Source organism: Streptosporangium sp. NPDC048047 (genome assembly GCF_040653115.1).
Lineage (GTDB): Bacteria > Actinomycetota > Actinomycetes > Streptosporangiales > Streptosporangiaceae > Streptosporangium.
In genome coordinates this window covers 53671-108600 of the sequence record NZ_JBEZNH010000017.1, presented here as the reverse complement: position 1 = coordinate 108600, position 54930 = coordinate 53671, and the positions used below count along the sequence as shown (strand labels likewise).

At 72.0% G+C, this 54930-nt stretch carries 55 protein-coding genes and 3 tRNA genes (2 of these 58 cut by a window edge); 35 read left to right on the top strand and 23 right to left on the bottom strand.

Features of this window, described 5'->3' with window-relative positions:
- Nucleotides 1-1358: the 3' portion of a phosphoribosylformylglycinamidine synthase subunit PurL gene (gene purL, locus AB0D67_RS17580; protein ID WP_362936017.1), read on the top strand. Its footprint begins 898 nt before the window's first position; 1358 of the gene's 2256 nt are visible here — the last part of the coding sequence; its start codon lies beyond the left edge, outside the window; the stop codon is at nt 1356-1358.
- Between the two features lie 206 nt (nt 1359-1564).
- Here purL and lpdA read toward each other — a convergent pair whose 3' ends face one another.
- Both lpdA and AB0D67_RS17570 read right to left on the bottom strand, forming a co-directional pair.
- Nucleotides 1565-2965 (bottom strand): dihydrolipoyl dehydrogenase, encoded by a 1401-nt coding sequence (gene lpdA / locus AB0D67_RS17575; RefSeq protein WP_362935944.1) that lies wholly within the window; start codon nt 2963-2965, stop codon nt 1565-1567.
- Between the two features lie 350 nt (nt 2966-3315).
- Complete coding sequence (locus tag AB0D67_RS17570; protein WP_362935941.1) at nt 3316-4347, bottom strand: hypothetical protein; 1032 nt, start codon at nt 4345-4347, stop codon at nt 3316-3318.
- A gap of 187 nt (nt 4348-4534) precedes the next feature.
- Between AB0D67_RS17570 and AB0D67_RS17565 the strand changes: the two genes are divergently transcribed.
- Nucleotides 4535-6229 carry an MFS transporter gene (locus AB0D67_RS17565; protein ID WP_362935938.1) on the top strand — a complete coding sequence of 565 codons (1695 nt, stop codon included), beginning with the start codon at nt 4535-4537 and terminating at the stop codon, nt 6227-6229.
- On the opposite strand, the gene AB0D67_RS17560 is transcribed toward AB0D67_RS17565, so the two are convergent.
- A complete protein-coding gene (locus AB0D67_RS17560; protein WP_362936014.1) occupies nt 6160-6819 on the bottom strand; it encodes a TetR family transcriptional regulator in 660 nt (219 codons plus the stop codon). The two genes, AB0D67_RS17565 and AB0D67_RS17560, sit on opposite strands and share 70 nt — an antisense overlap.
- 82 nt (nt 6820-6901) lie before the next feature.
- Here AB0D67_RS17560 and AB0D67_RS17555 point away from each other — a divergent pair, with 82 nt between their 5' ends.
- Both AB0D67_RS17555 and AB0D67_RS17550 read left to right on the top strand, forming a co-directional pair.
- Entirely contained in the window at nt 6902-8560 is a 1659-nt protein-coding gene (locus tag AB0D67_RS17555) for a DHA2 family efflux MFS transporter permease subunit (protein WP_362935935.1), read from the top strand.
- 766 nt (nt 8561-9326) lie between these two features.
- Nucleotides 9327-9794, top strand: a complete 468-nt coding sequence (locus AB0D67_RS17550; protein ID WP_362935932.1) for a hypothetical protein — start codon at nt 9327-9329, stop codon at nt 9792-9794.
- A 186-nt stretch (nt 9795-9980) separates the two neighbouring features.
- Here the strand turns inward: AB0D67_RS17550 and AB0D67_RS17545 are convergent, their stop codons facing one another.
- The 3 genes from AB0D67_RS17545 to AB0D67_RS17535 all read right to left on the bottom strand — a co-directional run bounded on the left by AB0D67_RS17545 (nt 9981) and on the right by AB0D67_RS17535 (nt 12366).
- The gene (locus AB0D67_RS17545; RefSeq protein WP_362935929.1) at nt 9981-10733 is read right to left on the bottom strand and encodes a hypothetical protein; all 753 of its coding nucleotides are present in this window, start codon (nt 10731-10733) and stop codon (nt 9981-9983) included.
- A gap of 146 nt (nt 10734-10879) precedes the next feature.
- Nucleotides 10880-11641, bottom strand: coding sequence for an ABC transporter permease (locus AB0D67_RS17540; RefSeq protein ID WP_362935926.1), 762 nt, complete (start codon nt 11639-11641; stop codon nt 10880-10882).
- Nucleotides 11638-12366 (bottom strand): ATP-binding cassette domain-containing protein, encoded by a 729-nt coding sequence (locus AB0D67_RS17535; RefSeq protein WP_362935923.1) that lies wholly within the window; start codon nt 12364-12366, stop codon nt 11638-11640. Before AB0D67_RS17535 ends, AB0D67_RS17540 begins: the two co-directional genes overlap by 4 nt.
- A gap of 208 nt (nt 12367-12574) precedes the next feature.
- Here AB0D67_RS17535 and AB0D67_RS17530 point away from each other — a divergent pair, with 208 nt between their 5' ends.
- From AB0D67_RS17530 to AB0D67_RS17520, 3 genes are all read left to right on the top strand, one after another.
- Nucleotides 12575-13534, top strand: a complete 960-nt coding sequence (locus tag AB0D67_RS17530) for a histidine kinase (RefSeq protein ID WP_362935920.1) — start codon at nt 12575-12577, stop codon at nt 13532-13534.
- A gap of 178 nt (nt 13535-13712) precedes the next feature.
- On the top strand, nt 13713-14399 hold the full coding sequence (locus AB0D67_RS17525) for a response regulator transcription factor (protein ID WP_362935917.1): 687 nt from the start codon (nt 13713-13715) through the stop codon (nt 14397-14399).
- 115 nt (nt 14400-14514) lie between these two features.
- Nucleotides 14515-14961 (top strand): sterol carrier family protein, encoded by a 447-nt coding sequence (locus tag AB0D67_RS17520; protein ID WP_362935914.1) that lies wholly within the window; start codon nt 14515-14517, stop codon nt 14959-14961.
- Between the two features lie 194 nt (nt 14962-15155).
- On the opposite strand, the gene AB0D67_RS17515 is transcribed toward AB0D67_RS17520, so the two are convergent.
- Nucleotides 15156-16511, bottom strand: a complete 1356-nt coding sequence (locus tag AB0D67_RS17515) for a hypothetical protein (RefSeq protein ID WP_362935911.1) — start codon at nt 16509-16511, stop codon at nt 15156-15158.
- Nucleotides 16512-16668: 157 nt separating this feature from the next.
- Here AB0D67_RS17515 and purF point away from each other — a divergent pair, with 157 nt between their 5' ends.
- Together purF and purM are read left to right on the top strand one after the other, a co-directional pair.
- A complete protein-coding gene (gene purF / locus AB0D67_RS17510; RefSeq protein ID WP_362935908.1) occupies nt 16669-18105 on the top strand; it encodes an amidophosphoribosyltransferase in 1437 nt (478 codons plus the stop codon).
- Nucleotides 18102-19127 carry a phosphoribosylformylglycinamidine cyclo-ligase gene (gene purM / locus AB0D67_RS17505; protein WP_362935905.1) on the top strand — a complete coding sequence of 342 codons (1026 nt, stop codon included), beginning with the start codon at nt 18102-18104 and terminating at the stop codon, nt 19125-19127. The genes purF and purM overlap by 4 nt, the downstream gene beginning before the upstream one ends.
- A gap of 134 nt (nt 19128-19261) precedes the next feature.
- Here purM and AB0D67_RS17500 read toward each other — a convergent pair whose 3' ends face one another.
- A complete protein-coding gene (locus tag AB0D67_RS17500; RefSeq protein ID WP_362935902.1) occupies nt 19262-19489 on the bottom strand; it encodes a DUF3073 domain-containing protein in 228 nt (75 codons plus the stop codon).
- 150 nt (nt 19490-19639) lie between these two features.
- On the bottom strand, nt 19640-20743 hold the full coding sequence (locus AB0D67_RS17495; protein ID WP_362935899.1) for a Glu/Leu/Phe/Val dehydrogenase dimerization domain-containing protein: 1104 nt from the start codon (nt 20741-20743) through the stop codon (nt 19640-19642).
- Between the two features lie 208 nt (nt 20744-20951).
- On the opposite strand from AB0D67_RS17495, the gene AB0D67_RS17490 reads away from it, so the two are divergent.
- From AB0D67_RS17490 to AB0D67_RS17465, 6 genes are all read left to right on the top strand, one after another.
- Nucleotides 20952-21809 carry a hypothetical protein gene (locus tag AB0D67_RS17490; RefSeq protein WP_362935896.1) on the top strand — a complete coding sequence of 286 codons (858 nt, stop codon included), beginning with the start codon at nt 20952-20954 and terminating at the stop codon, nt 21807-21809.
- Between the two features lie 319 nt (nt 21810-22128).
- Nucleotides 22129-22332, top strand: coding sequence for a developmental transcriptional regulator BldC (bldC, locus tag AB0D67_RS17485; protein WP_013133571.1), 204 nt, complete (start codon nt 22129-22131; stop codon nt 22330-22332).
- 536 nt (nt 22333-22868) lie between these two features.
- On the top strand, nt 22869-23954 hold the full coding sequence (locus AB0D67_RS17480; protein ID WP_362935893.1) for a LacI family DNA-binding transcriptional regulator: 1086 nt from the start codon (nt 22869-22871) through the stop codon (nt 23952-23954).
- A gap of 125 nt (nt 23955-24079) precedes the next feature.
- Nucleotides 24080-24328 carry a hypothetical protein gene (locus tag AB0D67_RS17475; protein WP_179822413.1) on the top strand — a complete coding sequence of 83 codons (249 nt, stop codon included), beginning with the start codon at nt 24080-24082 and terminating at the stop codon, nt 24326-24328.
- Between the two features lie 68 nt (nt 24329-24396).
- Entirely contained in the window at nt 24397-25278 is an 882-nt protein-coding gene (locus AB0D67_RS17470) for an N-acetylmuramoyl-L-alanine amidase (protein ID WP_362935890.1), read from the top strand.
- Between the two features lie 57 nt (nt 25279-25335).
- Entirely contained in the window at nt 25336-26994 is a 1659-nt protein-coding gene (locus tag AB0D67_RS17465) for a beta-N-acetylhexosaminidase (protein WP_362935887.1), read from the top strand.
- Here AB0D67_RS17465 and AB0D67_RS17460 read toward each other — a convergent pair.
- The 3 genes from AB0D67_RS17460 to AB0D67_RS17450 all read right to left on the bottom strand — a co-directional run bounded on the left by AB0D67_RS17460 (nt 26976) and on the right by AB0D67_RS17450 (nt 29249).
- On the bottom strand, nt 26976-27179 hold the full coding sequence (locus AB0D67_RS17460) for a heavy-metal-associated domain-containing protein (protein ID WP_362935884.1): 204 nt from the start codon (nt 27177-27179) through the stop codon (nt 26976-26978). The two genes, AB0D67_RS17465 and AB0D67_RS17460, sit on opposite strands and share 19 nt — an antisense overlap.
- A 206-nt stretch (nt 27180-27385) precedes the next feature.
- Nucleotides 27386-28480, bottom strand: coding sequence for a quinone-dependent dihydroorotate dehydrogenase (locus tag AB0D67_RS17455; protein WP_362935881.1), 1095 nt, complete (start codon nt 28478-28480; stop codon nt 27386-27388).
- Between the two features lie 55 nt (nt 28481-28535).
- Nucleotides 28536-29249, bottom strand: a complete 714-nt coding sequence (locus AB0D67_RS17450; protein ID WP_362935878.1) for a GAF and ANTAR domain-containing protein — start codon at nt 29247-29249, stop codon at nt 28536-28538.
- Nucleotides 29250-29878: 629 nt separating this feature from the next.
- Between AB0D67_RS17450 and AB0D67_RS17445 the strand changes: the two genes are divergently transcribed.
- The 5 genes from AB0D67_RS17445 (at nt 29879) to AB0D67_RS17425 (ending at nt 33667) form a co-directional block, all read left to right on the top strand.
- Nucleotides 29879-30262 carry a hypothetical protein gene (locus AB0D67_RS17445; protein WP_362935875.1) on the top strand — a complete coding sequence of 128 codons (384 nt, stop codon included), beginning with the start codon at nt 29879-29881 and terminating at the stop codon, nt 30260-30262.
- Between the two features lie 142 nt (nt 30263-30404).
- Nucleotides 30405-31157 carry a phosphatase PAP2 family protein gene (locus tag AB0D67_RS17440; protein WP_362935872.1) on the top strand — a complete coding sequence of 251 codons (753 nt, stop codon included), beginning with the start codon at nt 30405-30407 and terminating at the stop codon, nt 31155-31157.
- A 15-nt stretch (nt 31158-31172) separates the two neighbouring features.
- The gene (locus AB0D67_RS17435) at nt 31173-31916 is read left to right on the top strand and encodes a phosphatase PAP2 family protein (protein WP_362935869.1); all 744 of its coding nucleotides are present in this window, start codon (nt 31173-31175) and stop codon (nt 31914-31916) included.
- A 433-nt stretch (nt 31917-32349) separates the two neighbouring features.
- The gene (locus AB0D67_RS17430) at nt 32350-32646 is read left to right on the top strand and encodes a hypothetical protein (protein ID WP_362935866.1); all 297 of its coding nucleotides are present in this window, start codon (nt 32350-32352) and stop codon (nt 32644-32646) included.
- A 175-nt stretch (nt 32647-32821) separates the two neighbouring features.
- Nucleotides 32822-33667, top strand: a complete 846-nt coding sequence (locus AB0D67_RS17425; protein WP_362935863.1) for a universal stress protein — start codon at nt 32822-32824, stop codon at nt 33665-33667.
- On the opposite strand, the gene AB0D67_RS17420 is transcribed toward AB0D67_RS17425, so the two are convergent.
- Both AB0D67_RS17420 and AB0D67_RS17415 read right to left on the bottom strand, forming a co-directional pair.
- Nucleotides 33624-35546: a glycoside hydrolase family 15 protein gene (locus tag AB0D67_RS17420; RefSeq protein ID WP_362935860.1), complete on the bottom strand. Its 1923-nt coding sequence runs from the start codon at nt 35544-35546 to the stop codon at nt 33624-33626. The two genes, AB0D67_RS17425 and AB0D67_RS17420, sit on opposite strands and share 44 nt — an antisense overlap.
- 157 nt (nt 35547-35703) lie before the next feature.
- Nucleotides 35704-36078, bottom strand: coding sequence for a DUF2267 domain-containing protein (locus AB0D67_RS17415; protein WP_362935857.1), 375 nt, complete (start codon nt 36076-36078; stop codon nt 35704-35706).
- Nucleotides 36079-36595: 517 nt separating this feature from the next.
- On the opposite strand from AB0D67_RS17415, the gene AB0D67_RS17410 reads away from it, so the two are divergent.
- Nucleotides 36596-37441, top strand: coding sequence for a carbohydrate-binding protein (locus AB0D67_RS17410; protein ID WP_362935854.1), 846 nt, complete (start codon nt 36596-36598; stop codon nt 37439-37441).
- 18 nt (nt 37442-37459) lie between these two features.
- Here the strand turns inward: AB0D67_RS17410 and AB0D67_RS17405 are convergent, their stop codons facing one another.
- Nucleotides 37460-37948: a MarR family transcriptional regulator gene (locus tag AB0D67_RS17405; protein ID WP_362935851.1), complete on the bottom strand. Its 489-nt coding sequence runs from the start codon at nt 37946-37948 to the stop codon at nt 37460-37462.
- Between the two features lie 77 nt (nt 37949-38025).
- Here AB0D67_RS17405 and AB0D67_RS17400 point away from each other — a divergent pair, with 77 nt between their 5' ends.
- The 3 genes from AB0D67_RS17400 (at nt 38026) to AB0D67_RS17390 (ending at nt 41240) form a co-directional block, all read left to right on the top strand.
- Complete coding sequence (locus AB0D67_RS17400) at nt 38026-38643, top strand: TIGR03086 family metal-binding protein (protein ID WP_362935848.1); 618 nt, start codon at nt 38026-38028, stop codon at nt 38641-38643.
- Between the two features lie 244 nt (nt 38644-38887).
- Entirely contained in the window at nt 38888-40102 is a 1215-nt protein-coding gene (locus tag AB0D67_RS17395; RefSeq protein ID WP_362935845.1) for an amidohydrolase, read from the top strand.
- Between the two features lie 166 nt (nt 40103-40268).
- A complete protein-coding gene (locus AB0D67_RS17390; RefSeq protein ID WP_362935842.1) occupies nt 40269-41240 on the top strand; it encodes a TIGR03557 family F420-dependent LLM class oxidoreductase in 972 nt (323 codons plus the stop codon).
- Nucleotides 41241-41364: 124 nt separating this feature from the next.
- Here the strand turns inward: AB0D67_RS17390 and AB0D67_RS17385 are convergent, their stop codons facing one another.
- On the bottom strand, nt 41365-43230 hold the full coding sequence (locus tag AB0D67_RS17385; RefSeq protein WP_362935839.1) for a protein kinase: 1866 nt from the start codon (nt 43228-43230) through the stop codon (nt 41365-41367).
- A 179-nt stretch (nt 43231-43409) separates the two neighbouring features.
- Here AB0D67_RS17385 and AB0D67_RS17380 point away from each other — a divergent pair, with 179 nt between their 5' ends.
- From AB0D67_RS17380 to AB0D67_RS17365, 4 genes are all read left to right on the top strand, one after another.
- The gene (locus AB0D67_RS17380; protein ID WP_362935836.1) at nt 43410-43751 is read left to right on the top strand and encodes a cupin domain-containing protein; all 342 of its coding nucleotides are present in this window, start codon (nt 43410-43412) and stop codon (nt 43749-43751) included.
- 195 nt (nt 43752-43946) lie between these two features.
- Nucleotides 43947-44591: a response regulator transcription factor gene (locus AB0D67_RS17375; protein ID WP_362935833.1), complete on the top strand. Its 645-nt coding sequence runs from the start codon at nt 43947-43949 to the stop codon at nt 44589-44591.
- A gap of 125 nt (nt 44592-44716) precedes the next feature.
- A complete protein-coding gene (locus AB0D67_RS17370) occupies nt 44717-45883 on the top strand; it encodes a serine hydrolase domain-containing protein (protein WP_362935830.1) in 1167 nt (388 codons plus the stop codon).
- Between the two features lie 149 nt (nt 45884-46032).
- Nucleotides 46033-46899, top strand: a complete 867-nt coding sequence (locus AB0D67_RS17365) for a GNAT family N-acetyltransferase (RefSeq protein WP_362935827.1) — start codon at nt 46033-46035, stop codon at nt 46897-46899.
- A 147-nt stretch (nt 46900-47046) separates the two neighbouring features.
- Here AB0D67_RS17365 and lgt read toward each other — a convergent pair whose 3' ends face one another.
- The gene (lgt, locus tag AB0D67_RS17360; protein ID WP_362935824.1) at nt 47047-47991 is read right to left on the bottom strand and encodes a prolipoprotein diacylglyceryl transferase; all 945 of its coding nucleotides are present in this window, start codon (nt 47989-47991) and stop codon (nt 47047-47049) included.
- Between the two features lie 186 nt (nt 47992-48177).
- Here lgt and AB0D67_RS17355 point away from each other — a divergent pair, with 186 nt between their 5' ends.
- Nucleotides 48178-48756: a dihydrofolate reductase family protein gene (locus AB0D67_RS17355; protein ID WP_362935821.1), complete on the top strand. Its 579-nt coding sequence runs from the start codon at nt 48178-48180 to the stop codon at nt 48754-48756.
- Here the strand turns inward: AB0D67_RS17355 and AB0D67_RS17350 are convergent.
- Complete coding sequence (locus AB0D67_RS17350; RefSeq protein ID WP_362935818.1) at nt 48738-49448, bottom strand: helix-turn-helix domain-containing protein; 711 nt, start codon at nt 49446-49448, stop codon at nt 48738-48740. The two genes, AB0D67_RS17355 and AB0D67_RS17350, sit on opposite strands and share 19 nt — an antisense overlap.
- Before the next feature lie 145 nt (nt 49449-49593).
- Nucleotides 49594-49761, bottom strand: coding sequence for a hypothetical protein (locus AB0D67_RS17345; RefSeq protein ID WP_362935815.1), 168 nt, complete (start codon nt 49759-49761; stop codon nt 49594-49596).
- Nucleotides 49762-49969: 208 nt separating this feature from the next.
- On the opposite strand from AB0D67_RS17345, the gene AB0D67_RS17340 reads away from it, so the two are divergent.
- From AB0D67_RS17340 to AB0D67_RS17325, 4 genes are all read left to right on the top strand, one after another.
- Nucleotides 49970-50251: a type II toxin-antitoxin system prevent-host-death family antitoxin gene (locus tag AB0D67_RS17340; RefSeq protein WP_362935812.1), complete on the top strand. Its 282-nt coding sequence runs from the start codon at nt 49970-49972 to the stop codon at nt 50249-50251.
- Nucleotides 50244-50648, top strand: a complete 405-nt coding sequence (locus AB0D67_RS17335; RefSeq protein ID WP_362935809.1) for a type II toxin-antitoxin system VapC family toxin — start codon at nt 50244-50246, stop codon at nt 50646-50648. The genes AB0D67_RS17340 and AB0D67_RS17335 overlap by 8 nt, the downstream gene beginning before the upstream one ends.
- 193 nt (nt 50649-50841) lie before the next feature.
- A complete protein-coding gene (locus AB0D67_RS17330) occupies nt 50842-51321 on the top strand; it encodes a tyrosine-type recombinase/integrase (RefSeq protein ID WP_362935806.1) in 480 nt (159 codons plus the stop codon).
- Nucleotides 51318-51503, top strand: coding sequence for a hypothetical protein (locus AB0D67_RS17325; protein ID WP_362935803.1), 186 nt, complete (start codon nt 51318-51320; stop codon nt 51501-51503). Before AB0D67_RS17330 ends, AB0D67_RS17325 begins: the two co-directional genes overlap by 4 nt.
- Nucleotides 51504-51625: 122 nt before the next feature.
- On the opposite strand, the gene AB0D67_RS17320 is transcribed toward AB0D67_RS17325, so the two are convergent.
- From AB0D67_RS17320 to AB0D67_RS17305, 4 genes are all read right to left on the bottom strand, one after another.
- Nucleotides 51626-51702, bottom strand: a tRNA-Phe gene (locus AB0D67_RS17320).
- Between the two features lie 27 nt (nt 51703-51729).
- Nucleotides 51730-51804 (bottom strand) — tRNA-Asp (locus AB0D67_RS17315).
- 106 nt (nt 51805-51910) lie between these two features.
- Nucleotides 51911-51983 (bottom strand) — tRNA-Glu (locus tag AB0D67_RS17310).
- A gap of 105 nt (nt 51984-52088) precedes the next feature.
- Nucleotides 52089-53594 (bottom strand): metallophosphoesterase, encoded by a 1506-nt coding sequence (locus AB0D67_RS17305; protein WP_362935800.1) that lies wholly within the window; start codon nt 53592-53594, stop codon nt 52089-52091.
- Nucleotides 53595-53644: 50 nt separating this feature from the next.
- Here AB0D67_RS17305 and AB0D67_RS17300 point away from each other — a divergent pair, with 50 nt between their 5' ends.
- Together AB0D67_RS17300 and AB0D67_RS17295 are read left to right on the top strand one after the other, a co-directional pair.
- The gene (locus tag AB0D67_RS17300) at nt 53645-53986 is read left to right on the top strand and encodes a metallopeptidase family protein (RefSeq protein ID WP_362935797.1); all 342 of its coding nucleotides are present in this window, start codon (nt 53645-53647) and stop codon (nt 53984-53986) included.
- 189 nt (nt 53987-54175) lie between these two features.
- Nucleotides 54176-54930, top strand: partial view of an MFS transporter gene (locus AB0D67_RS17295; protein WP_362935794.1) — the 5' portion only. Its footprint extends 541 nt past the window's final position; only the first 755 of its 1296 coding nucleotides appear in the window; it begins with the start codon at nt 54176-54178; its stop codon lies beyond the right edge, outside the window.

The following is a 54930-nucleotide window of genomic DNA, read 5'->3' as shown; positions in this document are numbered from 1 at the left end:
ACGTCCGGCTCGACCTCGTCCCGCTGCGCGATCCGTCGCTGCGGCCCGAGGAGATCCTGATGAGCGAGTCGCAGGAGCGCATGATGGCGGTCGTCACCCCCGACGACATCGACGCCTTCATGGCGATCTGCGCCAAGTGGGACATCCCCGCCACCGTCATCGGCGAGGTCACCGACGGCGGCCGGCTGGTGATGACCTGGTACGGCGAGACCATCGTGGACATCCCTCCGGGCACCGCCGCCGACGAGGGCCCGGTCTACGAGCGGCCGTTCCACGAGCCCGCCGGCCAGGCCGCACTGAACGCCGACGACCCTGCCCGCCTGCCGCGCCCCGACGATCTGCGGGCGACGCTGCTCACGCTGCTCGGCTCGCCGAACCTCGCGTCGAAGGAGTGGGTGACCTCCCAGTACGACCGCTACGTCCGGGGCAACACCGTGCTGGCCCAGCCCGCCGACGCGGGCGTGCTGCGGATCAGCGAGGTCATGCCGGGCGCCGAGGAGACGGTCCGGGGCATCGCGCTGGCCACCGACGGCAACGGCCGCTACGCCCGTCTCGACCCCTACGCCGGGGCCCAGCTCGCCCTGTCGGAGGCGTACCGCAACGTCGCCGTGACCGGCGCGCGGCCGCTCGCGGTGACCGACTGCCTGAACTTCGGCTCCCCGGAGGACCCGGAGGTCATGTGGCAGTTCGCCGAGGCCACTCGCGGCCTGGCCGACGCCTGCAAGACCCTCGGCGTGCCGGTGACCGGCGGGAACGTGTCGTTCTACAACCAGACGGGCACCACCGCGATCCACCCGACCCCGGTCGTCGGCGTGCTGGGCGTGATCGACGACGTGGCCCTGCGGGTCAGGAACGGCTTCACCGGCGAGGGCGACCGGGTCGTCCTGCTGGGTGACACCCTTCCGGAGTTCGGCGGCTCGGAGTGGGCCCACGTCCTCCACGGCCACCTCGGCGGCCTGCCGCCCCAGGCGAACCTGGAGGCCGAGCGCGCCCTCGCCCGCGTCCTGACCGACGCCGCCGCCCAGGGCCTGCTGACCGGGTCGCACGATCTGTCCGACGGCGGGCTGGCCGTCGCGCTGGCCGAGGCCGTCCTCGCCCACGGCGTCGGCTGCTCGGTCTCGCTGCCGGGTGACGACGCGTTCACCGACCTGTTCAGCGAGTCGCCGGCGCGCGCGCTGGTGACGGTGCGGCCCGAGTCCTTCGACGCCTTCGCCGAGCTGTGCGCCGCCCACGAGGTGCCCTGCCTGAACCTGGGCGTCACCAGCGGCTCCTCGCTGGCCGTCGAGGGCGTGCCGGCCATCCCGGTCGCCGAGCTGCGGGAGACCCACGAGGCCACCCTGCCGGGCATCTTCGGCTGATCTTCCCTGAAGGGGCCGGTCTTCCGGGAGGGGCCGACCGCTTCCTGAGGGCCGGCCCCTCCCGGAAGAAGGCGGCTCTCAGGAATGAGCCGGCCTTCCGGAAGAAGGCGGCCCCCGAGGAAGGCGGCCCTCCGGAGAAAGCGAAGGGGAGGCGCGGGCCGGGCCCGCGCCTCCCCTGCCGTCTCCGGCGGCCTCCCCCGGATGCCTCACATGTTGATCATGTGGCCGGCGAGCCCGTGGACCGCCTCCTTGACCGCCTCGCTGAGCGTGGGGTGGGCGTGGACGTTGCGGGCCACCTCGTGGACCGTGAGGTCCCACTGCTGGGCCAGGGTCAGCTCGGGCAGCAGCTCGGTGACGTCCGGGCCGATCATGTGGGCGCCGATCAGCTCGCCGTACCGGGCGTCGCTGATGAGCTTGACGAACCCGGTGGCGTCGCCCAGGCCGTGGGCCTTGCCGTTGGCGGTGAAGGGGAACTTCGCGACCTTGACGTCGTAGCCCAGCTCCCGGGCCTGCGTCTCGGTGTAGCCGAAGCTGGCGACCTGCGGCTGGCAGTACGTCGCCCGCGGGATCATGACGTAGTCGAGCTCCATCGTCTCGGCGTCGCCGATGGTCTCCGCCGCGATGACGCCCATGGCCTCGGCCGTGTGCGCGAGCATCAGCTTGGCGGTCACGTCGCCGATGGCGAAGATGTGCGGCACGTTCGTACGGCACCGGCCGTCGATCTCGATGGCCCCGCGCTCGGTCAGCGCGACCCCGGTCCGCTCCAGCCCGTAGCCCTCGACGCGCGGCTGGAAGCCGATCGCCTGCATGACCTTGTCGGCCTCCAGGACCTGCTGCGAGCCGTCCCGCGAGACCGTCACGCGCACCTTGTCGCCCGACTCGTCGATGGACTCCACCCGCGTCGAGGTCAGCACCTCGATGCCGAGCCGCTTGTAGCGCTTGGCCAGCTCCGCCGAGACCTCCTCGTCCTCCAGCGGGACGATGCGGTCGAGGAACTCCACGATCGTCACCTTGACGCCGTAGTTGCGCATCACGTAGGCGAACTCGACACCGATCGCGCCCGCCCCGGCGATGATGATGCTCTCGGGGAGCTTCTCGGTGAGGATCTGCTCCTCGTAGGTCACGACCCGGTCGCTCACCGAGGTGCCCGGCAGCAGCCTCGTGGTCGCGCCGGCGGCGATGATGCAGTGGTCGAACGTCACCGTCTCGGTGCCGCCGTCGCTCTTGGCCACCTCGATCGTGTTGGCGTCGGTGAAGGTGCCGCGCCCGTCGTACTCGGTGATGCCGTTCTTCTTCATCAGGTAGTGGACGCCCTTGACGCGTCCGTCGGCCACCTTGCGGCTGCGCTGGAAGGCGGCGCCGTAGTCGAAGGTGACCTGGCCGTCGACCTGGATGCCGAACGTCTTGGCCTCGTGGGTGAACAGGTGGGCCAGTTCGGCGTTGCGCAGCAGGGCCTTGGAGGGGATGCACCCCACGTTGAGGCAGACACCGCCCCAGTACCGCTCCTCGACGATCGCGGTGCGGAGGCCCAGCTGGGCGGCCCGGACGGCGGCCACGTATCCGCCGGGGCCGGCACCGAGAACGACGACGTCATAGTGAGAGCTCATGAACCGGACAATAGTCAACGCTCCGACCGGATAACGCCGGGTGGTCGGACAGACCGGCGGAACCACATGCCCGCGGGCACCGGAACCGGCGGGCGTCCTCACTCCCGAGCACCGGAACCGCCGGCCGGTCCCGCCTGCCCGACGAGACCGGCCGGGTGGCATGTCGTCCGTCCACAGCCCGTCCACGGGCCTTCGACGGCCGCGGTAGACACGGTGGGCGCGGTGGGCACGGGACCGGCCGGGTCGCCTCTCCCCTCCGAAAGGAGACCCGGCCGGTCGTCACATACGGCGCGCGAGACGCTCACGCCCGGAGCGTCGCCTGTTCATGGGCATCGATCCTGTACGGGGTGTCAGCCCTTCTTGGCGCAGACCACGTAGACGGTGACCGTGGCGGAGGTGAAGGTCTGCGCGGCAAGGCCCTGCGCCTTGCCGCCGGCCCCCGGGGTGGGGTTGGGGGTGGAGGAGCTCTTGGCGGAGCCGGTGGAGTCGGCGGAGCTGCTCTTGGCGGACTCCTCGGAGCCGTTCCCGGAGAGGAAGAGGCCGGTCTTGTTGACCTTCGCCGTCCAGCCGTTCCCGCTGGGCATCGACGCCACGATCGAGAAGTTGTCGTTGCCGCTGATGGAGTAACCGCCGCCGGTGGCCAGCTCGCCGGTCTGGCAGCTCACCGAGACGGATCCGTCGCTCTTGAAGGTCTGGCTCTGGCTGCGGGTCGTGACCGCCGCCAGGCCGCCGTCCTGACCGTCCTTGCCGTCCTTGCCGGGCAGGCCCTGGGGGCCCTGCTTGCCGTCCTGCCCCGGCTTGCCGTCCTGGCCCGGCTTGCCCTGCGGGCCCTGCTCACCCTGCTTGCCGGGAGCGCCGTCCTTGCCCGGAAGACCGTCCTTGCCCGGAAGACCGCGCTCGCCCTGGAGGCCGCGGGGACCCTGGAGGCCGCGCTCACCGTGCTTGCCGGGAGCGCCATCCTTGCCGGGCAGGCCGTCCTTGCCAGGCAGACCCTGCTCGCCCTTGGCTCCGGGCGCACCCTCCTTGCCGGGGGTGCCCGGCTCGCCCTGCTTGCCCTGGAGGCCGCGCGGCCCCTGGGGACCCTGCGGACCGGCGGGACCGGGCCTGCCCTGCGGGCCCTGGGGACCCTGCGGGCCGGCGGTGCTCACGGTCTGGGAGCCGCCGCCCTCCCCGCCCCAGGTCACCCGGACCTCGGTGATCCGGCACCTGGCCGAGGCGTTGACGATGCGCGCGTAGCGCGTCTTCTTGTTCACGCACGCGTGGATCTCCTCGCCCGCCGAGGATGCGACGGCGCTGCCGCCACCGACCGTCAGCATCGTTCCGGCCAGCATTCCGACGGCCGTGACGGTGATCGCGCGCCTGCCCGGCAACTTGATAGCCACTGGGCTTCCTTTCTGCGACGCCAGGGACTGGCGTGATCTATGGATACGCCTGATACACGTTTGAACCGTTCCAAAAGATGACGTGGCAAACATCACAGTTCGGCATCACCGTATGTCGCCCACCGGCTACGGTCCGGCCTGGCCGCCGGGGCCGCGCCGCCGACGCGCCGTACGTCAGACTGGCGGCATGGTCTCCGCCCCCCAGGACCCGCGTCCCGGCGACCGGGCAGCCTCGGACCCGCCGGACACACCGGACACACCGGACCTGCGGAACGCACCGGACCTGCGGAACACGCCGGACCCGCGGGACACGCCGGGCTCGCCCGAGTACGCCGCCCGGCTCCGTCACGCGTGGCTGGTCTGCTCCGTGACCGGACTCGGCCTGGTGCTGATCGGCGTGGCGGGGAACACGCTCAACGTGGCGCTCCCCGAGGTTGTCGGGCACTTCCACGCCGACGCGTTCGCCGCGGGGTGGATCCTGCTGGCCTTCATGCTGGTCAACACCGCCAGTCTGGTGTTCTTCGGCCGGGTGGCCGACCTGCTCGGGCGCAGGGAGGTCTACCTGGCGGGCTTCGCGCTCTTCACCGCGGGGTCGCTGCTGGCCGGGCTCTCCCCGGGGGTGTGGTTCCTGATCGCCATGCGGGCCGTGCAGGCGATCGGGGCGTCGATGATCCTGGCCAACGGAACGGTGATCATCACCGCCGCCTTCCCGCCCGACCGGCTCAGCCAGGGCATGGGCGTCTACATCGGAACCCTCTCCGTCGCCCAGCTCGCCGGCCCCACGCTGGGCGGCCTGGTCGCCGAGACGGCGGGCTGGCGCTGGATCTTCTGGATGAACGTCCCCGCCGGCCTGCTCGCCCTCGTCTGGGGCTCGTTCGTGCTGCGCCGGGTCGCCCCCGGCCCCCGCGAGCCGGTGGACGCGGCCGGGAACCTGGTCGTCTTCGCCATGCTGTCGGCCGCGCTCGTCGCGCTGTCTGAGGCGGGGTCGCGCGGCCCGTCCAGCCCCGTCGCGCTCGCCGGCGCCGTCGTCGCGGTGGTCCTGGTGCCGGTGCTGGTGGCGGTGGAGCGCCGGGCCGCGCGGCCGGTGCTCGACGTCCGGCTGTTCGGTGAGCGCATGCTGGCCTTCGCCAACGCCGCCTCGTTCTGCAACGCGCTGGCCCGCGCGTCGCTCATCCTGCTGGCCGCCCTCTACTTCCGGGCCGCCAGGGACGCCGGGCCGATCACCGCCGCCCTGGCCGTGCTGCCGGTCCCGGTCGGCATGGCCGTCGCCTCACCGCTCGCCGGCGCCCTGGGCCGCCGGATCTCCCCGCACGCGCTGTCCGTCGGAGGGGCGCTGCTGAGCGCCGCCGGGCTCGCCGTACTGATGCCGTCCGCCGCGCCGGGCACGCCGTACTGGGTCGTGGGGGTGGGACTGTTCCTGTGCGGGTGCGGCAGCGGGACGTTCCTCACCGGCAACACCACCCAGGTCATGGCCGCGCTGCCGGCCGGCAACCTCGGCCTGGTGAACGGTTTCCGGCTCATGATCATGAACGTCGGGATCGTGCTCAGCGTCGCGCTCACGCTGAGCGTGCTGACCGGGCCGGTCAGCGCCGAGCTGCGCGACCGGGTGTACGCGGGCACGCTCTCCCGTGTCTCTCCCGCCGCCGTGGAGCAGTTGATGACCGGCTTCCGCAACACCTACGCCGTGCTGCTGGGCGTCGCGCTGTGCGGGGCCGCGTGCGCGGCGCTCGCCCGGCCGCGGCGGCGCGGCGGGAACGGCGGAGGGCCGTCCGGATCGTCCGGGGCGTACGGCACGTCCGGGACGTACGGCGCTCAGTCGCCGAGCCGGGCCGCCATCGACTCGATGCCGGACAGCAGCAGGTCCACGCCGAACGCGTCGTAGAGCTCGGCGTCGCCTCCCTCGGAGAGGGGTTCGGCCATCCGCACGATGGTCGGGTAGGCGTCCGGCGGAAGCGACTGGAAGCGGACGCGCTTGAGGCGGACGCGTTCCTCGCGCTCCTCGTCCGGCCTGTCCGGGAAGTGCTCCGTCGAGCCTCCGGCGAGGGCGATGGCCCCCTGGAGGATGTACCGGGTGATCAGGCAACTCTCCTGGGGGCCGAACCTGGCGCGCAGGGCCAGGCCGAGGGCGGTGTCCCACACCCGCAGGAAGGCCGGCACGTCCATCTTGTCGACCTCCTTCAGCACGTCCTCCGCGCAGGGGTGACGCCGCAGCACCCGGATCAGGCGGCCGACGAGTTCGCGGAGCTGCTCCTGCCACGCGCGGGAGCCGTCGTGGGTGATCTCGAAGCCCTCGACCAGGTGGTCGGCCATGCCGATCACCAGTTGCTCCTTGTTCTTGAAGTGCCAGTACAGCGCCATCGGCGTGACGCCCAGCTCCTGGGCGAGCCGCCGGATGGTGACCGCCTGAAGCCCTTCGGCGTCACCGATCTCCAGCGCCCGCTCGACGACCGCCTCACGCGTCAGTTTTCCCATCACGCTTGACAACTATACGCGGTACAGGTTCCACTATGCGCTGTACATGTACACCGTACAAGTACAGCGTAGAGGAGCTGACATGTCGCAAGACCGCAGGTGGTGGGCACTGGGGGCGATCTCCCTCGCCACCTTCATGACCTATCTGGACAACAACGTGGTCAACGTCGCGTTGCCGACGATCCAGCGGGACCTCTCACTGGACGTCTCGGGCCTGGAATGGGTCGTGAGCGTGTACGTCCTCGTCTCGGCCGGGTTGATGCTGGCCGGCGGACGGCTGGCCGACCTGTTCGGGCGGCGGCGGGTCTTCCTGATCGGCCTCACCGCCTTCACCCTGTCCTCCCTCGCCGCCGGCCTGGCCACGGACGGCGGCGTGCTGACCGCCACCCGGGTGCTCCAGGGCGTCGGCGCAGCCCTCCTGGCGCCCACCGCCCTCGCCCTGCTGACCACGGTCTTCCCCGATCCCAAAGAGCGCGCGAACGCGGTCGGCCTGTGGAGCGCGGTCGGCGCGCTGGCCATGGCCCTGGGGCCGCTGACCGGCGGGCTGATCAGCGAGCGGTGGCACTGGGGGTGGATCTTCCTGATCAACGTCCCGATCGGGATCGCGGCCTTCGGGCTCGGCCTGTGGGCCATCGCGGCCACCCCCCGGGATCCGGTACGGCGCCGCCTCGACCTGCCCGGCATCGTCACGTCGAGCCTGGCGATGGTCTCCCTGACGTACGCCCTCATCGAGGGCGGGAAGACCGGCTGGACCTCGCCGGAGATCCTCGGCGCGTTCGGCCTCGCGCTGGCATCGGCGCTGGTCTTCGTCACGGTCGAGCTCCGGACGTCCGAACCGATGATCGACCTGTCCCTGTTCCGGTCACGGGTGTTCAGCGGCGGCACCCTGGTGACGGGGCTGTGGTCGTTCGCGGTGTTCGGGATCTACTTCTTCACCGCGCTGTACCTGCAGAACGCGCTGGGATTCTCACCCACCGAGGCCGGGGCGTCGTTCGTGCCGATGGCGCTGGTCATGTCGGTGGTCGCGGCGGTCGCGCCCCGGGTCACCGTACGGCTCGGGACCGCGCGCACCGTGGCCGCGGGGATGCTGCTGATGGCCGTGGCGGTCTTCGGGATCTCCTTCATCGGGGAGGGCGGCTCGTTCGCCGACCTGCTGCCGTGGTTCGTGCTCTACGGGCTCGGCGCCGGACTGCTGGTGCCGCTGACCACCGCCATCCTGGGCACGCTGCCCGCCGGCCGCGCCGGGGTCGCCTCGGGGGCGCTGAACGTCTCCCGGCAGGTGTTCGGGCTGCTCGGCGTCACGGTCCTCGGCGCGATCCTCAGCACCCGGCAGGGCTCGCTTCTCGCGGACGGCGCCACCCCGGCGGCGGCCTTCCTGGACGCCTACGGGTACGCGCTGGTGGTGTCGGCGGCGATCGTGCTGGCCGGCGTGCCGATCGGCCTTTTCGCCCTGCGGACGGCCCGGCCCTCCGTCCCCGGAGCCGAGCCCGCCGGGGCCACCGGACCCCGGGCCGTCGCCTCCGGATCCGAGCCCGCGGAAGCCACCGGATCCCGGACCGAAGCGGAGACGGCGACCGGAGCCGTGCCCGGGGCCGAGCCCGCCGGAACCTTGGCCGGAGCCGGAACGGTGTCCGGAGCCGAGCCCGCCGGAGCCGAGCCCGCCGGGGCCGGAGTCGGAGCCGGAGCCGGAGCCGGAGCCGAGCCCGCCGGGACCGCGAACGCCGGGGCGCCGATCGGGTAGGGCGCGGCACGCCGGATCAGCGTGCCTCCCCTTTTTTCGCGACAGGGCGCACATAATTAAGACGAACAGCCTGGTCAGGGCGATGATCCGGGCGCTCTCGCCCGGATCGCCCGGGGCCCGGGCCGTGGATCCACGCCATGGCGGAGACCCGCGGAGCGCGGCCCCGGCGAAGCACCCTCCACCGTCACCCGTGCCGTGCCCGGCGGAAGCACTCCACCGGCACGGGCACCCGTCCGGGCAGGAGGATCGCATGCGTCTCGTCGTCGGCGCCGGGGTGGCCGCCGCCTTCCTGGCGGTCCCGGCCGTCGTGGCCTGGCCCGGCACCGCCCCGGTCGCCGGCGCACTCGCACCCGGCTCCGCGGCTGTTCCCGCCCCCAGCCCCGGAGCGCTCGCGAACCGCCCGGGAGCACTCGCAAACCGCCCGGGAACGCTCACGAACCGTTCGAGAGCGCTCACGAACCCCGGCGCCGGTCCCGGCGCGGGCCGGCGTCCGGGCACCGGCCCCGGTGCCCGGAGGAGTGAAACCCCTCGCGTCGGCACGGGCGCCGGTGTGAGCGCCGATCCGGGCATGAGCTCAAGCGCGAGCGCCACCCCGAGCGCCGGTCCCAGTGCCAGTGCCAGTCCGAGCGCCAATGCCAGTGCCAGTGCCAGTACCAGTGCCAGCCCTAGTCCGAGCGCCAGTGCCAGTGCCAGTGCGAGCGCCACCGCCACGGCCACGGCCAGCGCCACGAGCACGGCCTACGTCAGGGCGCGGATCGACCAGACGGTGTCCACACCGTTCACCGGGGGACGCAACCACATCCCCAGGCTGTTGAGGAAGGTCCCATCGCTCCGGGTCCTGCCCTTCGACCCCCGTCAGGCAAGCAGCGTCCGGATATTCGTGCACTGTCCCAAGACGGCGAACCACGCGCTCATCGGCTCGACCGCCTTCAACCTGAAGGGGTCACGCCGGATCTACCGGGAGGTCGGACTGGGCCTGTCGAACAGAGGTCTGGGACACCGCGCCGCCCAGATCTCCTACTACGCCCTGCCGGGCTTCCACGAGGTCTGCCTGAAGTGCGTGAAGGTCACGATGAACCTCAGGACCCGCATCAGGCACATCCGGGTGGTCGGCCGGGACTCGGCGCCCCTGATCCTCCGCAGGTTCAGCATCTGGCAGTTCTTCGATCCGTGTCTCCGGCTCGTCCGGTGCGCCGCCGACCCGAAACCTCCGGCGGGCCGGCACCTCTCCTGACGCCCGGCGCCTCCCGGAGCGGTGAACCCGGAAGCCGTCAGCCGGGCGGGCCGCACCGCACGGACGGGACCCGGCGGCGCGCCCGTACAACGGTACGGAGGCGCGGCCGGATCCGAGGGCGCGACTGTACGGCGGTGCGGCCATATGACGGTGCGGAGTCCGGCGATGCGGCCGTGCGCCGGGACCCTACGCGTCTCGGCGCCGGAACGAGACGATCGCGACGCAGAGCGCGGCGACGGTCCACCCGGTGACGACGACCCACCTCCCCCCTGTGCCCAGCACCCCGCCGACGTCCGCGCCGCCGCCGGGCCACAGACCGGCGGTGCCGGGCAGGTACGCGGCGAGTGCGGTCCGGCCGTCCAGATAGGGGCCGACGACGAAGTAGTGCCCGAGGAGCACCGTGACGGCCGGAATCGTCCCGCGCGTCAACGTCGCGACGGCGGAGGAGAGCAGCACGGTGAGGACGAGGTAAGCGGTCGCCCCCGCCACGGCCCGGACCGCTCCCGGCACGTCCACCGGCACGGCGGCGCCGTACGGCGGAGCATGCGCGGCGTGGGCGGCGAGGACGCCGGACGCGGCGGTCGCCACGGCGACGGGAAGGGCCGTCACGGCGAGGGCCGCCGCCTTCGCGAGCTGCGCCTCGACCCGGCGGGGGACGCACGTCAACGTCGTCCTGATCTGCCCGCCCCGGTACTCGGAGGCGGCGGCGAGGACGCCGAGGACGACGAACCCGGCCTGCGCGTATCCGACCGGGGCCAGACCCGCGTCCTGACCCGTGCCGGGCCCGCCTCCTCCCCGGGCGGCGGCCGAGACGTACGCGACCGCGAGGAGCGGGGTGGCCGCCCAGGTGACCGAGGCCGTCAGGTACAGCGCCGGGAGGGTGAGGAGCTTCAGGACCTCCGCGTGGAACGTGCGGGCCGCGGCGCGCGAGCCGGACACACCTGATATTCCGGACACGCCCGATGGATCAGGCCTGCCGGACATCTCGGATCCACCTGATCCACCGGATCCGCCCGATCCACCCGAAGGATCAGCCGAGCCGGACCTGCCGGAAGGGCCCGGCTCCGGAAACCGGCCGGCGGCGGTCACGCGTCCCTCCGGAGGAAGACGGCGGCGGCGACACCGAGCAGCGCGAGGGTCCAGGCGGCCATGACGGCGCCGCCGACGAGGGGCGTGATCTCCACGGACGACCGGAACGTCCGGATGAACATCCGTGCCCCGGCCATGTCGGGCAGGTAGTTCGCCAGAGGTGTGACCCGGGTCAGCAGGTAGGTGACGCTGACGACGGAGGTGTTCAGGATGAGCACGACGAGGGGCACCACGCCGCCGCGGGTGAGGAGGGCGAGGCCGTGGGCGAGCAGCGCGGTCAGCACCCAGTAGGCGACCACGCCGAGGGCACGCGGCGCGTCCGCGAGGACGAGCGGCGCCGCGGGTCCTCCGGACGCGGCCCGGCTGACGGCGAGCGTGGCCGCCGTGGAGACGGCGGCGAGGACGGCGGCGGACAACGCCAGAGCGCCCGCCTTCGCGGCGAGGAACCCGACGCGGGACGGCACCGCGGTCAGGCTCGCCGTGATCTGCCGGCTGCCCGCCGAGTCCCCTCCCTCGGCGAAGTACTCGCTGCTCGCCGCGACGACCCCGAGGATGATCACGCCGATGACGCCGAAGGCCAGTTCCTGGAACCCGGCGTCGACGCCGGCCGGGTCGGAGCCCCCCGCGGCCCGGCCGAAGTTCCGTGCCCCGGCGTTGAGGGCCGCGATGGCGAAGGGAACGACCAGGCCGACCACGACCGCCACCCACGCCGACGGGATCCCGGAGAGCTTGCGGAGTTCCGCGTGGAGCGCTCTCACGGCCGGCCCCCGTACCCGGCTCGGAGATCCGCGCCCGAGGTGAGGGCGAAGAACGCGTCCTCAAGGCTGCGGTGGGCGCCGGTGACCTCGGCGAGGGTGCCGAGCCCCACGACACGTCCGCGGTCGATGACCACGACGTCGTCGACGGTCTCGGCCAGTTCGCCGATGAGGTGGCTGGACAGCAGCACGGTCCCGCCGGCCGCGGCGCGGTCCCGGAGGAGCCCGCGGAGCGCGCGGATGCCCTCGGGGTCGAGCCCGTTGACCGGCTCGTCGAGCACCAGCACCGGCGGATCGCCCAGCAGGGCCGCCGCGAGGGCGAGGCGCCGGCCCATCCCGAGCGAGTAGCCGCCCACACGCCGCCCGGCGGCCTCGGTGAGACCGACGAGGTCGAGGACCTCGTCCACCCGGGCACGGGGCAGCCCGTTGGAGGCGGCGATCCAGCGCAGGTGCCCGCGGCCGGTGCGGGAGCGGTGCGCGCCGCTGCCGTCGAGCACCGCGCCCACCGTCGTCAGGGGCCGGCGCAACCGGGCGAACGGCCGCCCCGCCACGAGGGCGACCCCGGCGTCGGGGCGGTCCAAGCCGAGGAGGATGCGCAGGGTGGACGACTTCCCGGCCCCGTTCGGGCCGAGGAACCCGGTCACCCGTCCGGGGCGGGCCTCGAAGCCGACCTCGGTGAGGACCCGCTTGCTCCCCCGCCGTTTGCTGACCTGGTCGATCGTGATCATGTGTCTCCCGTCGTCGCCGGATCGTCGCCGTCCCTGGGCTCCGTTCCGTGGACCCCCGACACGGCGGGGATCCACGGAACCCAGCCAACGGCCCCCACCCGGGTGGGCGCATCGGTCCCGGAGCGGGCCCGCCGGGACGGGCTCGGCCCACGGAACGTCAGACCCCGGTCCGATGCCGCCGGGGCGGGCGAACCGTAGGATCGGGGCGATGAACACTCCGGGACGGCCGGTGTGGCGGTCACGTGTGCGATATCTCGCCGGGACGGCTTTCGCCGTACTGGCCGTGGCCCTCCTCGCGGTCGGGGCGAGAGGGCCCCTCGCGGTCGTCATGCCCCTGGTGATCACGGTGACGGCGTTCGGCGTCGCGGTGTGGGCCGTCCGCCGGGGCCGCGCCGAGCGCGCCGCCCACGAGGCCCGGCTCACGGAGTGGGCGGCATCCGAGGCGGTGCTGGTCGAACGGCTGCGCGTCGCCCGCGACCTGCACGACATCGTCTCCCACGGCCTCGGGTTCGTCACCGTCCGCGCCGCCGCGGCCCGGCACGTCATCGACGCCGGTGACACCGCCCGTCACGCGGCCCGTGGTGCGGTCCATGACACCACCGGTGACGCGGCCCGTGGCACCGCCTGTGGCACCGCCTGTGGCACCGCCTGTGGCGTCGCCGCCCGCGAGGCGCGGGAGGCTCTGGCTGACATCGAGGAGGCGAGCCGGCACGCCACCACCGAGCTGCGCCGCATGCTCGCCGTACTCCGCCGGACCGACGGGCCCGAGACCCTCGACCCCGTGGAGGACCTGAGCCGGGTCCCCGGGATCGTCCGGGCCGCGCGGCTCGCCGGGCTGCGCGTCCGGCTCGACCTCGAACCGGTCGGGGAGGTGTCGCCGGGCGTCCAGCTGGCGGTGTGCAAGGTGATCCGTGAGTCCCTCGACAACGCCGCGCGGCACGCCGGCCCCACCGATGTCCGGGTGCGTCTCCGCCGCGACGCGGGCACCGTCGTCGTCACCGTCGACGACGACGGACCCATCGGCCACTGGACGGCCAGGCCCGGCGCCGGTCACGGCCTGCTCGGGCTGAACGAGCGGGTGTCCGCGCTCGGCGGCGTCCTCGGAGCGGAGCGCGCCGGGCACGGTTTCCACGTCACCGCCCGCATCCCGGACGGAGAGGCGACGTGATGCCGGGCGAGAAGGCGGCATGACCACGGACGGAGAGGCGACGTGATGCCGGGCGAGAAGGCGGCATGGCCACGGACGGAGAGACGGCGTGATGCCGGGCGAAGAGGCGGCATGACCGCGAACGAAGGCGGCGTGACCGCGGGAGGAGAGGCGACGTGATCCCTGGCGAGGAGGCGGCATGACCGCGGACGGCGGTGACCCCCCGATCCGGGTCGTGCTCGTCGACGACCAGCCGCTCCTCCGGCGCAGCCTCGCCATGGTCATCGACCACGACCCCGGCCTCACGGTCGTGGGCCAGGCCGACGACGGCGTCGGCGCGCTCACCGCCGTCCGGGCCGCCCGCCCCGACGTCGTGCTGATGGACGTGCGGATGCCCGTGCTCGACGGCATCCAGGCCACCCGCCGGATATGCGCCGACCCGCTTCTGACGGCGACCCGGGTCCTCGTGCTCAGCATGTTCGAACTCGACGAGTACGTCCACGAGGCCCTCCGCGCCGGGGCGTCCGGGTTCCTCCTCAAGGACATCCAGCCCGGCGAGCTCATCGCCGCGATCCGGCGCGCCCACTCCGGCGAGGCGCTCTTCGCCCCCTCGATCCTCACCAGGCTCGTCGAGCACTACCTGAGGACGCCGGCCGTCCGCGAGCAGGCGCCGGTCGGCGCGCTCACCGCCAGGGAGGTCGAGATACTCGCGCTCATCGGCGCAGGGCTCTCCAACGGGGAGATCGCGGACCACCTCACGATCTCCGTCAAGACCGTGAAGACCCACATCTCCCACCTGCTCGCCAAGCTCGGCGCGCGGGACCGGGTCCACCTCGTCATCGCCGCCTACGATCACGGGCTCGTGACCCCCCGCGCCGGAGCCTGACCCCTCCGCGGACGGGCGTGAGGCCGAGGCGACTCCTCTGCCGCACCGCTCCCGTCCCCGGGACGGTGGCCTGTGTCCCACCGGTCACCGTCCCGGGGACGGGCATGATGGGGGCGTGCCACCTCACAAGCCCGATCCCGCCAAGGTACGCGCCGCGTTGGACGCCCAGCTCTCCGCGCTCGACGAGCCGCCCTACGACGGGCCGGAGAGCCCCGCGGCGCTGCTGGCCGCGTGCGTGCCGGTGGTGCTGCGGGCCTACGACCGCGGTCTGCGGCCCGAGCGGGAGATCGCGCGGCTGGCCGTACGGCACCTGCTGGACCGGCTGGCGGCGGAGGCTCCCGGGCGGACCGTCGAGGTGCGGGTCCCGCCGTACGCCGCCGTGCAGTGCGTGGAAGGACCCCGGCACACCCGCGGCACCCCGCCGAACGTGATCGAGACCGACGCGCGGACCTGGCTGGAGCTCGCCACCGGACGGGCGACATGGGCCGAGGCCATGGCCGCCGGGAAGGTCTCCGCGAGCGGGGCCAGGGCCGACCTGTCGGCGCATCTCCCGGTGTCCTGACGGGTCGCACGGCGGTCACGGCGTCGCGGCCACCTCACGGCCGTCACAGTCACCTCGCGACCGCCACGGCCACCTCACGACCGTCACAGCCATCTCACGACCGTCACGGCCATGTCACGGCTGTCACAGTCATCTCACGGCCGCCACGGTCACCTCACGACCGCCACGGTCGCCTCATGGCCGCCGTCCGGTGGTCACGGCGTGCTCACCTGGATGCCGAGCCGGTCCTCGATGCACTGCCGCTGGAGTTCCGGTGGCAGGTTCGCGCAGTCACCGACCTTGCTGTAGAGCCAGCTCAGGAGGATCACAGCGATGATCAGGGTCAGCGCGCTCAGGATGATGCCCGCCCAGGCGCGGCCTCGGCCGGAGTTCTTCGCCACCGCGACGATGCCGATCACCAGTCCGACCACGGCCGTCAGCACGCCCAGGCCGCACACCAGGAGCAGGAAGAGGCTCACGATGCCGAGCACGAGCGCGGCGGTGCCGAGCCCCGTCTTCGGCTTCTCCGGCGCCCACTGACCTCCGGGATACGCCGGGTAGGGCGTCGATCCCGGGTAGGCGCCGCCCGTCCCGTACGGCTCGCCGCCGCCCGCGGCCGGATAGGCCGATGTCTCCCCCGCGCCTCTCTCCGGGTAGCCGGAAACCCCTTGGTACGGCGGGGCTCCCTGGTACGGCGGGGCCCCCTGGTAGGGCGGAGTCCCCTCGTGCGGCGGAGCGCCTTCGTACGGCCCGCCGCCCGGCGGGGGTGCGGCGCTCCGGCCCGGCTCCTCGTCCGGTGGCGGTGGCACGGCCCGGCCGGGTTCACCCGCTCCACCCTGTCCGCCCGCTCCGCCCTGTCCGCCTGCTCCGCCCTGCCCTGCGCTCTCACCCGGTTCACCGGCTCTGCTCGGCTCGTTCACTCCGCCCGGTCCTCCTGTTCCACCCGCCTCGGCACGCCCACCCGGCCGCTCCGGCTCATCCCACTCACCCGGCCGTTCCGCTCCGCCCGGTCGTTCCGTCCCGCCCGGTCTTTCCTCCCCGCCCGGCGGGGGTTCGAAGCGGGAGGGCTGCGCGGCGACCGGCGGCGCGCCCGGCTCGCCGAACGGCTCGTGGGCCGTCCCCTCGGGCGCGCTCTCCCACCCGGGGTAGGCGGACGGGGTGGAACCCGGCACCACATAGGGAGTCTCCGGCCGCTCGGTCTCCGGCCCTTCGGGCTCGGGTCGTCCGGTCTCGGGCCGTTCGGGCTCCGGCCGTCCGGTCTCGGGTCGTCCGGGCTCCGGCCGTTCGCTCCCGGGCCGTTCGGGCTCCGGCCGCTCGGGCGGGACGTCAGGCGGCCCACCCGGCGCGGCGGCGCCCTCCGGCTCCGAGCGGATCGGCTCGGGGACCTCCGGGGCGGCGGGCACGTCCGGGTGACCCGGCAGCGTGGGCTCCGAGGGGGTGGAGACCGGCGGCCACCCGGTGTCCTCGTCGGGGACGTCCGGTTCCGGAGAACGCGGCCGGGTCTCCTCCGGGCCCTCCTCCTCCGGCTCCCGCCGGGGGTCGGGCCGGTGCGGATCCTCAGGTGTTGTCACGTCTCTTCTCCCGACGCTAGATATGCCGGATACCTCACACTCCCCCCGGCCTGTGCCCCGAAACAGTCCGACACGGCAAACGGCAGATCATAGTTCGGCCAAGGCCGGACGCCCCCCGGAGCACGAGCAGCGATTCGGCCGACCTAGACTGAGGCATGTGCTGAAGGGCGACGGCCGGCTGAGCCATGACCTTGATCCCCAAGACCGTCCGCCGAAGGACGCCTGTGGCGTCTTCGGTGTCTGGGCGCCGGGAGAGGAAGTTTCCAAACTCACCTACTACGGGCTGTACGCGTTGCAGCACCGCGGGCAGGAGTCCGCGGGCATCGCGGTCAGCGAGGGCAGCCGCATCCTCGTCTACAAGGACATGGGCCTGGTGGCCCAGGTCTTCGACGAGTCGGTGCTCGGCACGCTGCGCGGCCACATCGCCGTCGGCCACTGCCGCTACTCGACGACCGGGTCGAGCGTCTGGGAGAACGCCCAGCCGACGCTGAGCTCCACCGAGGACGGCGGGCTCGCGCTCGCCCACAACGGCAACCTGATCAACACCCCAGAGCTGTCGCGGCGCCTCGCCCCCGGCTCGACCAGGGCGACCACCGACACCGAGGTGCTCGCGGCGCTGCTGGCGCAGGACCGCAGCCAGCCCATCGAGGACGCCGCGTCCGAGCTCCTTCCCCAGGTGAGGGGCGCCTACTCCCTCGTCTTCATGGACGAGAAGACCCTCTACGCCGCCCGAGACCCGCAGGGCATCCGTCCGCTGGTGCTCGGCCGCCTGGAGCGCGGCTGGGTGGTCGCCTCCGAGACCGCGGCGCTGGACATCGTGGGCGCCACGTTCGTCCGCGAGGTCGAGCCGGGCGAACTTCTCACCATCGACGAGCGCGGCGTGCGCTCGCGCATATTCGCCGCGGCCGACCCCAAGGGCTGCCTGTTCGAGTACGTCTACCTCGCCCGCCCCGACACCACGATCGCCGGGCGCAGCGTGCAGTCCACCCGCGTCGAGGTCGGGCGGGTGCTGGCCCGCGAGCACCCGGTCGAGGCCGACCTGGTCATCCCGACCCCCGAGTCCGGCACCCCGGCCGCGGTCGGCTACGCGGAGGAGAGCGGCATCCCGTACGGCCAGGGCCTGGTCAAGAACTCCTACGTCGGCCGGACCTTCATCCAGCCGTCCCAGACGATCCGCCAGCTCGGCATCCGGCTCAAGCTGAATCCGCTGAAGGAGGTCGTGGCGGGCAGGCGCCTGGTGGTCGTGGACGACTCGATCGTGCGCGGCAACACCCAGCGGGCGATCGTCAAGATGCTGCGCGAGGCGGGCGCGCGCGAGGTCCACGTCCGGATCTCCTCCCCGCCGGTCTCCTGGCCCTGCTTCTACGGCATCGACTTCGCCACCCGGGCCGAGCTGATCGCCGGCTCGCTCAGCGTGGAGGAGATCCGCGCCTCCCTCGGGGCCGACTCCCTCGGCTACATCTCGATGGAGGGCCTCACCCGGGCCACCACGCTTCCCGCCGAGCGGCTCTGCCGGGCCTGCTTCGACGGCGTGTACCCGATTCCCATCGACCGCGACAACGTGGGCAAGTACGTCCTGGAGGCCAAGCTGTGACCAGCTACGCCGCGGCCGGCGTCGACATCGACGCCGGCGAGCGCGCCGTCGAGCTGATGAAGTCGAAGGTCGCGCGGTCCCGGCGGCCCGAAGTGGTCGACGACCCGAGCGGTTTCGCCGGCCTGTTCGACGCCTCCGCGCTGCTGTCCTACCGGCGGCCGTTGCTGACCACCTCCACCGACGGCGTCGGCACCAAGGTGATGCTGGCGCAGGCGCTCGGCAAGCACGACACGATCGGCATCGACCTGGTCGGCATGGTCGTGGACGACCTGGTGGTGTGCGGCGCCGAGCCCTTGTTCATGACGGACTACGTCGCCTGCGGGAAGGTCGTCCCCGAGCGGATCGCCGAGATCGTGGGCGGCGTCGCCGAGGGCTGCCGCCTCGCGGGCTGCGCGCTGATCGGCGGTGAGACGGCCGAGCATCCCGGGGCCATGGGCGCCGACGAGTACGACCTCGCGGGCGCCGCCACCGGCGTGGTGGAGGCCGACGCGATGCTGGGTTCGGCCCGTGTCCGCGAGGGCGACGTGGTGCTGGCCCTGGCCTCCTCGGGCGTGCACTCCAACGGCTACTCGCTGGTCAGGCACATCATCAAGCTGGCCGGTCTCTCCCTGGAGGCGGAGATCCCCGAGCTGGGCCGGACGCTGGGCGAGGAGCTGCTGGAGCCGACCAGGATCTACTCCCTCGACTGCCTGGAGCTGGCCCGCTCCGTCGACGTCCACGCCTACGCCCACATCACCGGCGGCGGCCTGGAGGGCAACCTGTCGCGGTCCCTGCCGCCGACCCTGGACGCCCTGCTCGACCGGTCCTCCTGGACCCCTCCGGCGATCTTCGAGGTGCTCGCCGGGCACGGCGGGGTGGCGCGGGCCGACATGGACCGCACCTTCAACCTGGGCGTGGGCATGGCGGCGATCGTCGCGCCGGACGCCGTCGACGCCGCCCTCGCCCTGCTCGCGGAGCGGAACCTCCCCGCCTGGGTGCTCGGCGAGGTCGTCCCCGGCTCCGGCCTGGCCCGCTACCGCTAGATACGACGGGCCACCGCCAGACACGACGAAGAGCGCCCCGGGGATCCGGGGCGCTCTTCGGTCAGAAGACGGAGAAAACACCCGGTGGCCCGAGGCCACCGGGTGTCCCGCTCATACTCGGTCTGAAGTTCTGCCTAACGGCGACCGGACGAGCCGCCGTCGCGGTCGTCGTCTAAGTCGTCGGCGTAATCGGCATAGCGATCCGCCAGCTCGTCGTAGGCGTCGTCGGCGTCGTCACCGTGGTTGGAGTCGTCCCTGACCCCGAGCTCGTTGCGAAGACGCTCAAGATCAGTGCCACCGCTGTTGTACTTCAGCTGGCGAGCAACCTTGACCTGCTTGGCCTTTGCTCGGCCGCGCCCCATTGGCTCGACCCCCTCGTGTGGGGTCGTGCCCGACCCCTCGTCGCTAACGCACCACGCACTGACGCCACCTGACTTGAGGCGTCAGCTCTCGTTCGACTACAACCGTACCTGTTTTACGCCCGGCTCGGTACGCCGTATGGGCGCGAGGCGCTAGTGGCCCAGCCAAATGCCCCTAATTCGCCCGACTTCCGACATTCTGCGTTCGGCAAGCCTATCGGCTGCGACCGCCGGGGGGACCCCGTCCTCAGCGGCCATGGCGAAGATCTTGAGAGTCGTGTCGTAGATCTGGGTGGCCTTTGCCTTCGCACGGTCCATGTCGAAACCGCCGATCTCATCGGCGACCTGGATGACCCCGCCGGAGTTGACCAGGTAGTCGGGCGCGTAGAGGATGCCGCGCTCGGCGAGCTCCTTCTCCACCCCGGGGTGGGCGAGCTGGTTGTTGGCCCCGCCACAGACGATCCCGGCCCGCAGGCGGGCGACCGTCTCGTCGTCCAGCGCCCCGCCCAGCGCGCACGGCGCGTAGACGTCGACGTCGGCCCCGGTGAGCTCGGCCTTGTCGGCGACGACGTCCACCTCGGGGTGCCGCGACCTGACCCGCTCGACGGCCTGCTCGCTGACGTCGCAGATCACGACCTCGGCGCCGTCCGCGAGGAGGTGCTCGACCAGGCGGTGGCCGACCTTGCCCACGCCCTCGACGCCGACGCGCCTGCCGCGCAGGCTCGGCGAGCCGTAGGTGTGCTCGGCCGCGGCGCGCATGCCCTGGAACACGCCGAAGGCGGTCAGGATCGAGGAGTCGCCCGCGCCGCCCTGCGCCGGCGTGCGGCCGGTCACGAAGGAGCACTCGCGGGCCACGACGTCCATGTCCTCGCTATAGGTGCCGACGTCGCAGGCGGTGTAGTAACGGCCGCCCAGCGACTGCACGAACCGGCCGTAGGCGCGCAGCAGCGCCTCGCTCTTGTCCGCCGACGGGTCTCCGATGATGACGGCCTTGCCTCCGCCGAGGTCGAGTCCGGCCAGGGCGTTCTTGTAGGCCATGGCCCGCGAGAGGTTGAGCACGTCGGCCAGCGCCGCCTGCTCGCTCTCGTAGGGGTAGAACCTGGTGCCGCCGAGCGCCGGCCCGAGGGCCGTGTTGTAGATCGCGATGATCGCGTACAGACCGCTGCGCTCGTCGGAGCAGAAAACCACCTGCTCGTGCTTGGTCTGGCCGTTCGAGGGGCTGGTGTCCTGGTGGGACAGCCCGAAGACGTCGGTCACTGTGGTGACTCCCGGTCGTCAGGTCCGCCGCTCCGTCGCGGCGGAAATCAGTCTCAGGGTAACCACAACTTCAGGGACGGCGGAGGAGGAAACCCCGCCTTTCCACCAGGTGGGACGCCCGGACGGCGACGGGCCGACGCCGGGCCCGTCCGGCGGGCACGGCGTCGGCACCGGACAGGGAGCGGTCCTTCATGACACGATTACGGTCGTGCTGCCCTATGCCGCCTACCTCCGCGTCTACGAACCGCTGGCCGCGTTCGCCCCACGGGAACGCGCGTCCTGGACCGCCTACGCCGAGGCCTCCGACCGGCCCCGCCGCGCGGTCGCCCTGCGCGCCGAGCACGGCGAGGCGGTACGGCGCCTGCTCGGCGTGCCCCCGGCCCCCGCTCCTCCCCACGAGAGCCCCAACGCCTATCTCAGGCGCGTGGAGGACGTGCTGTACGTCTGTCCCTGGCAGAGCCGACTGAGGTCGTGGCTGGCCTTCTCACGGTTCCGGGGGGCGACGCCCCCCCGCCTCGCGGAGCGGTTCGTGCCGCTCACCGTCTCCCAGCAGACGGCCGACGACTTCGACAGGTTCAAGCGGCGCGGCGGCTCGGCCGCGCTGCGCACCAACATCCGGACCTCGACGTGGCACGTTCCCACGGCGTGGTTCGTCCCCTTCGACCACAACGAGCGGTGGCTCGTCCTGGACGACGGCCGGCCAGGGAGCGGCGCGACCACCACGCGCAACCTGATCTACGTGACGTCCATGGCCCACGCCAGGCGCCGCAGCGCCCGCGCCCTGCAGATCGTCCGCAGGCACGTGGGCGACGCCGCGCTGGTCTCCGAGGTCGAGGAGGTGGCGCGCTGGCTGGAGGAGTTCCACCCCCACTCGCTGGTGGAGCTCGACTACGGCGGCATCGTCCACCTCATGGACGACGACACGCTGCAGGCCGACCACTCGGTCGCGGAGATCTCGGCGGCTCTGACGGGTCTGGAAACCGGCGAGGAAGAGTCGGCCTTCACCATGTACCGGCGGGTGATTCTCCGCTGGAGATCAATACAACTTCTCGAATCAGCAAACTGAGTCGCAAATCATCCCTCTGACCTGCATAAGTAGTTCAGTCGATGACCGGTGACACATCTACGAACTGAGTAGTTTGCCGTTTTCACTGCGATACCACGAAACGTGTCGCTAGAATCACCGAGCGTGACAACAACAGGTGCACAAGAGAGATGAGCCCCGCAAAGGCTCGCCAATCGCTCTACGTGGCTGTATGGTCACATCGGGTGATGCCGCATATGGTCCGAACAGCCGCACGCAAGGGGCCATAAGCGGACATCCGTGACAAGCGTCAAGTCGCAGGATCGCTGTCGCCGGTCCACATGGAGGAGAGGCCGCACAAATGTCAGCTCGTACACCCGAGGCAGAGCCGCTGCTCACCCCGGCGGAGGTCGCAACCATGTTCCGCGTCGATCCCAAGACCGTCACACGGTGGGCGAAGGCGGGCAAGTTGACATCCATCCGCACCCTGGGTGGTCACCGCCGCTACCGGGAGACCGAGGTCCGGGCGCTGCTCGCGGGGATTCCGCAACAGCGTTCCGAGTAAGACGGGGATCGATCGCTTCAGAAACTAGGGGGACCAACCGCGCGCTCACATCGTGGGCGCGCAGACCACACCGGTTGTGTGGGGAGCGGCGCCGCCCGCCCGGCGCCGCCCCGGCACGGTGCCGGCCGTACCGTCCGTGCGTGTCGTGCGTGTCGCGTGTGTCAGCTCCGCGTGTGTCGTGCGTGTCGTGCGACAGCCGTACCGTCCGCGCGTGTCGCGCGCCGTCCGGTCTGTCCGGTGAATCGTTCCGTATCCGCTCCGTAACCGGCTGAGGGGACCCTCCCGGATCCGTCCGGCGGCCCGCAACCGTTTTCCCCGCGCGCCACGCCGCGCGGACGACACCCTCGTCGATCCTCATCGGCGATGTCCTGCCTGGTCGGAGGCTCCCTCCGCGCGGCACTCCGCCCGGGGCCCGCCCGCGGGGCCGGACGACCGCGGCCATCGCATGATCGGACTTCCTGAACACAGGCCGTACCCCATCGGGTTCTCGATCGTTTTGAGTGACAGGTGCCCATCCACCATCACGGGGGAGAGCCATGTCAGGTCCGCCGATCAACGCCACCGCCACCCGAGCCCGAGGGCTCACCGAGCCCGTCGCGCCCGACGGCTACGGACCCCGCCCGCGACCGACGATCCGTAACGTCGCCGAACGCGCCGGTGTCTCCAAATCGCTGGTGTCACTCGTCCTACGGGGGTCGCCGCACGTCAGCGAGCATCGCAGGCAGGCCGTACTGCAGGCGGCCAGGGAGCTCGGCTACCGGCCCAACGCGGTCGCCCGCAGCCTCGTCGAGGGCCGCACCCATCTGGTCGGCGCGCTCGTCGCCGACCTGCACAACCCGTTCTACGCCGAGTTCCTGGACGGCCTGCAGGAGAGCCTGCACGGCGACGGGCTCCGGCTGCTCATCGGCAACAGCCAGTGGGACCCCGCCTTCGAGGACGAGGCCGTGGGAGCGTTCCTGGAGCTGCGGGTGGACGGCCTGGTGCTGCTCGGCATCGCGCCCACCAGCGAGACGCTGATCGAGGCCACCTCCTACACGCCCACGGTCGTGGTGGGCGAGCGGGAGACCGACCTCGGCGGCGTGGACATCGTCGTCGACGACGACCAGCTCGGCGCCCGCCTGGCGATCGACCACCTGGTGGAGCTCGGCCACCGCCGGATCGCCCACATCGAGAGCTCCCGGTTCTCCTCGGGGTGGTTCCGCTGCGAGGGATACCTGGTCGCGATGCGCCGCCGCGCGCTCGCGCCGTACATCATGGTCGAGCAGGGCGACTGCACCGAGGAGGGCGGCGCCGCGGCGGCGCGCGTCCTGCTCACCCGCACCCCCCGGCCGACCGCGATCTTCGCCGCCAACGACACGGTCGCCATGGGCGTGCTCACCGCGGCGGCCGAGCTCGGCCTGCGGGTGCCCGAGGACCTGTCGGTGGTCGGGTACGACAACACCCACCTCGCGGGGACCGCGCCGATCTCGCTGACCACCGTCGAGCAGCCGCGCCGGAACATGGGCCGTTCGGCCGCGGCACTGCTCAGCGACCGGATCGGCGACCCCGGCAAGGCCTCGCGGCTGCGCCAGGTGACACCGCAGCTGGTCGTACGGCGCACCACCGGCCCGGCTCCGGACTGAGGCGCCCGCCTGGATGCGCCGCACCGCGCCCAGGCGGGCCCCAGATTCCCGTCAAGACCTGGTCAACCCCCGAAGTGGCGGCAAGCCACCGGTGTTCACTCCTGGATGACAGGAGGGGGTTGACGATGCGTGATCCAGAACTGGTTTCATGCGCCCAGCGCGCGGCCGCCGAGCTGGAGCGGGCGTGGGCACACTGGAGGGCCGCCCGAGGCCGCGCCGGGGACGTCGGCGCCGAGTCCGTGGCGAGTTACGTGGCCCATTCGATCGACCACCCGTGGGGGCGCCCGCGCGTGGTCCTCGGGCTGGACGCCGAGGACGCCCGGGAGCTCGCCTCGCTCCTCACCAAGCAGGAGATGGGCGACCACGTCTGGTGACGGTGGCGCCGGTCACGCTCCGAGCCACGTAAGTTGGGTGGTTGACGACTCCTTCGAGGGGGATGAGCGTGACCAGCAAAGCACTGGCGACGGTTCTCGTCGCCTGCGGCCTGAGCGCCGCCGCGTGCGGTGGCGGCGCCGCCGCCGCGGGCCCGGCGCGCGACGCGGAGCCCGCGCCCCGCGCGGCGAATCCGGCGGCGGCCCCGAGCGGCCCCGCGACGGAGACGACCCCGGCGACCACGGCGACCGCTGCGCGGACCACCCCGCCGGCGGCCGGGAGCACCCCGGCGAAGCCGCTGAGCGGCAAGACCGTGGTCATCGACCCGGGCCACAACGGGATGAACTACAAGTACCCAGCGAAGATCAACAAGCAGGTCGACGTCCTGACCCAGCGCAAGGCGTGCGACACCACCGGCACCGCCACCGACAGCGGCTACAGCGAGGCCGCCTTCACCTGGGACGTCTCCCGGCGGCTGGCGAAGATCCTCGAAAGCCGGGGCGCGACGGTGAAGCTCACCCGGCACGGCAACGACGGCGTGGGCCCCTGCATCACCGAGCGGGCCGCGATCGGCAACAAGGCGAAGGCCGACGCGGCGATCTCCATCCACGCCGACGGCGCGGGCCCGGCCGACCACGGCTTCCACGTGATCATCCCGAAGAAGATCGGCGGACCGGTCGACCCGGTGGTGGCCGACTCCCGGCGGCTCGGCCTCGACATCAGGAACGCCTACCGCTCGGGCACCGGCGTCCCGTACTCCATCTACATCGGCTCCAAGGCGCTGAGCTTCCGCAGCGACCTGGGCGGGCTGAACCTCTCCACGGTCCCGAAGGTCTTCATCGAGACCGGCAACATGCGCAACGCCGGTGACGCCGCCAAGCTGAAGAGCGCCGAGTTCCGGCAGCGGGCCGCCGCCGCGCTGGCCGCCGGGCTGCAGACCTACCTGAAGTGACGCGCGGCGCGATCCCGGGGGTGCGTGGTCCGGTCGGAGTTGGCATGATCTGAAGGCATGACTGACCTTCTGCCGCGTCCTGTCCGCTTCGATCCGGCCGGCGGGTCCTTCGACCTCCCCGCCGGGGCGGGCGTCACGGGCCCCGCCGGGCCGGTGGACGCCCTGCGGCGGGCGCTGCCCGCACTGGACCTGCGTCCCGCCGGGCACGGACCGGTCACGATGACGGAGGACCCGGCGCTGGGCGAGGAGGCCTACACGCTGGAGGTGACGCCCGAGGGCGTCCGGGTCGCGGCCGGCGGCCCGGCCGGCGCGTTCTACGCGGGCCAGACCCTGCGGCAGGTGCTCGGCGCCGAGGCGTTCCGCGCCGCGACGACCCGCGACTCCTGGACGGTGCCGTGCGGCCGGGTCGAGGACGCGCCCGCGTTCTCCTGGCGCGGGGTCCACCTGGACGTGGCGCGGCACTTCCTGCCCAAGCGCGAGGTGCTGCGGATGGTCGACCTCATGGCGGCGCACAAGCTGAACCGGCTCCACCTGCACCTGGCCGACGACCAGGGCTGGCGGACCGAGAGCCGCGTCGCGCCCCGGCTGCACGAGATCGGCTCGCACCGGCCCCGCACGATCACCAGCCTCCGAGGCGAGGAGGACGCCTTCGACGAGGTGCCGCACGGCGGTCACTACACGCTCGCCGACCTCGCGGAGATCGCCGCCTACGCCAGGGCCAGGGCCGTGACGGTCGTGCCGGAGATCGACGTGCCCGGCCACGCCTCGGCGATCCTCGCCGCCTACCCCTCGCTCGGCGCGCGGGCCGCCGACGGCGGGGAGCCCGAGCCCTTCGCCGTGCTGGACCGCTGGGGCATCTCCCCCGCGATCCTGTCCCCATTGCCGGAGACGATCGAGTTCCTGACCGCCGTGTTCGACGAGCTGCTCGGTGCGCTGGGCGAGACGCCCTACGTGCACATCGGCGGCGACGAGTGCGTGCTCGACGACTGGGCCGCCTCCCCGGCCATCACCGCGTTCCGCGAGGAGCTGGGGCTCGCCCGGCCGAGCGACCTGCACGCCTGGTTCCTGCGGCGGCTGGCCGACGAACTGGCGGGCCGGGGCAGCCGGGCGGTCGTCTGGGACGAGGCGTTCGTCAGCGGCGCGCTGCGGCCCGACACGATCGTGATGCCCTGGCGCGGGACGGGGGTGGCCCGGCGCGCCGCCGAGGCGGGCCACGACGTGGTGCAGACGCCGGTCTTCCCGCTGTACTTCGACTACGCCGAGTCCGCCTCGGAGGACGAGCCGATCGCCATCGGTGACGCGATCACCGTGGCGGACGTGGCGGCCTTCGACCCGGCGCCCGCCTCGTGGACGGCCGGGCAGCGCGGGCACGTGCTGGGGGCGCAGTTCCAGCTGTGGAGCGAGCGGCTGCCCGACGGGCGGGCGGTGGACTACCGCGCCTGGCCCCGCGGCTGCGCGCTGGCCGAGGTCACCTGGTCCGGCGCGGCCGGCGCCGACCTCCCCGGACGGCTCACCGGTCACCTGGAGCGTCTGGACGCGCTGGGCGTCGAGTATCGTCCGCCGTCCGGGCCGCGCCCATGGCAGCTGGGCGGCGCGGGCCACCGCCGTCACCGGCCGCGGGCCGTCAAGGTGGAGGAGGTCATGCGGCGGCTGGAGGAGATGACCCACCTCGCCGACTCCACCCGGCCCAGCATGGGTCAGCCGGCGACCTCGTAGCCGGCTTCCTTGATCGCGTCGCGGATCGCCGCGTCGTCGGGGGAGTCGCCGGAGACGTCGACCCGGCCGCTTCCCAGGTCGACCTCGACCCCGGTGACCCCGGGGACCCCGCCGACCTCCTCCTTGACCGAGCTGACGCAGTGTCCGCAGGTCATCCCGGTGACGGTATACGTGATCACGCTCATCGGCGCCTCCAACCCTCGTTTTCCTCCGGTGAGGGTATCCGCCCGGACCGGCGCGCCGCGGTCCAGGTGGCGCGATACCCGATTCGCGCGATACAACCCTGATCCGCCGTACGCCTCAGCCCGCCGTACGGCCTCGACCCGGTATGGGCCCCCGGTCCGCCGTGGGCCCTCGGCCCGGCATGGCTCTCGGTCCGCCCCGTACGGCCTCAGTCCGCCGTGAGGCCGATGATCTCGCGCAGGTCGGTGACGCCGCGGCGGCGCAGCCGGCGGGACAGCTCGCGGTTGATCCGGTGGGCCCACAGCGGCCCCTCGTAGATCAGCGCGCTGTACCCCTGGACGAGGGTGGCGCCGGCGAGCAGGCGCTCCCAGACGTCGTCGGCGTCTTCCACGCCGCCCACCGAGACGAGCGTCAGGCGGTCGCCGACCCGGGCACGCAGCCTGCGCAGGACCGCGAGCGAGCGGTCCTTCAACGGGCGGCCGGACAGCCCGCCGGTCTCGTCCCAGTGCTCGTCGGCCCGGCCGTTACGCCCGGCGTCCAGGTCGCGGCGGATCGTGGTGTTGGTGGCGATGATGCCGTCGAGGCCGAGGTCGAGGGCGAGGTCGGCGATCGCGTCGATCTCGTCGTCGGTCAGGTCCGGAGCGATCTTGACCAGCAACGGGGTGCGGCGGGGGGTGGCGTCGGCCACCTCCTTGACCGCCGCGAGCAGCGGGCGCAGGAGCTCGACGGCCTGGAGGCTGCGCAGGCCGGGGGTGTTCGGGGAGCTGACGTTGACGACGAGGTAGTCGGCCAGCGGGGCGAGCTCCCGGGCGCCGGTGACGTAGTCCTGGACGGCCTCGGACTCGGGCACGACCTTGGTCTTGCCGATGTTGACGCCCACGACGGCCGGGACCCCCCGGGGCCGGCTCAGCGCCCGGGCCGCCGCGTCCGCCCCGGCGTTGTTGAAACCCATCCGGTTGACGATGCCCCGGGCCCGGGGGACGCGGAACAGGCGGGGCCTGGCGTTGCCCGGCTGGGCGTGCGCGGTGATCGTGCCCACTTCGACGTGACCGAAGCCGAGCGCGGACATGGCCTCCACGCACCCGGCGTCCTTGTCGAAGCCCGCCGCCAGCCCGAACGGCCCGGGGAAGTGCACGCCGAACGCCCGTACGCGCAGGGCGGGGTCGCGGGGGGCGAGCCGCCGGTGGACGAGCCGCTTGGCCACGGGCGTCGCCGACAGGAGGTGGAGCGCGCGGACCGTCAGATGGTGCACATCCTCCGGGTCGAAGCGGCTGAGGACCTGCGTGAACACGAATCGATACATCACCGATCAGATTAGTGCCCCCGGCGAGCGGTACGGCTCGCCGCGGGCCACCCGTTCACCTCGGCTCGCCCGCCTCCTCGCCCAGCACCTCGGCCGCGAGGTCGGCCACCCGGCGGCGGCTGTCCCTGGCCCGCTTGCGCAGGCCGGTGAACGCCTGGGCCGCGGTGAGGTCGTGCTTCCCCATCAGGTAGCCGATGGCCCGCTCGATGACGACCCGGTAGTCCAGGGCGTACTGGAGCTGCTCGGCCAGGGCGCTCTTCTCCTCGGCGGCCATCGCGGCGCTGAGAAGCTGCTCGATCACGTCGGCGTAGGCGTAGAGGGCCTGGACATCCGATTCGTCCCACTCGTACGGTCCGGCCTGGTAGACGTTCAGGGTGCCCACGGGGTCGCCGCCGAGCCGCACCGGGACCCCGGCGACCGCCCGCACCTCCGGGTGGAGCAGGTCGGCGAGCTTCGGCCAGCGCCGGTCCGAACGGACGTCGGTCGAGGTGACCGCGGTGTCCTCCGCGTAGGCGGACACGCACGGGCCCTGCCCGAGGTGGAGCTGCGCGCCTTCGAGGCTGCGTCCCCGGTCGTCGGTGGCGACCAGGTAGCGCAGTTTGCCGCCCTCCTCGGCGAACATCAGGCCGGCGCCCGAGTAGCCGAAGAGGGTGTCCACGACGTCCACGGCCCGCTCCAGCTGGTGGATGATGCCCTTCCCCTGGGCGGACGAGGCCGTCTGGAGGCGTCTGAGACTCGCGACCAGTGAGTCCGGATCGACATGGGTCATATGTGTGGCGCCTTTCAGCGTCGGCCTACCTACTTGACGTGAGCGTTATGACTGCCCAGAAATAGGAGAAATAACGATTATTACCTTTGGGGCGGTCACCCCGAGTCCAATGGGACGCTCTCCTGCCCGGGATCTCACGGGCCGCCGTTCACCGCCGGTCCGGCCTCGGGAGCCGGGTCGGTCCGAGTCCGGGTGCGGGTTCGAATCCGGAGCCGGCGACCGGGGCGACCCGGATGCGGGGGTCCGGTCACGGGCGGTCCGGCCGCCGGGTTCCCGGCGGCCGGTCGACGTGCCACCCGCGCGCGCCTGCGCGGGGAACTCCGCGCCGGGGGTCCGGGTCGTAGCCGACGGGCCGGGATGGTCCATCACCTTGAGCCATGGGAAAAGCTTCCTCCGAGCCGAGGCAGCTCCGCGGACGCAAGGCGGAATGATCTGCGGCAAAGACTAGTGCCGTCGGGTGCCTTGGGCCAATCGCCTACGGCGGGCCACCGTCCGGTGCCCGGCGCGGCCGATCCGCCGCGTCCCAGGGCACGATCCGGCACGTCTCCCGACACCGCTTGGCACGTTCCGCAATCGCCGTCAACAGGGTTTTAAGTGATCGGCAAGTGGAAGGCGGCAGAGTGAGGCATATGAGCACTCTGTCGCGTTCCGTAGCAGTCCACCGCCGGCGCACCCTGGCCCGTGTCATCCTCCGCGACCTGGAGGAGACCGGCGCCACCACCGTGCCGCCGTGGTGGGAGCCGGAGATCGAGCGGGAGTTCGGCGGCCTGGGCGGGTTCCTCGCCGAGCTGAGCCGCCAGTGGTGGACCGCCTACGCGGCGCACCTGGACGCTCTGCTCGAACTCGGCGCGAACGACCCGGCCCAGGCGTGGCGGGACGTCACCGAGCAGATGCCGTGGTTGCGCGCCGTACTCGACTCCCACGCCGGAGAGGCCGCCCTCGCCGAGGCCGAGCGGCGGCACTGCGACGTGTTGCGCTGGACCACCCGGCGCGAGGCCCGCCGCGCCGCCTGACAGGGGTCTCCGGGCGCCACGGGCCGGATCACCGGCGGACGGCGGCCCTTCACGATCTCCCCTTTCACGGCCTCCCCCTTCACGGCCTCTCACTTTTACGGTCTTCCACGCATATCCGGGTGTCCTCGGGTACCCGTAATGAATGCTCAAGTCGCCCAGTCGCCATGACAGCAAGGCGTCGGACCGCCGTCTGGGTACGCGGCTCACCCTCTCGGTGGCCCTCGTCGCGCTGTTCGCCGTGCCGTTCATCCTGCTCCTCGTGCTCGTCGCCTCCTCTTTCACCCCGCTGAACGACCTGGATGAGAGCGTGGCGCGGAGCCTGCACACCCGCGCCCTCGCCGAACCTCGCTACACGCACTTCCTGAGCGTGGCGACCGAGGTGCTGGGGCCGAACGTGTGGCGGGCGCTGGTGGTGGCGGCGGCCCTGTGGCTCTGGTACCGCGGGACCCGGCGGCTGGCGGTGTGGGCGGTGGTCACGATCACCGTCAGCGGGCTGCTGAACCTCGCGGTCAAGGAGATCGTGAACCGGGCGAGGCCCGTCCTGCCCGACCCGGTGGCGACGGCGCCGGGCGCGTCCTTCCCCTCCGGGCACGCGATGGCGGCCGCCACGGGGGTGTGCGTCCTCGTGCTCCTCCTGCTGCCGTACCTGAGGAGCACGGGCGCGCGCGTGGCCGCGTGGACCGTCGCGGCGGCCGTCGCCGTCTTCGTCGCCTACACGCGGGTGGCGCTCGGGGTCCACTGGCTCAGCGACGTGACCGCCGGGGTGACCCTCGGCGTGGTGGTGGTCGCCGGGACCGTCGCCGGGTTCGAGAGCTGGCGGCGCGAGGAAGGCCGCAGGCCGGTCGAACCGCACAAGGAAGGTGTCGAGCCGGAACGTTCTGAGGAGACGATTTAGGGTAGCTCGCGCGCCATGTCGAAAACGTCGATCGACTTCAAGAACGTGGCGCGCCTCATCCTGCTGCCACTGGTCCTCATGGCGGCCCTGACGATCGGCGTCGGGCTCCTCATCACCAAGGTCCTGCAGACCACCACCCTCATCGCGAACGACGAGGGGGTCAACGCGGCGATGGTCAAGGGCCGCAACGCCTTCTGGAACTCGCTGACGGACACCTTCACCGGATTCTCCGACATGCCGACGATCATCGTCGGCACCGCGGTGCTCGTCATCGTCTTCCGGCTGGTGTTCAAGCGCTGGAACGAGTCGGCGTTCCTGGCGCTGGTCGTCTTCTCCCAGTCGGCCATCTTCCTGCTGGCGACCGTCTTCGCCCAGCGCAAGCGGCCGACGGTGCAGCACCTGGACCCCGCGCCCCCCACCTCCAGCTTCCCGTCGGGCCACACCAGCGCGGCCGTCGCCTTCTACTGCGGCCTCGCGCTGATCATGACCCTGCACACCCACCGCTTCAAGATCCTCAACGTGCTGTGGTGGGCGGTCGGGCTGGGCATCCCCCTGATGATCGCCTACTCGCGGATGTACCGGGGCATGCACCACCTGACCGATGTGAGCTGGGGCTTCCTGCTCGGCCTGGTGTGCATCGCGGTGGCCGCCAACGCGCTGCTGCGGAGGCGGCCGATCGGAGGGGAGAGGCCCGTCATCACCCAGGACACGGCGAAGAGCGGCGCCGGGAGGCCCGCGGGGAACAAGGTCACGACATAGCGGTCTCGTCCGGACCGGCCACCCGGACGCCCGCCGCGGCGAGTTCCTCCCCGAGCTTCCGGGAGACGACCGCGGCGGGCTCCCCGGCCGCCCGGGCCCGCTCCGGCGGCGTCGCGAGGGCGGTGGAGACCTCCCGGGCACCGGGTCCGGGGGTCCGAGCATGTCGCGCCGGACGTCCACGAGAAGCGGGCCTTCGGCGGGGCCGAACTCTAGTTCGACTTATGGCACGGGGGAATCCTATAGTGACGGAACCGGGCTTCCGGGAAAGCAGAGGCAGATTACAAGATCACTTTTTGTATCCGCATGATCGCTCTATGACACGAAGTACGATGGAAGTCCCGACAAGGAGATTCACTCCTTCTCCTCAGGGCAGGAGCAGTCAGCCGACCGGGTCTTCATCGTCCGGCGGCCCCCTCAGGAAGGAATCCCGCCCATGGATCGTCAACCCGTCGTCTGCGCCACCTGCAACGGCGTCCCACCCGCCGCGGACGCGCACGCCTACACCTCGCAGCGAGCCCGGCTGATCGTGGCGAACGGATACTGCTCCTGCCGGTCCGCCGCGGACGCCGCCCACCCGGTGCGGGGACGTGCCGAGCAGGCCCCCGCGCAGGCCGCACAGCCGCAGCGCCCCGGCTCCGCCGAGGGGGACGCCACGCCGGAGTCCGCCCCGCAGAGCCGTCCCCGGGAGGAGCGTTCGCCCGCGGAGCACGCCACGATGGTGCGCGCCTGACCCAGCCCTCCCCGCCGGCCGGCCCCCTCCACCTCGGCCGGCCCTTTCCCCGATCCATCGCACCCGCCGCGCCGGACGACCGCCGCGGCCGCTTCGCCTTTCACCCGACACGCGCTATAACCGGCAAACGGGGCAAACATAGAGGTGAGGGGCATACAGCGGGTCGGGGGATGCCATGCAGACACGTGACGAAGGTCTGATCGTCGTCGGATACGACGGCTCGGAGGCGAGCGAGCAGGCGGTGCGCTGGGCCGTCGAGGAGGCGCGGATGCGGTTCGTCCCGCTGTGCGTCTGCCACGTCTGGCGGCAGCCGTACCCCGTGAACTTCATCGATCCCGCGACGATGGACGTCCTGGCGCACATGGGCCGATACGTCCTCGACCGGGGAGTCGACCTCGCCCGGGGGCTGGCGCCGAGGCTGGACGTCAGGGGCCGCCTCGACACGGGCTCGCCGACCGCCATCCTGCTGGCCGAGTCCGCGGCCGCCGACCTGGTGGTGGTCGGCCAGCGCGGAGCGGGCGGGTTCGAGGAGCTGCGCGTCGGCTCGACCGCCTCGCAGCTCGCCGCGCACGCCTACTGCCCGGTGGCCGTCGTCAAAAACCTCCCACGGTCGCGCGAGCGCCGCGTGGTGGTGGGCGTGGAGAGCACCCGCATGGAGCGGGGCGAGCTGAAGGTCGCGTTCGAGGAGGCCCGGATCAGGCGCGTTCCCCTGTCCGCGTTCTGCCTGTGCCCCGCGGGCACCGACGACCCCAAACCGTTCGCCAAGCGCTTCTACTGCGACATCTCGGTGTGGGAGGAGAAGCATCCCGGGGTCGAGGTCGAGACCGTCATGGACTCCCGCCCCCACACGCGGCTGCTGCGCCGGGCGGCCGAGGACGCCGGCCTGGTGGTGATCGGCGACTACGGGGACGACGACCCGGTGGAACTGCCCCTCGGCCTGGTCTGCCAGGCGCTGCTGCGCGAGGCGCCGTGCACGGTCATAGTGGTTCCGTCTCGGAGGTCTGCCACATCTTCTCGGTGACGTGCCGCCGTTCGGCCCGGATGATGTGGATGACCGCGTTGATCAGCGCGAGGTGGGTGAACGCCTGGGGATAGTTCCCCAGGTGGCGCCCGCTGTAGGGGTCGATCTCCTCGGCGTAGAGGCCCAGCGGGCTGGCGAAGGACAGCACCTTCTCGCAGAGCTTGCGGGCCCGGGTGTACTCCCCGATCTCCACCAGCGCCGACACCAGCCAGAACGAGCAGATCGTGAAGGCCCCCTCCTCCGCGGCCATGCCGTCGTCGGTCTCCTTGGGGTCGTAGCGCAGCACGAGGTCGTCGACGGTCAGGTCGTCGGCGATGGCCAGCACCGTGGCGCGCACCCGGGGGTCGGTCGGCGGCAGGAACCGCAGGAGCGGGATGAGCAGCAGCGACGCGTCCAGCTCGTCGGTGCCGTAGTGCTGCCGGAAGGTCCCCCGCTCGCTGACGCCGTAGGTGCACACGTCCTCGTGGATCTCGTCGGCCACCGCCCGCCACTCCTCCGCCAGCTTCGGGTCGTCGCGGAGCCGGGCGAGCCGCGCGCCCCGGTCCACCGCCACCCAGCACATGACCTTGGAGGAGGTGAAGTGCCGGCACTCGCCGCGCACCTCCCAGATGCCGCGGTCGGGCTCCCGCCAGTACTTGATGGCCGACTGCACCTGACGTTTCAGGACCGGCCAGATCCGCTCGTCGAGGTGGTCCCGGGAGCGGGTGTGGATGTAGAAGGACTCCAGGACGGCGCCCCAGACGTCGTTCTGGCGGTGCTTGTAGGCGGCGTTGCCCACCCGGACCGGCCTGGCCCCCTCGTAGCCGCTCAGCCGCTCGATGACGTGCTCTGACAGGTCGCGCTCCCCGTCGACGCCGTACATCACCTGGAGCTCCTTGTCGCGCTCGGCGACGTCGGCGATGAAGGCGAAGAAGTCCTCGGCCTCCCAGTCGAACCCGAGGGTGTACAGGCCCCAGAGCGCGAAGGTGGAGTCGCGGATCCAGGTGTAGCGGTAGTCCCAGTTGCGCTCCCCGCCCGGGGTCTCGGGCAGGGACGTCGTCGCCGCCGCGACCAGCGCGCCGGACGGGGCGAAGGTCAGCCCCTTGAGGGTGAGGGCGCTGCGTTCCAGGAACCCGCGCCAGGGATGGTCGGGGAAGTCGCCCCTGGCGAGCCAGTGCTGCCAGTGGTGGGCCGTCCACACGAGCCTGCCGTACGCGTCCTCGAAGGTGCGGGGCGGCTCGTGGGCGGTCCAGGAGAGCGCGCAGAACCGCGTCTCGCCCTCCCGGAGCAGGGTCCGCGCCTTGGCCCGCGCCTTCTCGAACCCCAGGCGCATGTCCGTGGTCAGCGTGAGCTCCAGATCGGTCCCGTCGGCGCGGGCGACGCCCTGGTGGTAGCTCTGGCCGGTGTAGTCCCATCGGACCGGCCTGCGGCCGTAGTCGAACACCGGCTCGCAGTCGAGGACGACCTGCATCTCCCCGCTGACGCAGCGCACCGTGCGCACCAGCACGTGGGCGGCGTCGTAGTCGGTCGGGGCCCTGCGGTGGGTGTGCGAAAGTTCGTCCTCGTGGTGCCACGGACCCATGAGCAGCGCGTCGCGCACCACGATCCAGCCGCTCGGCGAGCCCCAGCTCGTCTCCAGCACCATCGTGCCGGGGAGGTACCGGCGCGCGGAGGGCACCCTGAGGTCGGCCGGGCCGATCCGGAACCCCCCGGCGTCCCGGTCCAGCATGGCGGCGAACACGCTGGGCGAGTCCATCCTCGGCAGGCACAGCCACTCGACGTTCCCGCTCGGCGCCACCAGCGCGGTGGACTCGCAGTCGGACAGGAAGGCGTAGTCCGCGATGGGCGGGAAGGGCGAGAACTCGTGGAGCCCGGCGCCCAGCGGCGGGTTGGTCGTCATGGATGCCCCCGCTTCCCGGAGACTCGTGGAGCGGCTGATCACGAACGCCGATATCACTACTTTAGGCATGAAACCGCAGGTAGGGAAGGTGGACGCCCGTCCGCGGGCCGTAGCCGGGACAGGCGGGCGCCCATCCGCGGGCCGTGAACGCGGGCCGTCAGGTGGTGGAACCGGCCAGCCTCTCGAAGCCGCCCGGGAGCTGTGAGGCGACGTGACCGAAGACCTCGTCGCCGGCGGTCTCGCGGAGGACAGTCAGGACGGCCTGGACTCCCTCGGTGGCCGCCTCGGTGTTCAGGCCGGCGTGCCGGGCCACCCGCGTGATGAAGTCGTCGAGCCCGAACTGCTCGCTCCTGCCCTCCGCCGGGACGAGTTCCGCGAGGGAGTCGGGCAGCCGTTCGGCGAGGTAGCGCGCCTCCCCGGAGCTCAGCCGCGCGCCGAGCGTCCGCAGCACCGCCCGGGTGAGGTCCGCCGCCTCCTCACGCGTCAGGACCGTGCGGTCGGCGACCGCCTGGACGAACTCCTTGTATTCCACCTCGGTCTCCTCTCGTCGTCCGGCTAGCGTTCCCAGCCGTTCCGGAAACGAACACCGAGCACGAAAGAACTCAAAGATGCGGAATCTTCGCACGGGCGGACGGGATCATGCGAGACGGAGAGGTACGGCGGACCGCCGCGAAACCCCCGCGCGGACGGATCGGCCACCGCTCACGACCCGCCGGACCGCGGCCGGCGCCGTAGACCTGCCAGGCAGCGGGCGGCGGGCGGCGCCGTACGGCGGAGCGGGCGGGCGCCCTCGCCGCAGGGCCGCATATGGCGACGTTATGCAAAATCGTGGGGTTCTCCGGCCCCCGCGTCGATGACAGCTTGGGGGGCGACCCGGAGCGCCGGGTCCGGACCGGCCCGCGGTCACCGTACGGCCCCGTCGTACCCGGGCCGGTCCGGGCGGCCTCCGGCGCCGGGCGCGTCCGGCGGGCCGTACGGCGTGCCCGTCGCGGCACGCGGACCCGCCCGGACGCGAGGCATGTTTCCCCGACCCCCCCGAGGAGGCCACCGTGGACGCCGAGAACACCCGACCCGAGAACGCCGAGGAGAACGGAGGCGGAGGCATCAGCCGCAAGACGCTGCTGAAGGCCGCCCTGGTCGCCGTCCCGGCCGCCCCGCTGCTGGCCGGCCGGGCCATGACGCCGGCGAGCGCCGCGACGGGCGGCCCGCTCCCCCTCACCCCCGCCTGCGACGACGGCGACGCCCCGACGATCCAGCAGATCGAGGGCCCCTACTTCAAGCCCGGCTCGCCGCTGCGGACCTCGCTGGCCGGGCCCGGCACGCCGGGCGTCCCGCTGACCGTCAGCGGGTACGTGTTCGGCCGCTCGTGCCGGCCGATCGCCGGGGCGCTGCTGGACTTCTGGCAGGCCGACAACAACGGCGCCTACGACAACACGGGATACACCTTCCGCGGCCACCAGTTCAGCGACGCGCAGGGCGCCTTCCGGCTCACCACGATCGTGCCGGGCCTGTACCCCGGCCGGACCCGGCACATCCACGTGAAGGTCCAGGCCCCGAACGGGCCGGTGCTCACCACCCAGCTCTACTTCCCCGGCGAGCCGCGCAACAACACCGACACGATCTACAATCCGGCGCTGCTCATGACCGTGCGCACGGTCGGGTCGGGCAGGGAGGCGACGTTCGACTTCGTGCTCGACGTCACCGCGCCCGGCCCGAGCCCGTCCCCGACGACCACCCCGCCGCCGAACGGGGGCGGGACCTGGCAGGCCGGGACGAGCTACCGGGCCGGCGACCAGGTCACCTACGGCGGCGTGACCTACCGGTGCGTCCAGGCGCACACGGCCTACGCCGGGTGGGAGCCCCCGAACGTCCCTGCCCTGTGGCAGCGCGTCTGACGCGCCTGCCACGGGCGCTCAGGGCGCCGGCGCGCTCGCCGTCCCGTTTCCGGGGTCGGGGACCTCACGAGGGGGGTCCGTGATCTCGTGGGGGGGCAGGGCGGCGAGCGCGCGCAGGGCCCGCAGGAAGCCGTCGCGGTCGCCCTCGGGGAGGCGCGCCAGCAGGCGCTCCTCCCTGTGGCGGATGCCCGCCCGCGCGGAGTCGCGCAGCCGGCGGCCCTCCTCGGTCAGCGACAGGAGACGGGCACGCCGGTCGGCGGGATCGGGGATCCGCTCGATGAGCCCCCTGCGCTGGAGGTCGTCGAGCACCCCGATGATGCGCGTCTTGTCCGCGCCGATGGACTGCGCGAGCGCGGCCTGGGTGCGCAGCGGCTCCCCCTCCAGCGCCAGCAGAACGCCGTACGCCCACATCGACAGGCCGTGCTCGGCCAGCACGGGCCGCTCGGCGTCGATCAGCGCCCGGGTCAGCGGGAGGAACATCGCGGCCAGGTCGGGACGGTCCGTCACGGCACTCCACTATACGGTTGACAGATAATAAGCTTCCGTAGACGATAAGCACCTGCTTATTTATCTGAGGAGCCGCCGTGGACATCAGGGAAGTCGTGGACATCCGGGAGGCGGACAGGCGCGCCGTCCGGGCGAGCGTGGACGTGGTCGCCGGGGCGTCGGCCGCCGACCTCGGGCGGCCGACGCCGTGCGAGGGGTGGACGCTGGCGGACCTGCTCGCCCACATGACCGCCCAGCACCACGGTTTCGCCGCCGCCGCCGAGGGCCGCGGGGCCGACCCGGAGGTGTGGCGGGTCCGTCCGGCCGGGGCCGACGCGGTCTCCGCCTACGCCGAGGCCGCCGAGCGGGTGACGGCGGCGTTCGCCGCGGACGGCGTGCCGGACCGCGCCTTCGCCCTGGCCGAGTTCGGGGCGAAGGCGGTGTTCCCCGCGCCCCAGGCCATCGGCTTCCACTTCATCGACTACCTCGTGCACGGCTGGGACGTCGCCCGCTCGCTCGACCTCCCCTTCGCCCCGGACGCGGACCTGGTGGAGGCCGCCTGGCCGATCGCCCTGGCGGTCCCGGACGGCGAGGGGCGCCTCGCCCCGGGGTCGGCGTTCCGGCCGGGACTGGCCGTCCCCGCCGACGCCTCCCGCTTCGAGGTGATCCTCGGCATGCTCGGCCGCTCCCCGGACTGGCGGCCGCCCGTACGGTGAGACCCGCCCGGACGGCTGGACCCGCTCAGGCGACGGCCCCCGTCCGGACGGCTCCCGGATCGGCCGGCCGGCCGTCTCCGGGACGGGCCCCGCACGGGCGCCGGTCAGGTGCGGAAGGATTCTTTCCTCGATCGCGAGAGCCGTGCATCCGGCCGCGGTGGCGGGGAGGCACGCTTCCCGGGTGGCGTACGGGACATACGACGGCCTTGCGGACATATGACCGGATACCGATAGTTTGCCAAGCATGAACGTCGCCATTACCGGTGGATATGTCGTACCTGTTGACGGGGAGCCGATCGACGGCGGAACCGTACTGATCCAAGATGGCAAGATCACGGCGATCGGGCCCGCGGCCGAGATCGCCGTTCCCGAAGGCGTCACGACCGTCGACGCGGGCGGCTCGTGGGTGCTGCCCGGCTTCGTCGAGGCGCACGCCCACCTCGGCGTCCACGAGGAGGCCGAGGGCTGGGCCGGCCAGGACACCAACGAGATGACCGACCCCGTCGGCGCCCGGATGCGCGCCCTCGACGCGATCAACCCCGCCGACCTGGGCTTCGCCGACGCGCTGTCCGGGGGCGTCACCACCGCCGTGATCAAGCCCGGCTCCGGCAACCCCATCGGCGGGCAGACGGTCGCGGTCAAGTGCTGGGGCCGTACGGTCGACGAGATGCTCGTCCGCCAGCCGGTGAGCGTGAAGAGCGCCCTGGGCGAGAACCCCAAGCGCGTCTACGGCGACCAGAAGAAGCTGCCCTCCACCCGGCAGGGCGTGGCCGCGGTCATCCGCGACGCGTTCACCAGGGCGCAGGACTACCGGGCCCGGCGGGAGCACGCCGCAGCCGAGGGCAGGCCGTTCGACCGGGACGGCACGCTGGAGGTCCTCGTCCGGGTGCTCGACGGCGAGCTGCCCTGGTGCCAGCACACCCACCGGGCCGACGACATCGCCACCGCCCTGCGGCTGGCCGACGAGTTCGGCTACCGCGTGATCCTCAACCACGGCACCGAGGGGCACCTGCTCGCCGACCTGATCGCGGAGCGGGAGGCGCCGGTGATCATCGGCCCGCTCTTCACCAGCAGGTCGAAGGTGGAGCTGCGGCAGCGGTCGCTGCGCAACCCCGGCATCCTGGCCAGGGCCGGCGTCGAGCTGGCGATCACCACCGACCACCCGGTGGTGCCGATCCACTTCCTCGTGCACCAGGCGACGCTGGCGATCAAGGAGGGCCTGGACCGCGAGACCGCGCTGCGCTCGATCACGCTGAACCCCGCGCGGATCATGGGTCTGGACGACCGGGTCGGCGCGCTCCGGCCGGGGCTGGACGGTGACGTGGTCATCTGGTCGGGCGACCCGCTCGACGTCATGAGCCGCGCGCTGCGGGTGTTCGTCCAGGGCCGCGAGGTCTACTCCTTCTCGGCGGAACGGGGCGAGGGCGAGGTCGCCGACCCCTACTACCGGGAGTCCTGACCGGTCCGCCGGTCCAGGGTGAAGACGGCGGAACGACACACCGCCGGAGAACCGCGCCTCACCGTTTCCCACGGCCTAACCTGCGAAAACAGGATCAGGCAACAATCGGCTCGCACGCTCTCCGCCTCTCCGCCGGACGCGGGCGAGCCTCGGGGCGGGGGCACCAGTGAAGATCGGTTACAAGCTCGCGGCCGAGGCGTTCGGCCCGGACGACCTCATCCGGCAGGCCGTACGCGCCGAGGAGGCCGGGTTCGACTTCGTGGAGATGAGCGACCACTTCCACCCCTGGCTGAACGTCCAGGGGCACTCGCCGTTCGTCTGGACGGTGCTGGGCGCCATCGCGGCGAGGACCGAGCGCATCGGGCTGGCGACCGGCGTGACCTGCCCGACCGTCCGCTACCACCCGGCGATCATCGCCCAGGCCGCCGCGACGACGGCCCTGGTGTCCGGCGGGCGCTTCACCCTGGGCATCGGGTCCGGGGAGCGGCTCAACGAGCACGTCGTCGGCCTCGGCTTCCCCGACACCGTACGGGTGCGCCACGAGATGCTCCGCGAGGCCCTGGAGATCATCCGGCTGCTGTGGCAGGGCGGATACCGGTCCTACGAGGGCGAGTACCTCCGGCTGGAGGACGCCCGGGTGTTCGACCTGCCCGAGAAGGCCCCGCTGATCATCGTGGCGTCCGGCGGCCCGCACGCCTCCCGCATCGCCGCCGAACTGGGGGACGGGCTGTTCGCCACCGAGGACAAGCCCGAGCTCGTCCGGCACTACCGCGAGGCCGGCGGCGACGGTCCCCTTTACGCCGAGGTGCCGGTGGCGTGGGCGCCGGACGAGGGGGAGGCGGTCCGGGCGGCCCTGGAGACGTCCCGATGGGCGGTGACCGGCTGGAAGGTCATGAGCGAGCTGCCCAACCCGGTCAACTTCGAGGCCGCGAGCGCCACCGTCCGAGAGGACGACATCCGCGCGCAGTTCGCCTGCGGACCGGACCCGGCGCGGTACGCCGAGAAGGCGCAGGGGTTCGTCGACGCCGGCTTCGACCACCTGGTGATGCAGAACGCCGGGCCCGACCCCGACGGCTTCATCGACTTCTACCGCGCCGAACTGGACGAACGACTCCGCGCCCTGACCCCGTCACACTGACCCGCCCGCCCCCGTACGGCCACGCCGCACCGGCCCGTCCGGCCACGCCGGCCCGCTCCCGGGCACCACGGGGCACAGGGCTCCGCGCGGCGTCCCCGCGAGACCGGCGCGGGCTCCCCCCGGATCACCAGAGGGTCCAGGGGCTTTCCACGCCGCCACGGTAGGAGGCCGTACCCGTCGGTCTCCACCGCTGGCGGACGTCGTGCTTGGTGCCGGCGCGCGGAGCCGTCGCGGTGAACGGGCCGCAGGTGACGGTCGCGCCGTCGCTCGGCGGGGCGACGCCCGCGCAGACGAAGGGCTGGGAGACGTTGGTCTCGTTGTCGGTGTCGTACAGCTGGACGTGGACGTCCGAACGGACCGAGCTCGACCCCCTGATCCGTCCCATGAGCTGGAAGACATCGCCCACCATGGCCATGCAGGGCGACGCCTCCACGCCGGTGCCCGCGCCGGCGGAGATCCACGGGCGGCAGCGCCAGACCGGTTCCGCGACCTGACGCGGGGGCTCCGCCGTACGCTTGCCGGCCGGCTCCGGTTCGGTCGCGCTCTTCGACCGCTCCGGCACGGCGGTGCGGGGCTTCGACGTCGGGGTACGGCGCGCGGCGGGCTTCTCCGGGCCCGGCCGCGCGGGCCGCGTGGGGACGGCCGCCTCCGTGGTACGGCTGCGCGCCGGTCGCTTCTTCGGGTCCTTCGGGGCCTCCGGGGTGGCGGTCGCGATCGCGGGGTCCCCGGTCGGCTCATCGGCCGGCCCGACGGCCGGTCCACCGGTCGGTTTCACCTCCGCCGCGGCCCGGCCCCCGGCCATCTGGAGGTCCGCAGCCCGCCACGGCGCCGCGAAGGCCACCGCGGCGGCGGTGAGCGCCAGCGCCGCGCCGGCGGCCACGAGGACGGCCGGCCTCCGGAACGGCCCGCGCCGCTCCGGTGTCCGGGCCCCGCGGCCTCCGCCGGCGTTCCCCGGAGGCACGGTTCCGTGAGCGGCCGGCCCTCCGTGGAACGCGTGCCCAGGAGGGGGCACGGCACCGCCCGCGACCGGCCCCGCGTGGAGCGCGCGCCCCGGAGAGGGCACGGTCCCGTGGGCGGCCGGGTCCGGACGGGAGGTGTTCCCGGACAGCGGCTCGGAGGTGACGGCCGGGGCGTCCTCCCTGGTCACCGGGGGCAGCGCGGGCAACCCGGCCAGCGACGGAACGGCCCCGCGCAGTGCCGCGGCCACCTCCCCCGCGTGCGGACGTCCCGCCGGGTCCTTCGCGGCGCAGTCCGAGATGATCCGCCACAGTGCGTCCGGCATCCCCGGCAGCCTCCGGGGCGCGGCCGTCGCGTGCAGCCGGAGCAGGGCCATCGGGTGCTCGCCGACGAACGGCGGACGGCCGGCGAGCAGCTCGTACAGGATCAGCCCGGCGGCGTAGACGTCCACCGCCGGGGTGGCGGCCCCGCCGTCGGCCACCTCGGGCGACAGATAGGTCGGCGTGCCGATGATCGAGCTGGTCCGGGTGAGGCCGGGGCCGTGGACGATGCGGGCCACGCCGAAGTCCGTCAGCCGTGCCCACCCGGTGGCCCCGTCGAGCAGGATGTTGCCCGGCTTGACGTCGCGGTGCACGATGCCCGGCGCGTGCGCCGCCGCCAGCGCCTCGGCGACCTGGACCATCAGCCCGGCCGCCTCCGCCGGGGGCAGCGTGCCGCGCCGCCGGAGCAGTGCGCGGAGGTCCCCGCCCTCGACGAGGTCCATCACCAGGGCGAGGCGCTCACCCTCGATGACGAAGTCGCGAAGCGTGACGATGTTGGGGTGGCGCAGGCTCCGCATCACGTTGCGTTCCTGTACGAACCGCAGGACCAGGTCCTCGTCTCCGGCGAGACCGTCGCGCAGCAGCTTCACCGCGACGATCTCACCGGTGTCCCGGTGCCGCGCCCGCCAGACGCTCCCCATCCCGCCGGCGCCGATCTCGTCCAGGAGCACGTACCGGCTGCCCAGAGACGCCCCCGCCCCGTCCGCCGCCATCGCCCGCCCCTCCCTCGACCAGATGTAGATCACAATAGTGAGGAAGATCCCATCCAGGGGAACCTTCGGTGAGGCCCGCCCGGCATCACGAACTCGCCGTATCGCACGCGGACTCCGGTTTCGACACCATCTGCCGCCGCCCGGTCTGTCCAGGACCCGCCGCCGCTAAGGTCCGGATCATGCAGATCATCAAGAGTGCGGGTGAATGGGCGCGACCGGCCGCCGGGGCCGCCAACGACTGGATCGAGCACCTCAGGGTGCCGGACCTGTCCGTCGGAACGTACTGCATCCCGGCGGGCGGGACCGACACTCAGAGCCCACACACCGAGGACGAGATCTACGTGGTGACGGCGGGGCGGGCCCGGATCGTGACGCCGGACGGTGAGGCGGAGGTCGGCCCCGGCGCCGTGATCTTCGTCCCGGCGGGCGAGGAGCACCGCTTCGCGGACATCGCCGAGGATCTGGCACTGCTGGTCGTGTTCGGTCCGGCCTACGGTTCGCGCGCGGGCTCCCGGATCTGACCCCGGCAGGGGCCGCACCGGTCCCGTTGAGGTGCGCTTGGAAGGCACGATGGTCATCATGCGAACGGAGGATGACGGTATGGGGGGAACCGCCGGCGGTCCGACCGGCCCGGCGCGGCGGATGGCCGTACCGGACGGCCGGTTCACCGTGGCCGGCCCGCCCGGTGGGCCGGCCGTGATCGAAGGGGAGCCGCCGTGCGTGTGATGCTGGCCGAGGACTCGGCGTTGCTGCGTGAGGGCCTGGTGCGGCTGCTGAAGGAGGAGGGCCACGACGTCCTGGCCGCGGTGGGCGACGCCGGCGCGCTTCTGGCGGCGGTGGACGGTGAGCGGCCCGACGCGGTGGTGGCCGACGTGCGGATGCCGCCCACCCACACCGACGAGGGTCTGCGCGCCGCGCTGGAGATCCGGCGGCGATGGCCGCAGGTCAAGGTCCTGGTGCTGTCGCAGTACGTCGAGAAGAGGTACGCCGCCGAGCTGATGAGCGGCAGCATCGACGGCGTCGGCTACCTCCTCAAGGACCGCGTGGCCCAGGTCGGCGACTTCCTGGACGCCCTTGCGCGGGTGGGCGCGGGCGGGACGGCGTTCGACCCGGAGGTGGTGCGCCAGTTGCTCGCCCGCACCACCCACGCCGACCCGCTGGCCACGCTCACCGCCCGCGAGCGCCAGGTGCTGGAGCTCATGGCCCAGGGCATGACCAACGCCTCGATCGCCCAGTCCCTGCACGTGTCGCAGAGCGCGGTGGAGAAGCACGTCAACGCCCTGTTCGACAAGCTGGAACTGTCGCACACCACCGGCTACAGCCGCCGCGTCCTGGCCGTGCTGCGCTACCTGGGCACCTGAGCGGCCGAGGCTCCCCGCCTGGCCGTACCGCGCTTCCGGGTCCCTGAGCGGTTGTGGTTTCCCACAGGTGGAGTGGGCGGCGCACCGCATTCCAGCGTGAAACCGATCTCCGTAGCGTCGGGCACATGATGAAGACGATGACGAACGTGCTGGTGGCGGCGGCCGTCGCGACGGGCGGCCAGGCCGCGGCCGTCGCGGGGGGCGGCCGGTCCGTGGACATACGCTCCGGCCTGGAGAGGATCGTGGCGGGCGGCGGGGCGACGGCCGCCCTGGCGCGGGTCTCCGACGGCCACCGCACCTGGACGGGCGCCGCGGGGGTGCGCGACATCGAGCGTGGAGGGCGGCCGTCACCCGGCGGCCATTTCCGGATCGGCAGCGTCACCAAGACCTTCGTCGCGACGGTGGTGCTCCAGCTCGTGGACGAGGGCAAGGTGCGGCTCGACGACCCCGTCGACGAGTACCTGCCCGGCCTGGTGCCGGACGGCGAGCAGATCACCGTCCGTCAGCTCCTCAACCACACCGGCCACCTGTACGACTACATGAGCGAACCCGGATACTCCACCAACCGCTGGCGCGGAGACGCCCGGTTCCGCTCCTACCGGCCGCGAGAACTGCTCAAGGTCGCCTTCGCGAAGAAGCTCCCCGACGACGGGAAGTGGCACTACTCCAACACCGGCTACGTGGTGCTCGGGCTGCTGGTGGAGAAGGTGACCGGCCGCCCGTACGGCGAGGAGGTCACGCGCCGCGTCCTGCGCCCGCTGGGGCTGCGCCACACGCTGGTGCCGGGTGACCGGGCGGGGCTGCCGTCACCGCACGCCAAGGGGTACGAGCCGCTTCCCGGCCTGGTGGACGCGACGCGGATGAACCCCTCGCTGGACTGGGCCGCCGGAGAGATGATCTCGACCGCCGCGGACCTGGAGCGGTTCATGTCGGCGCTGCTCGGCGGCAGGCTGATCAGCGAGGCGTCCCTGAAGGCGATGCGCACGACCGTCGAGACGGGGGCCGGATTCGGCTACGGGCTCGGGCTGCAGGCCTACCGGCTGCCGTGCGGCACGGTGTGGGGGCACAGCGGCGAGCTGATCGGCTACCTCACGTTCACGTTCCGATCGGACTCCGGCACGTCGCTGACCCTGTCGATCAACCCCTCGACCCGCAACCCGACCACGGAGGAGGTCATGGGGCTCGCCGTCAGGACGTTCTGCGGGCCGTCGGGCCGGGGCGGCGGCGCGCGGCCGACGGCCGGACCGGGCTCGCCGGCCGCCCCCTCCCCGGCGCCGTCACCACGTTCCTGACGCGGCCCGCTCTCTCCTTCGCCGTCACCGCGTCCCTGACGCTCCGGCCCGCTCTCACCCGGTGCCGTCATCGCGTCCCCGGCTCCGGCCCGTCACACCTGCCGAAAACCAGGTGCGGAACACCGGTGCGGTGAGGTGTGATCGGGGTCATGACGATCGTGCCGGGTGAGCCGGGAGTCGACGGGCTGAGCGAGGTCGTGGACGCGCTGCGGGAGTGGCAGCACCACGAGGCACCGCTTCAACTGCATCCGGGGGATCTGGGCTGGTTCTGGCGGTTCGGCGCGGAGACGACGGCCGCGGCGGTCCGGACGTGGAGCCGGGACGGCCGGATCCTCGCCGCCGGGCTGCTGGACGGTCCCGGACTGCTGCGGCTGGCGATCGCGCCGGACGCCCAGCGGGACGAGGAGCTGGCGCGGCGGCTGGCCGAGGACGTGACCGAGCCGGAGCGCGGCGTGCTGCCCGAGGGGAAGGCGAACATCGAAGCGCCCATGCGCGCGCTGGTCCAGGACCTGCTGGCCGAGCGCGGATGGGACCTCGACGAGCCGTGGACGCCGCTGCGCCGCGACCTCACCGATCCGGTGGAGGACCCGGGCGTGCGGATCGAGGTGATCGGGCCGGAGCGGGCGGATGTGCGGGCCACCGTACAGCGGGCGTCGTTCGACGGGTCGACGTTCACGGACGACCACTGGCACGCGATGGCGGCCGGACCGCCGTACGCCGGCGCCCGGTGCCTGGTCGCCCACGACGACCGGGGGAACGCGGTGGCGGCGGTGACCGTGTGGTCGGCCGGTCCGGGTAAGCCCGGTTTGCTGGAGCCGATGGGCGTGCACCGGGAGCACCGCGGTCGCGGCCACGGCACGGCGATCACCCTCGCCGCGGCGGCCGCGCTCCGGGAGATGGGCTCGCCGAGCGCGGTCGTCTGCACCCCGAGCGCCAACGTCGGCGCGGTCGCCACCTACGTGTCGGCCGGCTTCGAGCGCCTCCCCGAGGTCCGGGACAGACATCGGAAAGCCTGACGCCTCCCGTGGCTCCCCCGGCCTGATCGCCTCATGTACCCTCCCCCGGCCTGCTCGCCTCACGTATCGTCGCCACGCCGCGAAACGGTGGCGGGCCGGGGACGGAACGCCGGCCGGGTCCGCGGGGACCGGAGAAGCCCCGGGTGATCATCGGTCGTTATCCTCGTACGGCGCCTCGCGTCGCGAGACCTCATGTCGCGAGACCTCTTCTTGCGAAACCGGGTGCTGTGAGGACTCCTGTCGCGAGGACTCGTGTCGCGAGACCGGTACCGCGACCTGTTCGGTGTCCCTGTCGCGGGTCACCCAGAGGTGGACCAGCGCGCCGGCGAACAGCACGATCGAGGTCCACTGGTTGATCCGCAGTCCCAGGAGCGTCACCGCGTGGTCCACGCCGCCCACCGGGTCGATCCGCAGCCCCTCGATCCAGAACCGCCCGAACGTGTAACCGGCGACGTAGACGGCGAACAGCCGGCCGTGATGCAGCGCGAACCGCCTGCCGGCCAGGATCAGCCCGAAACCGAGCGCCGCGTCCCACAGCGACTCGTACAGGAACGTCGGGTGGTAGAGCACACCCGGTTCGCCGCCGTGCGCCTGGTCGATCTCCAGGCCCCACGGCAACGTGGTCGGACCGCCGTACAGCTCCTGGTTGAACCAGTTGCCCCAGCGGGCGATCGCCTGCCCGAACGCGATGCCGGGCGCGACCGTGTCGGCCACGGCTCCCAGGGACAGCCCCCGGCGACGACAGGCCAGCCACACGCCCACACCTCCCAGGGCGACCGCGCCCCAGATGCTGAGCCCGCCCTCCCAGATGAACAGCGCCCGGTAGGGCTCCTTGATCGCGCGCGGCCCGAAGTAGGTCTGCCAGTCGGTGATGACGTGGTAGACGCGGGCGCCGATCAAACCGAAGATCACCCCGGGGACCGCGATGTCGCCGATCGCGCCCTTCTCACCGCCGCGGGCGCGCCAGCGGCGCTCGCTGAGCCAGATGCCGAAGCCGATCCCGAGGATGAAGCACAACGCGTACGCCCGGATCGGGACGAATCCGAGATGCCAGACCCCCTGAGGAGGGCTGGGAATCGAGGCAAGCATCATGCCGGTGAGGGTAGTCAGCCCGAGGCCGCCTGGCCGCCTTCGTGACCTGATCGCAGCCGTCGGCGATCACTGCGGCGGTGTTCCGGCACACGTTCCGGACCCGCTGTCGTTTCCGTCCAAGACGGCCGCCGCGGCCGAGATCTAGCGTGGACCCGGCAGCTCGCCCGAGCATGAGGAGACAGCACAATGCGTGACCTGGTCTACACCGGTTTCATGTCGCTGGACGGCGTCGTGGACTCGCCCGGCGGCGGGCCGGAAGAAGAGCACCGCAGCGGCGGCTGGGTGGTCAAGGACCTCGAGTTCGTCCCGGAGGCATGGTCGCTGAAGGGCGAGGAACTCGCCGACACGACGGCGCTGATGTTCGGCCGCCGCAGCTACGAGCTGTTCGCGCCGGTCTGGCCCGGCTCGGAGGACCACGCCGACTACAAGGAACTGCCCAAGTACGTGGTGTCGACCACGCTGTCCGACGACGCCCTCGTCGACGGGTGGGGGCCGACGACGATCCTGCGCTCGACCGAGGACGTCGCCGCGCTCAAGGAGGGCGAGGGCGGCGCGATCTTCATCCACGGGAGCGCGGAGCTGGCCCGGCGGCTGGCGGACGCGGACCTGATCGACCGGTACAACCTGCTCGTCTTCCCCGTGCTGCTCGGCGCCGGGAAGAGCCTGTTCGGCCGGGCCGACCGGGACAAGCACATGCTGACGCTGCGGGAGTCGGAGAGCTACTCGAACGGGATCCTGAAGCTGGTCTACGACGTCAGGCGCTGATCCAGGTCGAGGGCGATCGCGCCACCGGCGCCCTCGCGCAACTGCCCGACGGTGCGTCCGACGTAGGAACGCAGAGCCCGGGCCAGGTGCGGCTCGTCGAAGTAGCCGAGCTTGGCGACGACGTCGGCGGCCGGACCACCGGCGGCCAGCAGCTCCGCCGCCGTGCGGGCCCGCTCGATCTGCCGGACCGCGCCCCGCGTCAGTCCGGTCGCGGCGCGGAACCGGCGTTCGACGGTACGCCCCGAGACCGCCGGGCGGTGACCCCGCAGCACGTCGTTGACGAGCGGGTCACGGACCAGGGTCCCGGCCCGGACGAGACCGTCGACCAGGGCCTCGACGTCATCGGGGCCGGGCGTCTCCCAGCGCGCGCCGTCCAGCCGGAACGTCCGGCGCGTGGTGTCGGGGAGCACGACGCCGCCGTCGACCAGCGCCGACGCGGGCATGCCCCGCAACGAGGTGCCCACGGCGAACTCGATGCCGGTGAAGGTCGCGCCCTCCGGCACCGGCGCCGTGCCGGTCCGGGTCTCGGGACCGGTGATGCTCGTGTGCGCCCGGCCGGCCTGCTCCCAGAACACCAGGCCCCAACGCGCCCCCGCGACGGACGTCATCGTGGTGACCTGCTCGCTCGTGCATGTCCACACGCTGTCGATCCACGGCGAGTCGGACCGGCGTATCTCGAACCGCAGCCTCACGGGCGAAGGATACGCAGCTTTGTCCGCTTCCACGACCTCCGGCGCATCTGCGTGAATCTCCCTCTCGACCTCCGCGCGCCTCCCCGCGCCTCCGTGCGCACCCACAGGCGAATCGTGACGACGCGTCGACGACGGGAGATCGACATCAGGGTGACGCCATGGTGATCGAGAGCCCACCCGGGTGGCGCTTCCTCACCGCGGTGGCGATCGCGGCGTTCATCAGTCTGTGGTGGTCCAGCGTGCCCTTCCCGTACGCCGGAGGAGGAGTCTTCGGGGCCTTCGTCTGGGGACCGCTCGTCCTGTACTGGCTCATCCGCCTGTGCGTGGCGATCGTGACCGGATGGCGGACGCTGTCGATGAGGCGGCTACTGCGCTGGCTCCCGGTCCCCCCGACGGTGCCCGGCGTATGGCCACGGTGGTGGACGTCGCCGTCAGGGTCGCGGTCGACGCCTCGGAGTCATCGGGAAGAGGTCACTCTTCCTCATGTAGCACGATGAGACACAAGGAGCTACATTGGATGTATGAAGACGATCACTCAACGTGAGTTTCGCAACAACTCCGCAGCAGTCATGGATGCGGTGGAGACGGGTGAGGTCTACCACATCACGCGCAACGGCATCGAGGTCGCCGAGCTGCGACCTCTGACCCGCCGGCGGCGTTTGACCGCGGAAGAACTGGTCGCTCGCCACCGTCGGCTACCGCGTGTGAACCACGAACTCATGCGCCGAGAAGCCGACGAGTTCTTCGGCACAGAAGATCGTGTCGGCGACGACGACGATCCCTGGGAGCGCATCCATGCCTGACCGTGACAGGTCGGGAGTGCTCGACACCTGCACGTACATCGATCTGGATCTGATCGATCCGGCACGGCTGCCGGCCATCCCCGAGATCACCGCGATCACTCTCGCGGAACTCCACCAGGGCGTCGCCATGGCCAAAGACGCCAGGGTCAGAGCCGCACGCATGGAAAAGCTGGGAGCGGCCGTCGCCGACTTCGAACCGCTGCCCTTCGACGGCGACGCCGCCGCCCGCTACGGAACCCTGGTGGCCCTCACCATCGCCGCCGACCGCGACCCTCGTCCTCGCAGGATGGATCTGATGGTCGCTGCAGTGGCTTCCACCCGAGGGCTGCCGCTCTACACGCGCAACGACGCCGACTTCAAGGGGCTCGAAAGCATCGTGACCGTAGTGCCTGTGTGACGGCCCCGCAGTACACATCGGAAACCTGGAGTCACCCGCCGTCCTAAAGCACAACGAAAGCGCCTCAGTTGTGATCGACGTGGGGCGTTTCGGGCTGTCCGCTCACGCATCGCGGAATGTGAGCTTTCGCGGTCCGGCCTCGATACCGCCGGCGCGGTCTTCGACTCGGCCTGGCCTGGGACGGTCATCTGCCATGCCTGGGCAGGGACGCCGGCTGCTGATCCGTGAGGCCGCCAGCCTCGGGGACATGCACTTTCGCGATCTCCGGCACACCTGCGTGACGCTGCCGTTCAACCTCGGCGTACCGCCCCAGGTCGTCCGCGACACCGTCGGCCACAGCGACATCGAGGTGGCCATGACGATCTACGCTCACGTCTCCTTCGACGACAAGCGCCGCGCCCCTGGCAAGCTCGGTGACGCCATCGGGCAAAAGCGGTTCAGGATGGAGCGCCCGGTATCCGCCGGGCGCTCCATCCGTTCACGCGAGTCTTTGGCGCACCTGCTCAGGCAGAAGGTGCCTGTAGTCGTAACCGATCTCATCCAGCTTGGAACGAACCCACTGCGCGGCCTGATCGTCAGGGTCGAGCTCCCTCAGATGGAACCTAAGACTCTCCACGGCCTGCCTTCGCGTTCGCGCCTACTGCCGGGCCTTAAGTCTGCCGGAAGGTCATGACAGACATTCGCCATCATCCGGATCTGCTGAGCGTGATCGAGCGCCCTCTCATTCTCCCCTGCCGCCATCGCCTGACGAACAAGATGAGCCCTCGCCCGGATCTCAACGAAGCCGAAGGCCATGAGCTGGCGCACGGCGTCTTGGCCCGTTATCCCCCGCTGAGCGTTCGACCGACCAAATGAGAACCACATGTCCGCAGCATGTCAGAGGGCCATCTCGATAGGAGATCAGAATCCGTTGCTGTCATCGAAGATCAAAAAAGCCCCGAACGATGATCGTTCGGGGCTTCTCTGCTGCTCAGGTGTGGTGGTCAGGGGCAGGGTCGAACTGCCGACCTTCCGCTTTTCAGGCGGACGCTCGTACCAACTGAGCTACCTGACCTGGATGGTGGTGCGACACCTACCAGAGCGGTCCTGACGGGACTTGAACCCGCGACCTCCACCTTGACAGGGTGGCGAGCACTCCAAACTGCTCTACAGGACCTTGCTTTGTCGGAAACTTCCGTTTCCGTTTTTCTCGGCCCGCCTAGCTTACCAGTTCTTCGGAGGTCTTCGACCTGCCGTTTTCCCGGTGAGCCTTCGCTCGGCCGTGCCCCCAACGGGATTCGAACCCGTGTCGCCGCCTTGAAAGGGCGGTGTCCTAGGCCACTAGACGATGGGGGCTCGGGACTCTCGTCCCGTTCCGTGCCGTCTTCCGCTGGAGACCTCTGAAGCATAGGGGACTTTTGCCCTCGATGCCAAAGCGGCGTTCCGGCGGCTTACGGAGCCTTACGGAGCCTTGGGGTCGGCGGTCTCCCCCGTCGGAGAGGGGGTGGCCGTCGGCCCGAAAGAAGGCCCGGGAGAAATTGTACGGCCCGGGTCGGTCTCGACGTGACGTTCGATCTGCACCGACTGCTCACCCAGTCCGCCCAGAGTGATGTCGTCCCAGGCCCGGAGCCTGTGGGTCTTGCGGTCGAAGTACAGCACGGAGGCCGCGACCGGCGTGGGCTCGTCGTGTTCCAGGGCACGCAGGCCGGCCCCTCCGGTGGAGCCCTGGACGAGGACGCGGGTGCCGGACGGCAGCAACTCGGTGGACCGCTCGTGGGCGTGCCCGGTGAGGACCATCGGCACGGCGCCGGAGAAGGCCCGGGCGATCGTGGGGTCGTGCACCGCCACCAGGTCGGCCGGCTGCTTGAACGCCTGACCCAGCCGGCTGGCGTAGGCGTGCCCGAGGGCGGTCAGGGTCTCCGGGGCGGAGTCGATCTCCACCGACTTGTCGGGGGTGAACCGGGGGTCGCCGACGCCGTAGATGCGCAGCCCCGCCACCTTCTCGACCTCGTCGTCGAGGACGACGGCGTTCTTCTGCTTCGCCACGGCCCGCTGGGTGGCCTTGGAGTCGTGGTTGCCGCGGACGAAGACGTACGGCACGCCGAAGGTGGGGATCTCCTCGACGAACTTGTCCTCGGGGCCGGTGCCGTGGTCGGTCAGGTCCCCGGTGTCCACGATCGCGTCGATCTTGAACTGGCCGATGACCGAGCGGATGAGGTTCCACGCGACCGGGTTGAGGTGGATGTCGGAGACGTGCAGGATCCGGATCGAGGTGGGGTCGGAGTCGTATATCGGCAGGGACGAGACCGTGTCGTAGAGCTGGGAGACGTTGTTGACCAGCTTGGCGAGCTGGGAGCGGTAGGACTCGAACTTCGTCACGATCGACTCGGCGCTGCCGACCAGGGACGGCGCGCCGGCGATCAGGCCGGTGTACTTGGGCTCCACCACCGAGTTCGGCCGGAAGGTCAGGGCGGCGCCGGCGCCGGTGGCGGCCATCGCGACGACGACGCTCAGCAGGCCGGCCAGGGCCGCCCCAGGGCGGCGGAAGACGATCAGGGAGACGACCAGCCCGCCGAGGAGGCCGCAGAGCAGAGCGCGCAGCACGAGCGTCTTCACCCCCTCGCGCAGCTCCTTCTCCAGGAGGGTGGGGAGCTGGCTGGACAGCCGCGGGTCCTCCAGCAGCGCTCCGGCGCGGGCGGGGTTGATGTTGTCCAGGGTGACGCGCAGGCCGATCGGGGCGTCGTGCGTGTCGAACTCCAGGGTGCCCAGCGGGTGGACGTCCACCACGGTCTCCCCCGACCACGACGGCGCCGCCGACATGCCGATGTCGACCGGGCCGACGCTGGTCCGCACCGGGCCGCCGAGCGAGATGCCCAGCCACGCGCCGGCGATCGCGATCACGACGACCGCCGCTCCGCGCGCGAACGGCCCCCTGACGAAGGAGGCGAGACTTCTTGTCCGGCTCATGAAACCCATGCGGCTCCCTAACACCCGGAAACGCGGGCACAATGGCTGTTGTGATCGAGGTCTCGAGAGAGAAGTTCGAAGAGCTCGTGGCCGAGGCACTGGACACGATCCCTCCCGAGCTGACCAGGGTCATGGACAACGTGGTCGTGGTGGTCGTGGACGACCCTCCCGAGCCCGGTCTGCTTGGCCTCTACACGGGCATCCCCCTTACCGAACGCGGCGACTGGTACGCCGGGGTGTTACCCGACCGGATAGAGATCTACCGTCACCCCATCTGCACAATGTGCTCATCGGAAGACGAGGTCGTGCGAGAGGTGCGGATCACCGTGGTTCACGAGATCGCCCACCATTTCGGCATCGACGATGACCGGCTCCACGAACTCGGCTGGTGACCGTCCGCGGCCGCGGGTGACCACGGCCATCATCCCCGAACCTCACCGGCGACGGTGACTTTTCCCGGTTTCTGATTACGGCTTGCACGCGGTTGGACGCTTTCAGTTGCGCCGCGGCGCTTCAGCAGGCACCGTAGGTTACACACTGAACACCCACAGTCAATACGCCTGCGAGCCCACCGGAGTCCTATGGCGGCCACCACGCCCGGCCGGCTGCCCGGGCGGCACCGCCGTCCGGCCGAACGCCGGGCAACGTACGGCGAGGTCATCGCCATCGGCGAGTTCCGCGCCCTCTGGCTCGGCCAGGGTCTTTCGCTCCTGGGCGACCAGCTCTCCCGGGTGGCGCTGTCCGTGCTGGTCTTCCAGGGTACGGACTCGGCGCTGGCCACCGCGTCGGTCTACGCGCTGACCTACCTCCCGCCGATCATCGGCGGCCCCCTCCTCGCGGGGCTGGCCGACCGCTACGCCCGGCGGCGGGTGATGATCATCTGTGATCTGCTCCGGGCCGTCATGGTGGCGCTCATGGCCGTCCCCGGCACGCCGTTCCCGGTGCTGTGCGCGCTGGTCTTCTGCGTGGTGCTGCTCAGCGCCCCGTTCTCCGCCGCCCGCGCCGCGCTGCTGCCCGAGCTTCTCACCGGCGACCGCTACGTCATGGGATCCGCTCTGCAGAACATGACCAACCAGGGCGCCCAGATGCTGGGGTTCGCCCTCGGTGGCGCGCTGATCATGGGGATGGGCCCGTACCGCGCGCTGGCCCTGGACGCCGCGACCTACCTCGCCTCGGCGCTCATCCTCGCCTCCGGGGTGCGGCGGCGCCCCCTCCCGGAGAACGGCGAGACCGGCCGTCCCTCCATGTGGACGACGACCCGCGCCGGAGCGCGACTGGTCTTCGGCGACCCCCGGCTGCGGACGCTGGTCCTCTTCGCTTGGCTGTGCGGCTTCTA

Excerpts from the sequence above, each read along its gene's own strand:
- lpdA (WP_362935944.1), bottom strand. The coding sequence starts at position 2,965 with ATGAGCTCTCACTATGACGTCGTCGTTCTCGGTGCCGGCCCCGGCGGA.
- AB0D67_RS17565 (WP_362935938.1), top strand. The coding sequence starts at position 4,535 with ATGGTCTCCGCCCCCCAGGACCCGCGTCCCGGCGACCGGGCAGCCTCG.
- AB0D67_RS17560 (WP_362936014.1), bottom strand. The coding sequence starts at position 6,819 with ATGGGAAAACTGACGCGTGAGGCGGTCGTCGAGCGGGCGCTGGAGATC.
- AB0D67_RS17555 (WP_362935935.1), top strand. The coding sequence starts at position 6,902 with ATGTCGCAAGACCGCAGGTGGTGGGCACTGGGGGCGATCTCCCTCGCC.
- AB0D67_RS17535 (WP_362935923.1), bottom strand. The coding sequence starts at position 12,366 with ATGATCACGATCGACCAGGTCAGCAAACGGCGGGGGAGCAAGCGGGTC.
- AB0D67_RS17530 (WP_362935920.1), top strand. The coding sequence starts at position 12,575 with ATGAACACTCCGGGACGGCCGGTGTGGCGGTCACGTGTGCGATATCTC.
- AB0D67_RS17525 (WP_362935917.1), top strand. The coding sequence starts at position 13,713 with ATGACCGCGGACGGCGGTGACCCCCCGATCCGGGTCGTGCTCGTCGAC.
- AB0D67_RS17500 (WP_362935902.1), bottom strand. The coding sequence starts at position 19,489 with ATGGGGCGCGGCCGAGCAAAGGCCAAGCAGGTCAAGGTTGCTCGCCAG.
- bldC (WP_013133571.1), top strand. The coding sequence starts at position 22,129 with ATGTCAGCTCGTACACCCGAGGCAGAGCCGCTGCTCACCCCGGCGGAG.
- AB0D67_RS17480 (WP_362935893.1), top strand. The coding sequence starts at position 22,869 with ATGTCAGGTCCGCCGATCAACGCCACCGCCACCCGAGCCCGAGGGCTC.
- AB0D67_RS17475 (WP_179822413.1), top strand. The coding sequence starts at position 24,080 with ATGCGTGATCCAGAACTGGTTTCATGCGCCCAGCGCGCGGCCGCCGAG.
- AB0D67_RS17465 (WP_362935887.1), top strand. The coding sequence starts at position 25,336 with ATGACTGACCTTCTGCCGCGTCCTGTCCGCTTCGATCCGGCCGGCGGG.
- AB0D67_RS17460 (WP_362935884.1), bottom strand. The coding sequence starts at position 27,179 with ATGAGCGTGATCACGTATACCGTCACCGGGATGACCTGCGGACACTGC.
- AB0D67_RS17455 (WP_362935881.1), bottom strand. The coding sequence starts at position 28,480 with ATGTATCGATTCGTGTTCACGCAGGTCCTCAGCCGCTTCGACCCGGAG.
- AB0D67_RS17450 (WP_362935878.1), bottom strand. The coding sequence starts at position 29,249 with ATGACCCATGTCGATCCGGACTCACTGGTCGCGAGTCTCAGACGCCTC.
- AB0D67_RS17445 (WP_362935875.1), top strand. The coding sequence starts at position 29,879 with ATGAGCACTCTGTCGCGTTCCGTAGCAGTCCACCGCCGGCGCACCCTG.
- AB0D67_RS17440 (WP_362935872.1), top strand. The coding sequence starts at position 30,405 with ATGCTCAAGTCGCCCAGTCGCCATGACAGCAAGGCGTCGGACCGCCGT.
- AB0D67_RS17435 (WP_362935869.1), top strand. The coding sequence starts at position 31,173 with ATGTCGAAAACGTCGATCGACTTCAAGAACGTGGCGCGCCTCATCCTG.
- AB0D67_RS17430 (WP_362935866.1), top strand. The coding sequence starts at position 32,350 with ATGGATCGTCAACCCGTCGTCTGCGCCACCTGCAACGGCGTCCCACCC.
- AB0D67_RS17425 (WP_362935863.1), top strand. The coding sequence starts at position 32,822 with ATGCAGACACGTGACGAAGGTCTGATCGTCGTCGGATACGACGGCTCG.
- AB0D67_RS17420 (WP_362935860.1), bottom strand. The coding sequence starts at position 35,546 with ATGACGACCAACCCGCCGCTGGGCGCCGGGCTCCACGAGTTCTCGCCC.
- AB0D67_RS17395 (WP_362935845.1), top strand. The coding sequence starts at position 38,888 with ATGAACGTCGCCATTACCGGTGGATATGTCGTACCTGTTGACGGGGAG.
- AB0D67_RS17385 (WP_362935839.1), bottom strand. The coding sequence starts at position 43,230 with ATGGCGGCGGACGGGGCGGGGGCGTCTCTGGGCAGCCGGTACGTGCTC.
- AB0D67_RS17380 (WP_362935836.1), top strand. The coding sequence starts at position 43,410 with ATGCAGATCATCAAGAGTGCGGGTGAATGGGCGCGACCGGCCGCCGGG.
- AB0D67_RS17370 (WP_362935830.1), top strand. The coding sequence starts at position 44,717 with ATGATGAAGACGATGACGAACGTGCTGGTGGCGGCGGCCGTCGCGACG.
- AB0D67_RS17365 (WP_362935827.1), top strand. The coding sequence starts at position 46,033 with ATGACGATCGTGCCGGGTGAGCCGGGAGTCGACGGGCTGAGCGAGGTC.
- lgt (WP_362935824.1), bottom strand. The coding sequence starts at position 47,991 with ATGATGCTTGCCTCGATTCCCAGCCCTCCTCAGGGGGTCTGGCATCTC.
- AB0D67_RS17355 (WP_362935821.1), top strand. The coding sequence starts at position 48,178 with ATGCGTGACCTGGTCTACACCGGTTTCATGTCGCTGGACGGCGTCGTG.
- AB0D67_RS17345 (WP_362935815.1), bottom strand. The coding sequence starts at position 49,761 with ATGAGCCAGTACAGGACGAGCGGTCCCCAGACGAAGGCCCCGAAGACT.
- AB0D67_RS17340 (WP_362935812.1), top strand. The coding sequence starts at position 49,970 with ATGAAGACGATCACTCAACGTGAGTTTCGCAACAACTCCGCAGCAGTC.
- AB0D67_RS17335 (WP_362935809.1), top strand. The coding sequence starts at position 50,244 with ATGCCTGACCGTGACAGGTCGGGAGTGCTCGACACCTGCACGTACATC.
- AB0D67_RS17330 (WP_362935806.1), top strand. The coding sequence starts at position 50,842 with ATGCCTGGGCAGGGACGCCGGCTGCTGATCCGTGAGGCCGCCAGCCTC.
- AB0D67_RS17325 (WP_362935803.1), top strand. The coding sequence starts at position 51,318 with ATGACAGACATTCGCCATCATCCGGATCTGCTGAGCGTGATCGAGCGC.
- AB0D67_RS17305 (WP_362935800.1), bottom strand. The coding sequence starts at position 53,594 with ATGAGCCGGACAAGAAGTCTCGCCTCCTTCGTCAGGGGGCCGTTCGCG.